Here is a 57,671-nt window from a genome sequence, read left to right as displayed (position 1 = left end):
TTTTCATCACATTCCCTCCACTTTTTTCATTTTTTCTTCCGCTTTAATCGCTTCCAAAAAGAAATGTGCGGCTTCTTTATAAAGTGACTTTGATCTGTAAACATTGGCCGTTAAGAGCGAAAGTTCTCTGGCGCTGTCGTATTGCTTTGTTTGAAACAGGATTTCAATGTTGTCTTTGCAGTCTTTAACCGCCTGTTCACCATCTCCTGCATAAGCCGCATATAAAATATCGATTTTGGCGTCAAATATTTTATTCGCCGCGGATTTCGACCTTTCCTTCCCTTCTTTGTAAAAGGCTGCAGCGCGTTTATGGTCTCCGACTTTAAACAGCTCTTTGATCATTAAAAACACAGCATTGAAATAATAATCTGATGCAGCATATGCTTGATCATCCAAAACGATTTCTAAAAACTGAATGCTTTTTTCCGAATTGTCCATCGCCGCATAAAGCAAGGCAAAATTATGAAGGAGCTGCATTTCTTTAAAACAGTCGCCGGCTTTTCTTACCGTATGGATGGCTTCTGTTAAATATTCTTCCGCCTCTGTATATTTCCCCATCTCTGTATAATTTCCGGCCATCGTAATATAAGTGGAAACAAGGTTCATATCATGGTCGCCATGCCCCTTGAAAATTTCCATCGCCTGCCGGGTATGGTTTAAAGAGACGATATTCTGGCCCAAGTAATAGTAGAGCTTTCCGACTTTATCGTGAAATTGCGCCACCTCAATTTCATCATGTACATGAGCAAGCTTCTTCTCGGCAATTTTATAGAAGCTGATCGCCTGCTCATAATTCTTTTTATACACTTCATAAGCTCCTGAAAACAGGTAGTAGTAATAGGATGTCATATGTGATGCAGCACTGCCGCCGTTCGTTAACTCCTCTTGCTGTTCTATCTTTTTTCCCCGCGTATCATACAGCATGATTTTATGCCGCAGTTCCAGCAGAGAATAGTAGATTAAAACCTCTTGGTCTTCCTCCATCTCTGCCAGCATCGGTTTGACTTCTTCAAATATTCGGATCGACTGTTCAGCATCATTTCTTCTGATGGCGCGGTACCATGTATTAAGGATGTTGGCGACTTCTTCCGCGGCGATCTTGTTCATATGGAGCTCCTTTCTTCCGATATTCAATTTTTTTGTATTTTATTCATTATTCATATCATACTATATTTTCCTCCCTGTATAAATTAATAGTAATAGTTCATTTTACACAGTTTCCTGAATCCCCCACTTTTCCCACTCTTTTATTAGGTCAAATGACTCTTCAATAGCTGTGAAACCGTGACTGATAAGACAGCAAAAAGCACCCTTGCTGAAAGGGTGCTTTTATACACTACTTCTTCAAATATGAATACGAACTTGTATAGGAATAAGTGAGAGCTCCTGTTAATGGATTGATAATGTTTCTACATCGCATATGAAGAACGCGGATCGAAATCAACCATCGGTGTATAACAGGATGTCTGCCCCGGGAGCACTTTTCCTTTTCCTCCAGCCGGGCTGCAGCTCAGTTCTTTTCCGTCTGTGTTTCTTTTCCCAGACTGAGGGCACTGCTTTGTCCAGCGTCATTTTAGTCCATGCTGTTTTGAAAGAAGCCGCTAAATTTTAACATCTCAATTCCGAATGGTTTACTATATGCATCTTATCAGTCTGGCTGTCGCCTTTGTTGTGCCGCTTGAAGCGCAATTGCAGTGAATGAGTCTCTTCATACTTAATCTGACTGAGCATTTACTAGAAGTCATAAGCTTTTGCTAACTAATGATGTTTAGCTGCTTTATCAACAGATGGCAAATTACTTTCGTCTATTAAATATGTTGCAATCAACGCGATTACTAACAGAGCTGCTGCAAAATAAAATCCTATATTCATACTTCCTGTAGTGTCTGTCAGCCAGCCAGTAATATATGGAGCTAAAATGGAACCTAACATTCCAACAAAGTTGTAGAATCCAAATGCTGTACTTAATGATTGCTTTGGTGCATTATTTGCTACAACAGCAATTAAAACGGGGTTAACGCTAATTTTCCCTACAATTCCATACACAATTAGTGTCATATACAGAATTGGTAAGCTATCAAAGTAAACAATTGCAGCTGTTGATAAAATACCAAATGGCAACATCATGAGCAATACTGGTTTGCGCCGGCCTAACTTATCTGACAGCCAACTAAAAAATAATGAACCTGGAATTGCTGCCCATGGAACAAGTGATGCAACAAAGGCAATATTTCCTCCGGTTAAACCGCGTGCTGTTTCTAAATAGTATGGCAACCAAGTAATAATCATAAAGAATCCGTAAATAGAGCAGAAAATAATAATATATGCCAAAATTAAGTTTCTATTAAATAAAGATGAAAACTTAAACGGTTCAGCGCTCCTTTTAACCTCTTTATCAGTTTTTGGTTTGTCTTTAATTACAATTGCCATTGCGATGCCGATAAGTACAACCGGCACTGCGATGGCAAAAAATGGGGTTCCCCATCCGAATCCCCATTCTCCAACAACATAACTGGAGATATAATAGCCAATTGAAGTACCAAAAGCCATCCCTGCATTAATCACAGCACTGCCTAATGTTAGACGGTTCTTCGGGATAATTTCGGATGATATTCCATATTGCGGCCCATAATATACCCCCTGAGCCATACCAACCATAAGCCATGCAGAGATAAACAGAAAGAATGTGGGCATCATCCCTGTAACTGCTGCAAGCGAGCCAAATAGAATAACACCTGGAACCAACACTCGTTTTTTCCCAATTTTATCTCCTAATATTCCTGCAGGAACATTCATACCAGCATAACCGATGAAAAATATACTCATAATTAAGCCAAGTTGTGCCTTGCTTAATGAAAACGCTGATTCAATATCCCCCATAATGGGGTTTAATATTGTTCGCGTTGCATAAAGAGCCACCCAACCGAAGAAAAATACGATAACAACTTTTACCCAATAGGGAACCAGTGGTTGTTTTCCTTTACCTTCAACTGATCCCGCCTCTTTTGTCATCAAACTTCCTCCTTCAACTTTTTCCACTAATCCTTTGACTTTCGATCCTAGACTTCATAGATTGTTTCTTTTCGAAATCTGTCTGCGCAGCATAAAGAATCCCATTATAAAGATTGTTCAGAAATTTTTGATCAGAATGACAGATCAAATGTCGTCATATCTGAAAAGGTGGGAATTTTAGTTTTTATCCACCTTATGAACATACACGGATCGTCTTATTTTGTTATGCGCGTCCCCGCTTTTCCGTCTAGTGCAGCTGCCGCTTGGTTCAATGAACAAATAATTGCCTCTTTACCTAACTTTGCAAATTCTATAGCCGCTTGCATCTTTGGCAGCATACTGCCAGCAGGAAATTGACCTTCTGCCACATATTGTTCTGCTTCTTCTACTGTAATTCGGCTTAGTTTTTGCTCATTTTCTTTGCCAAAATTGATAAACACATTTGGTACGTCTGTCAACATCATGAAAACATCAGCATTTAATTGTTGTGCCAGCTTTAATCCTGAACGATCTTTGTCTATTACTGCTTCAAGACCATGTAATAGACCGCTGTCGTCACGATATACAGGTATACCGCCGCCGCCCGAGGAGATAACAATCGTTTCATCAATTAAACGTCGAATCTCTTCTATCCCATGGATCACTTTCGGTTCTGGGGAAGGCACAACTCGTCTATAGCCACGCCCTGCATCTTCTGACATAGCAAACCCTTTTTTCTCCAATTTCTTCGCTTCTTCCTCTGAATAAAATACTCCTATTGGTTTCGTTGGTTTTTCAAATGCTTTATCATACTTGTCCACTTCAACCATTGTTAGAAATGTAGCTACATTCGCGGTAATGCCCCGTTTTTTAATATGGTTTTTTAAAGCTTTTTCGAGCATATAACCAATGAATCCCTGTGATTCTGCGTTACAAGCATAGATCGGCAGCGGTTCAACGACATTTTTGGCAGCTTCATTTTGAGCAATAATATTCCCAACTTGCGGACCATTGCCGTGTGTAATCACAATTTTATGTCCTGCTTCTTTAATTTCAATCATATGACGTGTTGCAGAGATTACATTTTTGAATTGATTAGCATAAGTTGCTTCTTGTTTTGGCTGTAAAATTGCATTACCTCCTAGTGCGATTACTACACTTTTCCCCATTTCTTTCACTCCTTTGTTAAAGCCATATAAATTCCATATAAAGTATCCATCCCAGAAGAAGAACCTACTTTTATAAGACTTTTTATACTTTTCAAAGATGAATCATGTTGTAATTTTGTAATTTTTGAACTAAACAAGCCTTCTATAGCACAAGTTAAAAAGCGCGTGCTGACAAGGGTTGTTAAGGGTTCTCTGATTAGACTTCCCAATGTTTCAAGGTGTTTTTCGGCGATAAAAGAGTTGATGAAGTGTCCATACAATATACCGACCAGTATATCGTCACCCGTCGGCGTTAAACCTTGGCCCCGACCGATAAAGTAACGAAGCTCTTCCTCCAAATTTTCAGTTGGATCGTGTAATTTATTTATCAAGTCCGACACGCGAGCTGATTCAAAATCAGTAGATTCATACGATTTAAATGAAATTTGTTTCACGTTTTCTTTTAATTTATTTATATTTGCATGTTTAAAATCTGTATATAACGGAAGTATTTCCGCATTAAAATTGAGTTCAAAACAATTGTGGGAAAGATGGCTATTGCGAACGTGAAATGTATCTCCCACTTCAAGATCTGCTTTTAATGTTTGCTTCGTTTGTGAGTCAAGCAAGATTCCTAATGGGAAGGTCCCATTTTCATTTGTGCCGATAAATATCAATTCATCATTCCGATCAACAATATTTAAACCTTTTTCAAAAATGCTGTGTACAGTAAACGTTTTTCCCTCAATTAATAGCTGAAGTGCGATTGAACCAACCGCACTTGCCTGTAAAATCATCCTTGAAAACCTAGTTTTTCAGCATATGCTGTGATTGCTTTCTCAAAACATTCGATTGGAGGATGAACTGTACCAGCACCAATTTGCCCATATCCAGCAATTTTATGTGCAATACCTGTGTTGATTACCGGTGTTATGCCTGTTTCAACAACTTTACGTGCATCAATACCTAAACACGCACCTTTGAAGTCCCACGTCGGAATAACAAAGTTCGGATTTTCTCCAACACAGATTTCAGCCATTTGATTGCTTGTTTCAAGCGCATCATTAAATCCGCCTGTTCCAACAAAACGCGTTACTGCAGGGGCAGCAATCATTGCTACGCCGCCAACACCGATTGTTTCTGTAATCGCTGAATCACCGATATCTGTGTTTGCATCTTCCGCTGAGTAGCCGGTAAAATATAACCCTTGTGGTGTATTAACAGGTGCTGTAAACCACTCATCTCCCATACCAGCAATACGAATGCCAAAGTTTTCACCGTTTCGGCACATTGCAGTAACGACTGTACCATGTTTGATTGTACGCGCTGCATCCATTATTGCTTTTCCAGTCGCCATGGCAATGTTTAAGAAAAATTGGTCTGTATCAGCTAAAAATTGGATAACTTCTGCACTTTGTTCGTTTTCAACATCATCTAATGCCACAATTACTGGAGCAACTTCTTTTAAAAACACCAATGATGCTGCAATATTGCGCTGGTGAAATTCATCCCCCATTGCAATAGCTTTAGCCATCAAAACATTAACGTTTATGCCTCCATCAATTTTTCTTAAGGCCTTACTTAACACTGGACCCAACACATCTTTCATCCAGTGCAGGCGATTGATTACCTGCTCATGATAAGCACCGAAGCGTAATATTGCACCGATGCCTTCGTTCATTTGACAGTACGCCTCATTGCCGCTCTCTTTGTTCATAACAACAAGAACCGGCATATTAGGTGATGTAATGCCTCCCATTGGTCCAACTGCATTCACATGATGACATGGAATAAATGTAATCTTATTGTTTTCAAGCAGACCACGCGCTCCCTCTTCATCTTCTGCCCATCCTTCAAAAAGAATCGCTCCAACACAAGAGCCTTGCATAGGATCTGTCATATTTTCATATTTAATTGGAGGCCCAGCATGTAATAACACATAATCTTCTAATTCAGGAATCACAGACTTGGCAGGTACAACATCGGTCAAGAATGGTTCAGCTGCTATGATCTTCCGGATAACAGCTTCGTTCGCTTCATTTATTGTTTTGTACCCCATTAGATTGTCTCTCCTTCATAGTAGTTTAGATATTGAAGCACTTTCATTAGCTTTTCATCACCGCCAGCAATTGGCCGCCAGTTAAATTGAACACACTCTGATCCGCTCTTCTGAACAGCTGCTGTAAAACTTTTCAGCCCAATATTGATGACACTTGGTTTCGTATTGATTAAGGACATAATTTTTTCGTCTACTGTCAAGTCTTCTTGGGTATATTCAAATTTTTGTATGTCAAGGACTGGCTGTTCCACTTTTCCTCCTGCCAGTTTAATCGCTGTACGAACCATTTGATCGTTTGTCTCACAAATCATTGCACCACTTTCTTTTAAGGTTTCAATTTGCTTTTCGTAACCTTGAGGATCTTTATCTGTACCTACAACTGTTACAAGCACTGCAAGTTCACGGCCATCCTGATGTGCATTGGCTAAAATACGTTTAATGGCTGGTGCTAATTCATTTGTCATATCATCATGACTGCCATAGCCAATGACGTTATCAATCATGATGACTGCTGTTTCAGGATCGTTTCCAGATGTTTCAAGCATTTCGATGCGTTTTTCAGGATCAATCATCGGGTGTGGCTTCCCCTGGGTATAAATATCATCGCCTAAGTCAATAATTTCATGATGTTTTGTTTTTAGAATATAGGCACCTTTCTTCTCTTCAGGTACTTCTTCTTTGAATGCCTCTTTCACTAACACAGCTGCTTCAGATGCCAAGGTGCCGCCCGAGTAATAACCTTTAATACCAACTTGTGAATCTTTTAACGACACGTTTACATTTTCAGCCACTGTCGGTTTAAAATTCGGTTTGTCGCCATTGGATAATTGAACAGATACAACCGCTGCTTCTTCAAGTGTATACGCATGATAAATATTTTCTTCCTGATAAGTTGGTTTATCTCCTAAAAATAACGTAACAACCAGTTTTTCAATATTTCTTAACACATTTAATACTTTTTGCTGCACTTCCTTTGCAGGCGGTTTAGAAATTACTGTAATCACTTTTACTTGTGGATCTTGATTTAATGCTTTGATACTATCTAAAACCGTGGTAGCACCAACCTCTGTTGATAAATCCCGACCACCTGTACCAATTGCGTTTGTTACACCTTTACCAAGACGGTCAATGATGCATGTCACTTCCTGAATCCCTGTACCTGATGCACCCACAACGCCAATATCTCCTTCATTCACGATATTTGTAAATGCCAGTGGCACGCCGTGAATAATTCCAGTACCGCAGTCTGGTCCCATGACTAATAATCCTTTTTCATGCGCCTTTTGTTTCAACTTAACCTCATCTTCTTTAGATACATTGTCGCTGAATAGAAATACATGTAACCCTTCATTCAATGCATTTTCCGCTTCCATTGCTGCATACTGACCAGGAATGGAGATCAATGCCAGATTAGGGTTGTTCGCAAGCTCCATTGCACGCTTCCAGTTATGTGCTTCTTGGTCTTTAGCTCTGTCTTGTGAAGCAGAGTCTCCTTTTAAAGCTGCTTCTACTTCTTCTTTCACTTCCGATACCTTTTCTTCTTGGTTTGTATCTATAACGATGACGATATCATTTGGGTTTGCTTTTTCCAATTCATCTGTGCCCAACCCCGAAGATTTAAAAATGTCTTTGTTAGCTGGTGTTCCCATCATGATAGAAACTTTGTTTATACCATCTATTGCAGATAACTTGTTTGATAAAAGCATTAACACGATAGAATCTTGATAGGTGTTTTCTTTTATAATTGTGTATAACATAATGATCCTCCATTTTGTTATTCTGCAAATCTATTCTTTCCATGATAACGATTGTAATGAACATCGCCTGAAACGAGGTAGTTATAAATATCGTCTACAATTTCAATTCCTTCTTTATCATATTTTGCACTTCTTAATTTACCGCGCTCACCCGGATAATAAATTTCCCCATAGCCTTCTGCTGCCGGTTGTGCTTTTAATTCATCAAGCATCGTCGAAATCTGTTGTTTAAAAGCAGTTAAATCTGTGAAGTATGCAGGGTTGATCACAATATGAATTTGCCCTAAATCTCGGCCTTTTGTCAGGTCTTGATACATGGAAGATACATGTACGCCATGAGGTACTCCAAGAAGGCTGCCTGATAAGACATCCACCATCATCATCAATCCATAACCTTTTGGACCGGCAATTGGCACAAGTGCATGGACATCTCTTGCATTCGTTGTTGGTGCACCGGCTGCATCTACTGCCCATGTTTCCGGGATCGATTCATTTTTACTTCTTGCATCCAATACTTTTCCCCATGCCTGAACAGTTGTCGCCATATCAAATGTGATCATGCGTTCATCAGCCGATGGTGCGCTAAAAGCAATTGGATTGGTGCCAAAGTATGGTTCTGTTCCTCCAAACGGTACGACCATTGGATCTGATTGGCACATGCTTAAAGCAACCATGTCCTGTTCTGCTGCCATTTCAACAAAGTAACCCAATGCACCACTATGCGAAATATTCTTCATGCCTACAACAGCAACACCTGAATTTTTTGCCATTTCGATTGCTTTTTCCATCGCTTGTTTTGCTGCTTGGTGACCTGGGCCATTATCTCCGCTAAAGACGGCGGATGCAGGTCCTGTTTGTTCAAATGTGTAGTTTGGGTTTGCTGTAATACCGCCTTTTGCGATTCGTTCGGCATAGTATTCCACACGTACTGCACCATGGGAATGGATCCCTCTATGATCGGCGAATGTCAATACATCTGAAACATCGTGTGCGGCTCCTTCGTTTAATCCAGCTTTGATCAGCTTCTGTTTGATTAAATGAAACAGCTCCTGCTTAGATACGCGCATCTGCTTCCCCCTTCATTACATGATTAGTAAATTTTGTCTGACTCTAAATAATCTAAAATTTCCTTTGTAACTGGGATACCTGTTTTTTTATACTGTTTCATCACATCTATTTGAATTTCACCGGGATAATACACTTTGTTAAATCCTTCAGCAGGTGGGTTGTCATGTAATTCTTCAACCATTTGAGATATTTTTTCCAGGAATTGCTCCTTCCCACCAAAGTATTCAGGATTGATTACGAGATGAAGCTGCCCTAATCGACGGTACTCCGATAAATCTTTATACATAGAAGTGACATGCTTGCCAAATGGCAAGCCGAGCAAACTCCCCGATAAAATATCAACCATCATCGCTAACCCGTATCCTTTAGGCCCAGCCATTGGTAATAATGCATTTACCTTAAACGGGTCTGTTGTTGGCGCTCCATTTTTATCCACTGCCCATGAGTCTGGGATAGATTTGTTTTTACTTCTTGCATCTAAGATTTTCCCCCAGGCTTGTACCGTTGTTGCCATATCAAAAAGGATTGGACTACCGTCTTTTCTAGGCGCACTAAAAGCAATTGGGTTGGTGCCAAAGTATGGTTCGGTGCCGCCAAATGGCACGACCATGGGATCAGATTGACATACTGTTAATGCCGCCATACCTTCTAATGCTGCTTGATGTGCATAATAACCAATAGCACCGCTGTGTCCCATTTCTTTAACACCGACAACACCGATCCCTGATGTTTTTGCTAATTCGATTGCCTTTTTCATTGCTTGATAACTCACATAATGCCCTAATGCATTATCTCCGTGATAAATCCCCGATGCAGGGCCCGTTTTTTCGAAGCTTAAGTTTGGTTTCAGGTTATATCCACCTTTTAATGCACGTTCGGAATAGTATTGCATTCTTACTGCACCATGTGAGTGAACACCTCGTTCATCTGCAAAAATGAGTAAATCAGCTGTTTTATCCGCTTGTTCTTCAGGTAAACCTGCTTTCACTAATTTATCTTTCATTAGCTGCCGGAGACGATTACGTTCTACATACACTAATGGTTCACTCATTAAAATTGCCCCTCTTTATAGATTAATATCTCTATTCGCATCCTTAGAATAAATATACGAGAATGGTTCATCCAAACCAATTGCATAGGTTGCTTGCGGCGTATAAGCTCCCATAAAAATATAGTCACCTTTGTCAACTGGCATCCACTCGTTGTCCAAGTTGTAAACACCTCGTCCACTTAATATATAGGCACCGTGTTCTTGAACGTGCGTTTCAATGTAACCATGCGAAGCACCTGGCTCGAATGAAAGAATATGAATGTTCATGTCATATGCGATTTCTTTTGGCAGTAAATCTTGAATTAATACTTCTTTCATACCTTCATAGGCTTCTTGTTTAATGTTATTCACATTACCTGCAACGATTTCTGGTGTATGTCCTTCAAGCGGCTGATAGCGCTTTTTGTATAAAAACAAACGGCTGTCCTCACCATTATTATTATTTTCAAATGTCAATTGTAAGTGTGGAGGCACATATAAGAATCCGCCTTTTGCTAATTCGTATTTTTCACCATCCGCAAAAGCGTTGATTTTACCATATTCAACGTACACAAATGATTGGATACCATCACCGGCAAAACCTGTTTTGTTTCCGCCCTTGTTTTTAACTGTTACCAAATAATCTACAAACCTTGCACCTAAACGCGGGGATCCTAAAATCGTTACATCACAATCTTCAAAGCCAGGTACAACATTATTAACCAAGCCATCAGGTGTGATTACCGCATAATTATCCTTTTTTATTACTGAACGTGTTTCTAATAAACCTTCTCTGTATCCTTGATTATGATTTAAGTAACTCATGAGTATCTGGCTCCTTTTCATTATTATTCCTTATAAGCTAGTTCAAACAATACATCTTTCAATACTTCAATCCCCTTCACAAGGTCTTCTATCTTCGTTTCTTCATTGGTATTGTGGCTAATTCCGCCAATAGAAGGTACAAACAGCATTGCTGTTGGGACAAAATCCGCAAAAATTTGCGCATCATGACCTGCACCAGATGGCATCAATTTATAGCTGTCCCCCACATTGGCCTTAGCTGCTTGTTCAATTATTTTAATGATTTCTTTATCCATCAATGACGGTGCTTCATCCATCCATAAATTAATGTCATAAGTCATGTTGTTTGTTTCTGCAACCGCTTTAACTTTATCTTCAATTTCTTTCGCAAAATTATTTAATAGTTGTTGATCAATATGACGACAGTCTATCGAAAAAGTAATTTCTCCAGGGACGACATTTACCGTGTTTGGAACAGGAGTGACATGTCCAAACGTTAATACAAGAGGCTCCCCAATTTCTCTAGCTCGTTTCGTTAAGTCTGTTACAATTTCACTATATGCAACAACTGTATCCCTTCGTAATGACATCGGTGTCGTGCCAGCGTGATTTGCTTCACCTTTCAAGTTAATTATTGTGTAACGTTTTTGGCCAACAATCCCAGTTACAACACCTATCGCTTTATTTTCCGCCTCTAATACTTTCCCTTGTTCGATATGTACTTCAACAAATGCTTTAATATCGTCACGAACATGATCTGTTTTACGGTAATCAAAACCCGATTCGTGCATTGCATCTTCAAATTTAATTCCATCAGCATCTTCTATTGTTTCAACATCCGATTTTTTGGCTAAGTTAAAGAAGTTTTTACTTCCCCAAAATGTATATGGGAATCGGCTTCCTTCTTCTTCTGCGAGAGATAGTACTTCTATTGTTCGTAATGGTTGACCATGTTTTTCTTTTAAATATTTCACAGCAACCAATGCAGATAAGATACCGAATTGTCCATCCAGATGACCGCCTTCTACAACTGTATCGATATGTGATCCTGTTAAAATAGTTTCTTCAGGATACTTACTTCCAACAAGGCGACCAGATAAGTTTCCAACATCATCAAAGCTTACTTCTAAACCTTCTTCCTTGAATGTCGCTTCCAGTTCGCGAACTGCAGCAATCCATTCAGGAGAGTATAACAGACCGCGTAATACCCCCTTGTTCTAAACCGCCAAAACTTGTGAATTTCTTATCCAACGTTTCAAAGGTTGATCGAATATCTATTTTTTTCTCCTCCTTTCTCTATTTACTTTCATCATAGAACCCTGTTTACGACCATTCATTGACATAACCAACAATAATAGAAAAGCATTTTATGCACTTTTAACAAAGACACCTTTTAATCAATTTAGGTATCTAAATAATGGGCTAATGCCAGAGATAAAAAGAAACTGTTGGCTTTCGATTACATAAAAACTCAAAAAATAACAAATTAAATTTGCATCGAATTTCTCCTAAAGAAAATCACAGATCGCTCGCTTAAAAATTTATAGATGGGAGCGACACATCTCTCCTACCCATTAATAAATAAGGTGCAAATAAAAAAACTACCCTATAAATCAATAAAAAACATTGATTTATAGGGTAGTTTAAAATGATATGCCAAGAGTCAGAATACATACGAGCAGCAGCAATTCTAAGCTGTTAGTGTATATTGGAAATTTTTTACTCGTTTTAATTTGATTAACAGCTGCTGCTGTAATAGCGAGAGATTGCGGTGAAGTCACTTTACCATGCTCACTTCAGCTGTATAGCCGCCATAAGAAATGCTGATGACACACTGATTTGCGAGTGTAACACAATCTCAGGTCGCCTTCACATCTTCCTATGCCTCAAATTCCTGACGGGATGGCTATTCCGTCACTTAAGGAATAAATCTTCCTACTTTTTCATTTGAAATTCCTTTTTCTTTATCATAGATTTCGACACCGCGAAGGATTGTTTTCACTACCTGAGCACCAATTTTGCGGCCAATATACGGACTAATTTTGTGTCGATATGCTAAGTCCTCAGCTTTTAATTCATAAGGTGCATCTTTCTTAATAAATACGAAATCCGCATCTTTCCCTACTGCAATACTGCCTTTTGATGCGAGATTAAAACGTTTCGCAGGGTTTGTAGCAATAATGGCTGCAAATTTGGATAATGGCATATTACGTTTTTGCACACCTTCATCAAATAATACATCGACATTATTTTGTAAACCTGCGATACCTCCCCAAGCTTCAAATGCATTATCCGTAGCTTTTAAGTCCGGGGTACATGGTGAATGGTCTGATGTTACGAATGAAATATCTCCGTTTAATACCCGATTCCACATGCCTTCTAAGCGTGATTGCTCACGGATTGGCGGAGAGCATTTTACAACCGGTCCGATATTATCTAGTTCTTCTTTATAGAAATATAAATAGTGTGTACATGTTTCGCATGTAATATCGACCCCTTCCTGTTGTGCTTTGACAATTTCGTCTACGCCCTCTTCACAAGCTATATGAACGATGTGTACACGACATCCCGTTTCTTTCGCAAATAGAATAATTTTTCTAATCGGTTCTACTTCAGTAAATACGGGTCGAGAATCTACATAAGCACGCAATGAAGTTTCCCCATTTTTAGATGCTATTTCCCCTAACTTATCGGTAATTGCGGCATTTTCAGCGTGTATAGATAATATTTTGCCTGTCTTCGCAATTTGTTTCATGCCTTCGTAGAGGGAATAGTCATCTACGTTCATGAAATCTCCTTCTATAGAACGGTCGCCACATGTTGCTAAAAAACATTTATATGCAACAACACCATTGTTATCTAACTCTTGAATACCCCCATCCAAGTTAAATGGTACTAAACCGCCGTAACTCGCAACGTCTACAGATAATTTTCCTTTTCCAGCTTTAAATTTTTCTTGAATAGATTCCTCATCTACCGTTGCTGGCACTTGATTTAATGGCATTTCGATGATCGTTGTGACACCGCCTTTTGCAGAGGCACGTGTTCCTGTGTCATAGCCTTCCCATTCATCACGATAGCCGCCGCCCGGCTCTGTGATATGAACATGTGCATCAACCATACCCGGAGATACAATCGATCCTTTTGCATCGATAATTTTTGCACTTGTACCCAAATCCTGACCGATTGCTGCGATTTTGCCATCTTTAATCCCTACTTCGACTTCTTGTTCACCATTTTCCAGAATGACTAATCCATTTTTGATAATTGAATCAAAATTCATTAAAATCATCCTCCTCTTTTAATGGTTGGATATAAAATACTGCCTTTCGCAACCGCCAGCATTAATCCCCCGGGTAGCCAAACCACCAAAAATGCAAATCATTAAATTTAAGATAGCACTTATTTAATGTTTCACCGATAGCAAAGTTAATGATCAAGAATAATAAATGGCAACCCCGCCCCACTATCAATGAAAACGGGACGCCATATTTTGAACCTGTGTATCCGTTTGCAACAAGTCATAAGGCTATCCGACAAGTGATATCGTTGCTTGAAATGGTGATGTAAAACATCACCAACAGCTATATAATCCGGAATATTATGCACTAGTCCTACCCCCAACGTTAAAAAAAGTAAATAAGGATGAAATTCTTTGTTCAAGTGATCTTCGGCATGATATCTTTGTTATAATCACACTTTTCAAAAAACGAAGAATCATGTTCAAGCATTAATGATTCTCCTTTAATATTTTTAACTAAAGGATTATACGTATAATTACCTTCAAAAACAGTGTACGATCAGATTGAAAAGTTATCCTTGTAACATCTGACATATTTCATTTTTATTTTATCTTTTTCTAACAAAGATAAGGAGGCAGCCTTTATGACAACATTAAAAGAAATATTATCTGTACTGCAATTTTCAGATTTAACATTGCTGAATGAGCAGGGCGATTTGGAACGAGTGGTAGAAATGGTTGATATTACAGAAACGCCTGATATTAAAAATTTTACAACGCCGCACTCACTTATCGTCACAACAGGAATGAGCTATCAGGATGATCAATCCGGACTAATCAATCTTATTAGAGAGTTAAATGATATACAAGTTGCTGGTCTAGGTATCAAGCTATCCCGATTTTTAAAAAAATTAGATGATGAGGTTATTGCATTTGCAAATAAATTAAAATTCCCAATTATTGAAATTCCGGAAAGTTGGAATTTGGGATCCATTACTCATCATATATCTTCATTTATCTTGGATGAAGAAACAGAAAAATTACACTTCGCATTAGATATCCAACAAGAGTTAAATGCTATGCTAATGCAAGGGTTTAGCCTGAACATGATGATTGAACGTTTAAGTAGACTTATAAAGGTTCCTGTCATGCTGCTAAATTCTTTTCATCAAGTTGAATCATCGAGTCATCACTTTCATCAAAACTCAGAACATGTTCAAAAAAACCTTAATTATTTCAGAAGATATTTAAATTCAGAGCAAACCGAACCAAATCATAATGGTGTTTTCCAGGAAGAATATGCTGTATTTAAGGTTCCTGCATTTAAATATTTTCCGTATTATCTTATGATTTCAAATGTTAATTTGCTCAACTATCCGATTAGTTTATTAACAATAGAACAGGCAGTGAACACACTTAGTCTCGCTATTTATAAAAATAGTAAAATCAAGGAAGCAGAGCAGCAGGACGTGAACCATTTTTTCACAACACTTATGTCCGAACATCCTGACAACCTTGTTTCACTAGCACAACACACTGATCTTTTAAAAAAATATCACATTCAACCTTCTACATTCTATCAAGTGATTATTTGCGGGATTGACAAAGAAAAGAATGTAGAAAATAGCGCCTACTTAAATGAGCGATATCAGATGACTTTTGAGTGGCTGACGCATAAGTTTACTGGAATTGACCCTTCCATTAGCATATATATGTCTCAGGGAGAACGCAGATTTACGATACTTCTGCAAAGAAGACATCATTATTATTTGGAATACTGCAGATATATCCAAAAAGAGTATCAGCTATTTTTTAATAGCTCCCTTTCATTTGGCATTGGTAATGAGGTTTCCGAGCTTTCACAATTGCCACTGTCTTTTTTCGAAGCGAATGAGGCTTATGATAATAAATATGAACAAGGCGAAATGGAATTTATAGAGCCCTACAAATCCAAAAGCGTAGAAGAATTATTACAACTCATTCCAACGAATAAATTAAAGCCATTTATCATTTATACACTCGGTCCTTTAGCCTATCCTCAGACAACGAAGGAAAAAGAACTAAGATTCACATTAAGTGTCTATATGGCAAACCAATGTGATCTTACAAAAACCTCAGAAGATATTTTTATTCACCGTAATACTGTGAAATATCGTATTAAAAAATGCGAAGAAATATTAGGTCAATCTGTAGAGTCTCCTGATACATCACTGAGCATTCGTTTGGCGTTATTTGCTTCAGAGAAAATATCGTTGTGAATACAAAGGAGCACCACTGGAAGTTCTCTTAGTTAGCTGCTGTTTTATTCTGTCTTAACATAACCACAAGGAAAAATAGCAACGCTGCTGCTGCAAGAAGAATGGTTGCAATATAGAATGCTAATACTCGCGAGCCGGTTACATCACCAATATAACCAGTAAGTGTTGGTGCAATAACAGATGAACTCATTCCAAAGAAGTTAAAGAGAGTTAATGCTCTGGCAACTCTGTCTCCTGATACGGAATCAGATACATAGGTTATTAAAACTGGATCAATCGCAAGTTTACCTAATAAGCCATATAAAATTAACGCAATATACAGTACTGCAGGATTTGGTGCAAACACTGTCAAACTAATTGTTACTGCTGCTGCAATTAATAAAAATAAAATTAAACGCAGACGCAAATGTGCATTTTTGTCTATATATTTAGTAAATATCAAAGCACCAGGCACTGCAGTGACCGCAACTAGTGCAGCTACATATCCTACTGAACCTTGAGCAAATCCTTTTTCTGCTACAAGAAAGGACGGCAACCAAGTTACAATCATATAATAGCCATAGCATGTTGCAAAATATACAAAATATACAACTAATTGTCTTGGAGAAAATAAGCTTTCATTTTGAATATCTGTGCTTTGTACAGTGTCTTTCTTCTCTTCAGCCACTTCCTTATCTGATGTTTTATCTTGTTTAATAAACAGCACAAACACAAATGTTACAGCTACGATAACGATAGCTGTTATAAAAAGCATATAATTCCATTGAATTTCAAAACCGCCTACTAAAACCGATGATCCGATTAGTCCAATTACCATCCCTAATGCTGAACCGCTATTTATAATCGCATTGGAAAAGCTTTTTTTATCTTTTGGCGTATGTTTAGCTGATAAGGAAAAGGCTGCACCGTAATATGAACCAGTCGAAATACCAGCCAATAACGAACCAATGTATACTTGCATGATAGTTGAACTTGTGCCAATCACAAATGTAGCCAGCGCAAAAACGATAAATGCAGGAATTAACACCTTTTTTTGTCCAAATTTATCGACAAGTGCTCCTGATGGAATTTGCATACCCGTATATGCAAAGAAATAAATAGAAGCAACCAACCCTATTTGCGTGTCACTAATATTCCCTAATGATTCTTGAATCTGCGGATATATTGGCGTAAGTATTGTACGATAAATCCAAATAGCGACCCACCCTAAACACAATGCAATAATTATCTTTTTGTAATAATTGGGGTCATGTTTAATTGTTTTTTCCACGGTATGAGAACGCTCCCTTCTTTTAATCTATTTTTTATTTAATTAAATTGTAGGTTGTAAGCCAGTCAATAACATTGTTCACTTTCAACAAAAACAAAAGTAACATTATACATTTTAGACAAAAGGCGTCGCTTAAAAATGATTCATCGATAGAAGCTGGCCTTATGACTCTTTTTTAAAACTAACTTGGAGTACTCAATTTAACTTCCCGAATAAACAGGAAGCTTCACAAATGTTGATATAACAGTGTTTTTAACGTTTTAAAAACTAAAGGTGCATGACAAGCGACCTTAAGATAAGCTTTCTTTCTCTTTGAAAATTCAAAAATCCTCCGATATATATAGCGAACGCCGCTAAAAAAGGAGGAGAGCCGGATGAAAAAGTTATGGAAAATCGCGGTTTCGGCTGCAATGTTCGTCGGTTTTTTCGCAAATTCACCCCGCATTCAAGCGGAAAGCAATAAGCAGGAAAACGAGGTCATTGTTGTATATAAAAATACCAGCGGAAAAGAAACCGTCATCGAACAGGCAGACACGGTAGAACACGTTTACCGGCACATTCCCGCAGCCGCTGTCACTGCGGACGACAAAACAGTGCGCGAACTTGAACACGATCCCGACGTCCTGTATGTCGAAGACAACCTCCCGGTAGCTGCTGCCGACAGCACCGCTCTAAAAGCTTTCTCCAGCAGCACAGCGCAAAACGCCTCCGCGTTTTCACAGTGGAACATCAAGCTGATTCAAGCCGCACTGGCTTGGAATAAAGGTTTGACCGGAAAACAGGTGAAGATCGCGGTTATTGACAGCGGGATTTCCCCCCATGAGGAGCTGTCGATCGCCGGCGGTGCATCGATGGTCGGCTATACCGCTTCATACCGTGACGATAATGGCCACGGAACCCATGTTGCCGGAATCATCGGAGCGAAGCATAACGGACGGGGGATCGACGGCATCGCGCCCGGCGCGCAGCTGTATGCCGTAAAAGCGCTGGACCGGAATGGTGCGGGGGATCTGAAAGGTATCTTACAAGGCATCGATTGGTCGATCCAGCACGGAATCGATATCATCAATATGAGCCTCGTCGTTTCAGGCGACAGTCAAGTTCTCCACGATGCAGTAGATAAAGCATACAAACGGGGAATCATTTTAGTCGGAGCGAGCGGAAATGCCGGAAACGGAAAATCCGTTTATTACCCGGCCGCCTACAGCAGCGTCATTGCCGTCTCGGCAACCAATGAAAAAAATCAGATCGCCTCATTTTCCAACACCGGCAGCGCCGTCGAGTTTTCCGCTCCCGGCACATCGATTATCAGTACATCTTCCGATCGCGGCTATGCAATCGGAAGCGGCACTTCACAGGCAACGCCGCACGTCACCGGCATGTTTGCACTTTTGAAACAGCTGTACCCAACCGCTTCAAATGCTGAGCTGCGCAAGAAAATGCAGTTTTATACAAGCGATTTGGGCGCTCCCGGCCGTGATCATTTGTTCGGCTACGGATTAATCCGCTTCAAAGAGGTCACACAGCCATTGGAAAAAGCGCAAAAAGCCGTCGGACAAGCGGAAAAGACAAAGAAAAAAGCGGACATTCAAACCGCACAAAAAGCGATCGAACCGCTCCCTGCAGACGCAGATAAAACCGCTTTGAAAAAGAGACTCAATACTGTTAAAGAGCAGCTTAAAAAAACAGCCGAAAGCAAAGTGAAACTCGCTGAGAAGCAAAAAAAGAAAACCAATGCCGACTCCGCCCAAAAAGCGGTCAACGAACTCGACAGCGGCACTTTCAAAACGAATTTGCAAAAACGGATCAACGCGGTCCGTTCAAGCCTCTTGAAGACCGCAAAGCAGGCCGTTGCCAAAGCTGAAAAAGCGGCAACAGACTCAAACCTCGGCAAAGCGCAAAAAGCGATCAATGAGCTTCCCGCCGGAAAAGACAAATCAAATCTGCAAAAAAGGCTGAACACCGCGAAAAAGCAAGCAGCTGCAGCCTATAATAAAAAAGTTTCTGCAGCAAAGGCCAAAGTCAAAACGGCCGAACAAAAGAGAACGAAAAAAACAAAATCAGCAGCGCAATCAGCAGTAGGCAAGCTGAAAGCATCCGCCGAAAAAACGAAGCTGCAAAAACGGATCAATGCCATTAAGCTGAAGTAGTACGGAAAAAAGCCCGGAATCATCCGGGCCTTTTAATTTTCATATTTAGCAAATGCGTCATTATTGATGCTGTTGTACTAATTGACATTTCGGGCTCGTCATTTGCGTAATCGTATTCCTTGGTCGGCCGCTTACTCTCCCCCGTACTCTCCAATCACTTCTTATCAATTCTTTCCGTCACAATCCCGACGATGTCCCGTTCTGAAACAAAGCCGAAATGGCGGCTGTCAAAGCTGTGGATCCGGTTGTCCCCGAGGACGAAGTACTCGTTTTCAGGCACCTTCTCCTCTCCGGTCACTTCCTGCAGTGTAAAATCCCCTGTCAAGTCCCCTCCGGCGGTGACGGCCTTTAAGTCGTCCAGATAAGGCTCTTTGATCTTTTCTTCGTTGATATACAGCTGATCATCTTCATACCTGAGGGTTTCGCCCGGAAGCCCGATCACCCTTTTAATGAATATATCTTTGTCAGGTCCTTTAAACAGCACGATGTCAAATCGGCTGATCGTTTTAAAGCGGTGGGCGAACCTGTTGATCAAAAGCTCGTTGCCCTCCTGAAAGGTCGGATTCATGCTGACGCCTTCTACTTTATATTCAATGAAAACGGCATTTTTGACCTGAATCCCGACGACGATGACAAGCAGTACCCCGGCTATGACCAAAAAACGCTTTTTCAATTCTGTGTCCCCCTAGTCTTTCTCTCTCTGGCTGAATCTCACGTTCAGACGATGTTCAACCCGTTTTCCGGCGTACCATAAGATCAGCATGACGATGATCACGGCGGCTGTCCGCAAAGGCTGGGTAAAAAGCGCCTTCAGATCATGGCCGACAAAGCTCACCATAAAAATCATCACGAACTTGCCGCAAAGCACCGCCAATGAAAAAGGCAGCAGGCTGACTCGCGAAAGTCCTGCCACAACATTTACCGCCGCCGAAGGCGTGAATGGAAAGCAAAGCAGGAGAAACAGCGGACCGAAGCCCCGTTTTTCCACCCAGATCATCAGTTTTTTTACGGATGGATGCCTGCGGATAAAACCGAGTGCTTTTTGCTGGCCGAAATGGCGGATAAAAAGAAAAACCGCTATAGAACCTAAAGATGCCCCGACCCACGTCAACAAAAACCCCTGCCATAAACCGAACGAATTTACATTGGCAACAACAAACACGAGCAGGGGCAAAAACGGGAGCAGCGCTTCAATAAACGGCAGCAGTACGGCTACAAAAGGACCAAAAGCCCTGTAGCTCTGAAAAAACTCTGTTAAATTCTCTTCTGTAAAATAGCTGAATAATTGCTCCAACATTGATTCTCCTCAGGGCGGTTGTCTACTTCTATTCTACACTTTAAATCAAAAACTTTAAATCATCCGTCTCGGTTGTTTTCTGTATTAGTCTGAAACAACCTGATCATTTTAGTCATTTTTTCCCGTTCTTGATTAAAAGGCCGTATTTCGTGTAAAATAAAAACAGAACAAATGTTCCTGAACAAAAAAAGAAATGAGGAGAAAAGCCATGACAAGAATTCCCGCCGAAGCCAGGGATATGATTGAAAAGGCGATTTACCTCCCGATGACCGTCAGCATATTAAACCGGGACATGAAAATCATCCAGCAGGGGCCGTTTAAGCTGAAAGACCCCTATCTGCATCTGATCGAACAGGCGTTAAAGCTTGCCCAGCGCGACCTGTACGACGTAAAAAATGAACTGCGCCGCCGGAAAATCAAGGTGCATGAAGTGTCGCGGGACGAAGCCTTTACGATGTATTCCTTTATATATGAGGGTTACGAAGAAGAGCATAACTACTTTAATCCCCGCATCCGCAACCAGGTATCCGCGCTTCTTGAGCACTATTTATTCAAAGCCGCTCCAGATCAATAGCGCTTTTTCAGCTCCCTGAGGATGAATTCGTATATCAGCTGATTCCGGTCTTCTTTCGGATAGAGCATAAATTCCTGTTTCTTCTGCATGGGGTTTCCTTCAATCCTGTCGATAAATTTTGTTCTCAGCCATGCCGTTCGGTAAACCTGGTTTTCGAAAGATGAGATGGATACGGGCAGCTCCAGCGTTTCCCCGTTGACAAACGTGACAAACGTGTTGTCATACTTTGCCGCGCAAAACTCGTGAACATGCGCATGGGAAAGCCACCCGCACTGAGGACGAGTTGAGGAAAATGTGGGGAAAAGAAAAATGTTGTTTGAGTGATCCACCATGATCGGCGGTTTATGGGAAACTTTAATGACTTCATATGTGCCCGCTTTTCTTCCCGCATAGCTCGATCCGAAATAGCGGCAGCTTCTTTCGATAATTTGAAACGGCTTCATATTGACGCGGAAAGTCCTGTCGGTCTCAAGTATTTTTGAGGCGGGTTTCTCCCCCTCTCCCAGAGGCAGGACAGCCATTGTCGAACTGTTTACTTCATACGTATCCTTTGTCATATCCTCTGTGCTCATTTTGATCCTCCTAATCGTTAGTAAATTTATACTATTAATCTAACATTATCCTTTACAAAACGACAGGATTTTTTCCAATTAATTTGAAAATATGTTTTTAAAATGCCATTTTTATGTTTTGTTCGATTAAATCCGTGTTTCTTTGTCCAAATATACAAACTTTTATTCTCATAAACACGCATCTCCGAATAATTTTCTAAAAATTATAAATACTTATTGATTTTTTATTGTGTAATCCATATACTATAAAAAAGGCATCAGGGGGAATCTTTATGAAAGAGAAAAAGTCGTACGCTGAGCTCATGAAGTCCCGCAATACCCAAAAGGTGAAAGAACTTGATGTAACCATCACGGATATCTACATTCAAATGGTCCTTGATGAATCGCTTTTTAAACGGCGTTTGCACACGCTGAGCAAGAAGATTAATGAAGCATTAGACAAAGGAGATAAGCAATCTTTCCTTGAGCTTTCAAGAGAATATACAGCGCTGAAAAAGCACGCATAACGGCCAATCCCAAGGGATTGGCTTTCTTATGCGAAAAAAGCCGGCTTTTTAAATAGTCCGGCCTTTTATCCGTTAATAATCGTTCCGCCGTTGACATGGAGCACCTGGCCCGTCATGTAGGAAGAATCGTCGCTGGCTAGAAACAGATAGCTCGGCGCCACTTCAGCAGGCTGTCCCGGCCGTTCCATCGGCGTTGTTGAACCGAATATTTCGACCTCTCTCTCAGTAAACGTCGACGGTATAAGCGGCGTCCAAATCGGCCCCGGTGCCACACCGTTCACACGAATGCCCTGATCGACAAGCGACAAAGCGAGCGAACGCGTAAATGATGTAATCGCTCCTTTCGTCGAAGAATAATCGATCAGCCTTTCATTGCCGGCATAAGCCGTAATCGAGGTCGTATTGATGATTGAGCTGCCTTTTTTCAAATGCGGCAGCACAGCTTTTGTCAAATAAAACATGGAAAAAATATTCGTCTGAAACGTTCGGATCAGCTGATGGCTCGTGATTTTTTCGATTCCCTTTTGCGGATGCTGTTCAGCCGCATTATTGACGAGAATATCGATCGTTGGGAATGCTTCCTTTGCCCGGCGCACCACATCGTTGCAAAAAGCCTCGTCCCCGATGTCCCCTGCAATCAGCTTGCATCCGACGCCTTCTTTTTCCACATACCCCTTTGTTTCTTCTGCATCGCGGTGTTCATTTAAGTAAACGATGACAACGTTCGCGCCTTCCTTCGCAAACAAAACGGACACGGCACGGCCGATTCCGCTGTCTCCTCCCGTAATAATCGCGGTTTTCCCAGCCAGTTTTCGCTCTCGTTTCGGCCGGTCGAAAACGGGCCGGGGATCCATCAAATACTCCAATCCGGGACGCTGTGTTTGGTGCTGGGGAGGCAGTACTTTCTTCGGCTGCTTGCTCAAAACCATTCCTCCTTCACATCGATTCAACCTTACTATTTTATGAAAACGCCCCTTTTTTATGACAAGCCGATTCAGATGCATGAATATTTCTCAATTGGGAAAATTTAAGAACAAAACGGATGCATGATGGAGGGAACTTTGTGAGCAATCAAGAACAAAAACTGCCGGACTCGCCTGAATCGTATTGGAGAAACAGTACAGACCTTCCTTCGTTCGAGGAACTGTCTGAAGATGTCAAAACAGATGTCGCCATCATCGGCGGCGGCATGACCGGACTGACGACGGCTTATTTGCTGACGAAAAAAGGCTACAGCGTCGTCTTGATCGAATCCGGACGGATACTCGACGGAACAACCGGCTATACGACAGCCAAAATCACCGCGCAGCACGATCTGATCTATGACGAACTGATCGGGCATATCGGAATGCCGAATGCGAGGCTGTATTATGAAGCAAATCTCAAGGCGCTGTCCTTTATCAAAAACCTCGTGCTTGAGCAAAAGATACCGTGCGATTTTGAAGAACAGGACGCGTGCATTTACACAACTGAAGAACAATCGGTCCAAAAACTCAGAAAGGAATATGAAGCATACCAAAAGCTCGGGATTGACAGGGAATTCATCAAAGATCTCCCCGTCCCAATTGATGTAAAAGCAGGACTCGTCATGAAAAACCAGGCCCAGTTTCATCCGCTGCACTATTTGAAATACCTTGCAGAGGCCGTCCGGGAAGCCGGCGGAAAAATATACGAAAACACGGCGTCTAAGGAAATCAAAGAAGGCGACCGGCCAAAAGTGCTGACAAGAAGCGGACATCAAATCTTCAGCGATTATGTCACGTGCTGCACGCACTTTCCATTTCATGATAAAAAAGGATTCTATTTTGCAAGGCTTGAGCCGAGCCGGTCATACGTGCTCGCCGTCAAGCCGAAAACGCCGTATCCAGGCGGCATGTACTTAAGTATAGACCAGCCTTCACGCTCGCTTCGCTCGGTGACGATCGACGGAGAAAAAATGGTTCTTGTCGGCGGTGAAAGCCACAAAACCGGCCAGGGAGAAGATACAATCAAGCATTATCAGGCGCTTGAATCATTTGCGGAAGGCGTGCTCGGCATCGAATCGATCCCTTACCGCTGGTCAGCGCAAGATTTAATCACGCTTGACAAAATTCCGTATATCGGGCCGATCTATCCGAAAGAAAAGCGCATTCTCGTCGCCACCGGATATCGGAAATGGGGCATGACAACGAGCACCCTCGCCGCGCAGCTGATGACAGATCATATCGCGGGTGAAGACAATCCTTATCAAGCCGTCTTTCAGCCGGCCCGTTTCCACCCGGATCCAAGCATCAAAAAAGCGATTTCCTACAACGCGGATGTTGCAAAACACTTTGCCGAAGGAAAACTCGAGCAGCCGATCAGGAAGCCGGAAGACCTTGTCAACGGAGAAGGCGCGGTCGTGTCGCATGCCGGGAAACGGGCGGGCGCTTATCGCGATGAAAAAGGCGAGCTTCATCTGGTTGACACAACATGCACCCATATGGGCTGTGAAGTCGAGTGGAATGATGGAGAAAAGACATGGGACTGTCCGTGCCACGGCTCAAGGTTTTCGATCGACGGCGATGTCATTGAGGGCCCTGCCGTAGAACCTCTTAAAGATCCAGAAAGCTAAGATGTACAAGTTAAAAAGTAATGAAAAATTGCCGATAAAAAGATAAATGCTGGAAATTTCAAAAAAACGGCAGTTTTATCATTAATGATTACAGGGGGATACGATCGTGTTATTCAAAAAGGATAGAAAGACAGAACGATCATTTTTTGCTGGGGAAAGCCCTGACCAAACAAAAAGAATCAGGCTCAATCAGCACGCAGAATTTAAAAAACAGCTGGCAATGGTCGATTTGACGGATGAGGATCTTTGGGTGCTGAGCAGGCTGAAGCCCTTAGTCACTGAACATATTGAAACCATCGTCACCCGATTTTATCAAAATCTTGAGCATGAAAGCTCTCTCATGGAGATCATCCATGACAACAGCTCGGTCGACCGTCTCAAAAAGACATTGACGATCCACATCCAGGAAATGTTTTCAGGCGTCATCGACGAAGCCTTTTTAGAAAAAAGAATCCGGATCGCCCACGTTCATCTTCGCATCGGACTGTTGCCAAAGTGGTATCTGGGGGCATTTCAAGATCTCCTTCTTTCAATGCTGAAGATCTTTGAAAACGCCTTATCCGATGAGGAATACAGGCGGTCTGTCAAAGCCGTCACCAAAATTCTCAACATCGAACAGCAGATCGTCCTGGAGGCCTTTGAAGACGAACACGCGAGGCTCCGCAGACTTGATGAAGAAAGCAAAAATGAACTTCACAGGCAAATTAAAGATACTTCCGGTTCTTTGGCCGCTATATTTGCCGAAACGACGGGCGCCGTACAGGAATTGGTCGACAAATCTTCCGAGATCGCCGAAACGTCAAGAGCCGGAACGAAGACAGCCGTTTCTGTCGAACAAAAATCGATCGGCGGAAAAAAGGAGCTTGAGGAACAGGAACAGCAGCTGAATCAAATGGGAAGCAGCATGACGCAAATCGAGCAGGAAATTAAAAAGCTGGAAGAAATCGCGCTGCAGATCGAAAAGATATTCGGCATCGTAACAGGCATTGCCGAACAGACGAATTTGCTTTCGCTCAACGCCTCGATCGAATCGGCAAGGGCAGGAGAGCACGGCAAAGGTTTCGCAGTTGTCGCAAACGAAGTCAGAAAGCTGTCCGATGATACGAAAAAAACCGTCTCCACCGTATCAGAGCTCGTCAATAACACAAACGCTCAAATCTCGATCGTCACGAAGCATATTACAGATGTAAATCAGCTTGTGAACGAAAGCAAAGACAAGATGTCGGAGATCAATCGCCTATTCGATGATATCGTCTCCAATATGAAAACGAGCAAAGAGCAAAGCGGCCGAATCGAAGGCGACCTGCAGTCGTTTTTAAGCGGCCTTCAAGATGTCAATGCCGCCGTATCACAAGTCGCAGTTTCAGTCGATTCTCTCGTAGAGCTGACAAAAAAATGAGGCGTTACCGTACACAGGTCAATCATGACCTGTGTATTTTTTCACATCCATACTTTGAGAAGTCTGCCGTGCAAGCAAAGATATATATTCACAGCCATCACGGCAACGCTCGACAACGATTGCAGACGTGATCGAAAAAACAGCAGAATCGGCACAGCCTGTTTGAAAAAATCATGTAAATGTTGTTCGGTGCCAGTCATATTTCGTGGTTCCGTTTTTTAAATTTAGTATAATGGCCATATCACCGAAAATGCGCACCCCAAGTTCGAAAGGAGACTTTTAGCATGACTGCGATTTGTTTGATCCGGCACGGCGAGACGGACTGGAATGCTTTAGGAAAACTGCAGGGAAGAACAGATATCCCTTTAAATGAAACCGGTAAAAAACAAGCAAAAGAAACCGGGGCGTTTTTGAAAGGGTCCGACTGGGACGTCATCATTACAAGCCCTTTAAGAAGAGCGAAAGAAACCGCTGAAATCATCAATCAATACCTCGGACTTGAAATCATCGAAATGGAGGATTTCATCGAGAGGAATTACGGAGATGCAGAAGGAATGCCATTCGAAGAAAGAATGAGGCTCTATCCTGATAAAGAATATCCGAATCAGGAATCAAAAGAAGCGCTTGCCGAACGGCTGATGGCCGGCGTTCAAAAGGTCAGTGAGCGGTATCCGGACAAAAAAGTGCTGATCGTCGCACACGGAGCCGCGATACACGCGCTTCTGTCAAAAATCTCAAACGGCGACATCAACCTGGAAAACACGAAGCTCGTCAATGCCTGCCTAAGCAACATCAAATTTCATGAAAATAAATGGCATGTGAAGGATTACAACCTTTCACACCATTTGTCAGATTAAAAAAAGACGGCATCAAGCATGCCGTCTTTTTTTATGTTCTTCGCGGCGCAGCAAATAGATAAAATACGGCCCGCCGATAACGGCTGCGATCAATCCGGCCGGTATTTCAAGCGGCGGAACAAGACCTCTTCCGGCGGCATCGGCTATCAAAAGGACGATGCCGCCGACGAGAGCTGCAACGGGAATCAAGATCTTCGTTTCAGCCCCTGCGAGCTTTCTTGCGATATGAGGCGCCATCAGCCCGATAAAACCGATCGTTCCCACAGCGGTCACAGCAGCAGCTGTCAGCAAAACCGCACCGGCAAGCAGCAGAAACCTTGTTCTTTCAAGCCGGATGCCGAGGCCGACGGCAATCCCGTCCCCTGATTTGATGATATCGAGCGGTTTTGCCGCAAGCCATATCGGAGGAATCACCAGACAGCACCATATGAAAAGAGGCAATACATCCTGCCAGCCTCTTCCCCACAGACTTCCGTTCAGCCAAATTAATGCGCTGTTGACATTCGGGCTCCCCCTTGAGATTAACAGCTGAATGCCCGAATGGCAGAAAGCATTGACCGCTATCCCGACAAGAGCCAGCCGCACAGGAGAGATCCCATTTCGATAAGCCAATAAATAGACGAGGATCGCAGCTAAAACGCTTCCTGAAAAGGCGGCGCCTGTCAGCAGAAGCGGACTTTGCTGTGAAAACAAGACCGTAACGATCACAGCGCCCAATCCCGCTCCTCCTGTAATCCCAAGCGTGTCAGGGGCGGCCAGCGGATTTTTCATCAGAAATTGAGCGACTACACCCGCGATCGAAAGCGCCCCTCCGGCAAGCACAGCGAGGAGGATTCGCGGCATTCGAAATTCCATCACCAAAAAGCGGACTCCCGCATCGCCTTGTCCTGCCAGCGATTTCAATACGTCCCACAGTCCGATGTTTTCATCGCCGATCGCCAAATTGAGTACAATGAGCACAAACAAACAGGCGAATAGCGCACAGAGAACAACCGCCGATTGTCCGCGCCGCCTTTTCGTCTTTCTTGCCGGATTGTTCATTATGCCGCCCCCTTTTTCCGTCTTCTCGCCAAATAGATAAAAAACGGCGTCCCAATCATTGCCGTGACAACTCCGACAGGCGTTTGGTACGGAAAATAGACAAAGCGGGACAAAATATCGGCAAACAGCAAAAGAACGGCTCCAAGCAATGCCGAATACGGAATCACCGCCCGGTAGTCAGCACCGATGAGATACCGGATCATATGAGGAACCATCAAACCGATGAAACCAATCGGACCGGCGGCGGAAACGGACACTCCCGCCAATGCGACAACAGTGAAGGCGATTAGCAATCTGCTGAGCCATACTTTTTGTCCCAGCCCATGAGAAACTTCATCTCCGAGACTCATGACGGAAGCCGCCCTCCCTAAGGCCAAAGCCGTCAACAAACCCGCAATGCTCACCGGAACCAATAAATGAAGCTTATCCCATGAGCTCCCCGCTAAAGAACCGGAAAGCCAAAACAATAGCGTTTCCGTCGACTCTTCATGAAAGATAAGCAGCATTTGCGTCATCGAAGCAAGAATCGCCTGAATGACAACGCCAATCAAGGCAAAGCTGATATCCCTGTCATGTTCGCTGAATACTGAGGCAACCGCGTACACGATCAGCGCGGCCGCTGCACCGCCGGCAAATGCGGCTCCCATCGCTGTCTGGGGAGCTGCAAGCGCAGGAAACATCACCGTCAAACATACGACAGCAAGCGAGGCCCCTGCATTGATTCCGAAGATGCTCGGAGATGCGAGCGCATTTCTTGTCACCGCCTGCATCAGCGCGCCCGCAGCCCCTAGATTCGCGCCGATTAATGCGGCGGTCAATGCGCGCGGAATTCGGATGGACTGAATAATCGCGTGCAATTTTGAACCGTCGTACGCAAAAACAGCCGCCCAAATATCGGACAGTGCAATCATTGACGAACCGATTGAAACAGAAAGCGCAAAACTCGCAAGCAAAAGAAAAACAAAAATGAGCGGTGCAAAACGTTTCATATATATCAAAACAGGTCACTCCTTTAGAAAAAACAAGCGCATGCTTTTTTACAAAAGCATGCGTCATCCCGTCCAACAAGCCGGCAGGCTCCTAAGATTTCTTTTGATCCTCAGACAGAAGATGCTGATCGATTTCATCCATCAGCTCATCTGCTCCGTCAATGCTGCGTCGGAGCGACCAGGCGAATCTGTCGGCTTCATAAACCTTGCCGTTTTTGACTGCGCTGAGCTTTTTCCAAAGAGGATCTTTTTCGATCGGTCTTTTCCCGTCTTCATCGACTTTATCTTTTTCTCCCGTCATCAGGACAATAACGTCGGGATCTTTCTCAAGCAGCTGTTCGAGCGTCATTTTAATATTGACGGATTCACCGTTTTCGGCATCGCCTTTGCCGCTGTCTCCGACACCGTATGTATAGCCGATTTTCGTCAGAAGCTGAGACGTGAAAAAGTTTTCATCGCGCACGGTGATTTCTTCATTTGTGTTCCCGAGCAGAAGAATGCTCTGTTTCCGGCTGCCGAATTTCTGTTTCAATTCATCCAGCTTTTGTTTATGTTCAGCCAATTTTTTCTCCATTGCGCTTTCTTTGCCGACGGCTTTCGCAATCGTAAGAGATGCATCAAGCGTGTCCTGATAATCGGCATTCAAGTTTTTGAGCGCGATTGTCGGCGCAATTTTCGACAGCTTATCATAGACGCCGCTGTGCCTGCTCGAATCGGCAATAATTAAATCGGGCTTTAAAGAAGCAATTTTTTCAAAGCTTGGCTGGGCGCGCGAACCGACTGAAGTATACCCTTTGATTTTTCCCCTGACCTTCTCGTTAATAAACTTAGGTTTGCCGTCGTCCGCAATTCCGACAGGCTTAATACCCGCATCAAGGAGCGCATCAATAAATCCCAATTCAAGAACCACAACTTTTTTCGGTTTATTCCGCACTTTCGTTTCTCCAAGATCATGCTTAACTGTCACGGAATCCTGACCGGAAGTTTTCGTGCTCTCGCTTCCTCCAGAGCAGGCCGTCATCACTGATATCATCAATAAAAATAAAATAGCAAAATATTTGTGCTTCATATATATCTCCTTTTTTGTAGTAGACGAGCTTATTATAGCAACTCCCTCCATCAATGACAATGATAATCATTATCATTTTAAAAAAGAAAGGAGCCTCCCTCTCCTTTCTACACCCTTTCATTGACAGAATCTGCTGCTTTTCTTTCTCTGCTGAGGGAAAGGATGATGACCGTAATGATCACCATCACCGTACCGGCTCCTTGAAAGGCATTGAAGGGCACACCCAGCCAGAGCGCTGACGACAGAACGGCCGCAAGCGGTTCGGCGCAGCTCAGGCAGCTCGTTTCTTTTGCGGAAAGATAAGAAAGGCTGCCGATGTATAGGGCAAACGCCAAAGCTGTGCCGCACAATACAACAAACAGAATGGCTGCCGCCTCCCCTGCCCCAATGTGCGAAAGGTCAAACCGAAACGGCGGAAACAAAAAAGAAATTCCGGCCCCTCCGACGAGCATACCCCATCCCGTAACCGTCAAAGCACCGAACGATTGAATTAATCCTCCTGCAAAAACCGTATAGAAAGCAAGCGCTCCACCGGACAAAATGCCCCAAACGGCGGCCTCGGCCGGAATATACAAACTGTCCGGCCTTCCGCCTGTCAAAAGAAGAAACACGCCGAAAAGCGCCAATAAAGTAAGTACGGCATCTTTCCACTTAGGCGGAAGTTCTTTTTTAACATATAGGTAAAACAATACGAAAAAAGGCGCCAAGTATTGAAGAATTGCAGCAGCCGCGGCATTTCCCTTTTCGATTGAAGCAAAAAACGTATATTGAACAGCAAGCATTCCAAAAATGGAAAATACTAAAATCGAACAAATATCTGTTTTTTTCTTCCATATCTGACACACATGTTGAAAACCGTTTTTCATTGAAACATATAACAAGAGAATGACTCCCGATGCCAGAAGCCTGACAGAGACAAGCGAGCCGGCTTCAACCGCTCCCCTTTCAAATATGTACTGTGCAGCGCTTCCCGATAATCCCCACAATGAAGCCCCTGCAAGCACCATCAATACGCCTTTCACATGAGCTGATTTCATATCTTTCACCCGTTTCTGTATGCGATATATTGCATATTTTAATAGATGATCGACAAGGCCGCAACCTCCTTCGGCAAAAAATGATCTCATAAAATAAATGAATAGTATTTTCATAAAATGAATCAGATGGAGCAATCTCCTGTCATTCGCGGCCCTCGGGACCTCTTTCCCTGCCAGGCTGAAGCGGTCTATTCATACTTTCGAACTGAACATTTTTCTAAAACAGTTATTAATAACCAAAAAATTTTAAATTGGTCCTCCAAAAAAATAGGCCTACCATATAATTCATTTTTTTTCTATAATAAATTAACAGAATAATTGGAATAGATTATATTATCCTTCTATTTAAATTATTCTGAATAAAGAGGAGGAGAGTGAGTAATGATGAGGAAAAAGAGTTTTTGGCTTGGGATGCTGACGGCCTTCATGCTCGTGTTCACGATGGCATTCAGCGATTCCGCTTCTGCTGCTCAACCGGCGAAAAATGTTGAAAAGGATTATATTGTCGGATTTAAGTCAGGAGTGAAAACCGCATCTGTCAAAAAGGACATCATCAAAGAGAGCGGCGGAAAAGTGGACAAGCAGTTTAGAATCATCAACGCGGCAAAAGCGAAGCTAGACAAAGAAGCGCTTAAGGAAGTCAAAAATGATCCGGATGTCGCTTATGTGGAAGAGGATCATGTGGCCCATGCCTTGGCGCAAACCGTTCCTTACGGCATTCCTCTCATTAAAGCGGACAAAGTGCAGGCTCAAGGCTTTAAGGGAGCGAATGTAAAAGTAGCCGTCCTGGATACAGGAATCCAAGCTTCTCATCCGGACTTGAACGTAGTCGGCGGAGCAAGCTTTGTGGCTGGCGAAGCTTATAACACCGACGGCAACGGACACGGCACACATGTTGCCGGTACAGTAGCTGCGCTTGACAATACAACGGGTGTATTAGGCGTTGCGCCAAGCGTATCCTTGTACGCGGTTAAAGTACTGAATTCAAGCGGAAGCGGATCATACAGCGGCATTGTAAGCGGAATCGAGTGGGCGACAACAAACGGCATGGATGTTATCAATATGAGCCTTGGGGGAGCATCAGGCTCGACAGCGATGAAACAGGCAGTCGACAATGCATATGCAAGAGGGGTTGTCGTTGTAGCTGCAGCAGGGAACAGCGGATCTTCAGGAAACACGAATACAATTGGCTATCCTGCGAAATACGATTCTGTCATCGCTGTTGGCGCGGTAGACTCTAACAGCAACAGAGCTTCATTTTCCAGTGTGGGAGCAGAGCTTGAAGTCATGGCTCCTGGCGCAGGCGTATACAGCACTTACCCAACGAACACTTATGCAACATTGAACGGAACGTCAATGGCTTCTCCTCATGTAGCGGGAGCAGCAGCTTTGATCTTGTCAAAACATCCGAACCTTTCAGCTTCACAAGTCCGCAACCGTCTCTCCAGCACGGCGACTTATTTGGGAAGCTCCTTCTACTATGGGAAAGGTCTGATCAATGTCGAAGCTGCCGCTCAATAACATATTCTAACAAATAGCATATAGAAAAAGCTAGTGTTTTTAGCACTAGCTTTTTCTTCATTCTGATGAAGACTGTTCAATATTTTGAATCCGTTCCATGATCGTCGGATGGCCGTATTTAAAAATCTTGACGAGAAACGGCGGGTTTGCCTCGCTCAGCCCGGCTTTTGAGAGCTCTTGAAACGTCGAAACCGCTGCATCGCTGTTTTGCGTCAGTTCAATCGCATACTGGTCAGCGGCTTTTTCCTGATGCCTCGAAACTGCGTTTGTAAATGGAGAAGACGCGAAAGAGATGACCCCCATCAGCATCAGGAGAAGCGGGAGTGCGGCAAGATCGGATTTTCCCGCAATGCGGAGGCTTTTTCCATAGCGGCCGATGATCCGCTTGTACAGCTTGTCGATCACATAAAAGACGGCAAGGGATAAAAGCAGGTACCCGCCGAGTCCTATGTAAACATGCTTCATCACATAGTGCCCCATTTCGTGCGCCATAATGAATAAAATTTCCGGCTCATCCAGCTTGTTCAGCGTGGTATCCCAGAGCACAATCCTTTTATTGGCGCCGATCCCTGTCACATAAGCATTTAACGCATTCGTTTTTTCAGACATGTTCACTTCATAGACGTGATTCGCAGGAATATCTGCCTGATCGGCCAGCTTCAGAATGCTTTGTTCGAGATCTTTATTTTTCAGCGGATAAAAGTCATTGTATAAAGGATCGATGACAACCGGCTGAAGGAAAAATAAAAACAGCGTAACCGGAACCGTCAGGCACCAGGCATAAAACCACCAGCGTTTTTCATGCTTTTTGATCAAAAAGTAAAAGACGATCACCGCCGCAGCCGTTATCGGAAAGCTGATCCAGAAGTCGATCACCTGGTCTTTGATCCAGCTCGCGGTTGTCTGTGTTGATATGCCGTAGTCAAGCGAATATTGATAGCTGATCCAGTCAAGCGGCAAAGAAACGATCGTGACGATCAGAAACAAAGCAAAAACATATGCCGTTATTTGAATCGTTCTCCGCTTTGACGTCTGCTCCGCCCAATTCTTCATTTTCTTCGATAAACCGGCAATCAACAATATTAAAAATAAGAACCACTCAAACGGAATCCGGATAAAAAACAGAAAGTCCTTTATTTTCGAGTACTCTTCCGTCAGCATGAGTTCCCTTTCGTTCATAAATGTCGCCGGGTCTGCGCTTGTCCCTTTCAGCGCCTCGGGAACGGAGGGTTCACCGGCCATAAAGAGATACCAATAGAAAAAAAGGCCGTACAGCACATACAGGAGAACGGCTCCCGCGATCCATTTCCGCATGGCGAATCACTTCCTCTCACATAGCAGTTACTTCTATTGTAAGCTTTTCCTGTGAAAGTTAGAACCAAGCCTTACAATGAGAGCAAGAGGCCGGCCCCTGCGAGCGTCAAAATCGTCCCCATCACGACGACTATGACGCTTGCTCCAAAATAGGAAAATAAAAATGCGATAAGAGCGCCGGCAAGTCCATAGAGCATACCGCTTTGCACCGAAAAAATTCCAGGAAAAATGAGAGCTCCTAAAACGGCGTACGGCACATTTTTCAGCACGCGCTCCAAAAATCCGGGAAGCTTCAGGCTTTCAAAAGCAATGAGGGGCAACATCCGCGGCACATATGTAACGGCAGCCATGCCGATAATCATCCAGATGATCGGGCTAAACATAGTTTCTCTTCCCCTCTGTTCTAAATTGGTACAGCCATTCAATCAGGACGGCGGATAAAAGCGTAGCGCAGACGATCGACCATCCTGCCGACAATATTCCGTTCATTTGGAAAACGGTATTGAATAGCGCAGCCGCCCCCGCCAGCAGCAGGACTTTTCGCTGTTTTTTCAAAGGCGGCACCAACAATCCGATAAACATGGCATAAAGGGCGATGCTCATGCTTTCCTGGAGAACGGCCGGCATGGCGGCCCCTGCAAAATGCCCGGCCGCACTCCAAAAAACCCAGCTTACATATCCGATCGAACCGAGGCCGATCATATACCCGGTCGTTAGCTTTTCCTTTCTTAGAGCAGCGACGGCAAACGATTCATCTGTCACCGCGAAAAATGAGTAAAACGCTTTTTTCCAAGGCGAATCTTTTTCTACCAATTGATTCAAAGTCGCCGAAAATAAAAAATGTCTGATATTCACAATGAACGTCGTCATAACGATTTCGATGATTCCCGTCTGAACGGCGAGCATGCTTAAAGACATATACTGGGACGCTCCTCCGAAAACAAGGGCGCTCATCAAAAACGTTTCAAAAAGCGACAGCCCCGTTGTTTTCGCCAAAAGCCCGAATGTCAAAGCGACCGGAATGTAGCCGACGGCAAGGGAAACCCCTGAACGAAGCCCGTCTAGAAAGTTGAGTGAATCGTGCTTTTCCATCTTGACACCTCTTTACGGATAATAAATGAGTGTATAACATGATGCCGTTTGTTCCGTGTTGTTTTCGTACGTATGCACGGTGTTTGCGGTGAAATGCATCGCATCGCCTTCGTTCAGGCTGCAGGTGTAATCACACGCCGTCACCGCGATCGCTCCTCTAGAGACGAGCACATACTCTTCAATCCCTCCGTGGTGAGGCTCTGATTCGTGTACACAGCCGGGCGCAAGTTCAATATAAAAGATTTCAAACTTCTTTTTCTGGTCGAAGGGAAAATGCGGAAATGCCGCGTATTTTTCTTCTCCGGCCAAAACGGGCGTTTTCTCATGCTTTCTGACGACCGTCGGCTCCCCCGCGGGCTTTTCTGCCAAGGAAGTAAATGATACTTGCAGCCCGTTTGCGATCTTCCACAAAGTTGTGATCGTCGGACTTGAAGAGCCTTTTTCAATTTGCGCGAGCATGCCTTTGCTGACGCCAGTCATCGATGACAATTGATCAAGACTGTAATTGCGGACTTTTCGCAGCCTCTTTATGTTTTCTGCGACTTGTTTTTCAATCGAATTCATCTTCTGCCTCCTCTCAATAAATTGAACATTTGTATAATTTATTGAACATTATAGCATAATTTTTTAGGATGAAAAGCCATTAAACGGAGAAAATAAATAGCCTGAGGTGATCATTCTGAAAAAAATAATGGGGCTCATACTTTTTTTCGGTATTTTATCTATCACTGTCTTTTATGTATTCCACTTGATGGCGGAGCCTTTCGACTCAAGAAATGCCGAAGAAATCATCTTGAAGCAGGCGGGAGACAGTGAAAAAACGGTCAGCATCAAAGACAGGCACAACATAGCCGTCCTGCTTGATACATTTAATAAAGGGAAAAGAATGAAGAAAAAGACAGCGCATCACCTGCCTTCTCCGGCGTATCACGGATACATCAGCATGACCGACACACATCGCGTTCACTTCACCGTCTGGCTGAAGAAAGATGAAGCCGTCATCCTGAAAGAAGAGGAGGGCACATATTTTGTTCTCCGACAAAAGGAAAAAGACGCTCTTCTCAGAGAACTGCAGAAAAGGGACGCGGCAGGCGTCCCTTTTAACGTGTCAAGATTGATTTGTCAAAATGTCTTTTAAAGCGCGCCTTAAAATTTTGCCGGTCGAATTTTTCGGTATTTCATCCATGAAGACGATCGCCGCCGGGCGCTTGTATTTGGCAAGATGCTTTTTGCAATGCGACAAGACATCATCCTCTGTCAGCGTTTTATTCTTCGGAACGACATAGCACTGGACGGCTTCTCCCGTATTCGGGTCGGGCACTCCGATCACCACCGCTTCTGCGATTTCCGGATGAAGGTAGAGCACTTCTTCGATCTCCCTCGGATAGACATTATAGCCGCCGACGATAATCATGTCTTTTTTTCTGTCGACGATATAAAAATAACCGTCTTCATCCCGTTTTGCCAAATCACCTGTATACAGCCATCCGTCTTTTATCGTATGGGCCGTCTCATCCGGCATTTTGTAGTACCCTTTCATGACATTAGGCCCTTTAACGATCAGCTCGCCGACTTGGCCGGCAGGCAGCTCTTCCCCGAGTTCATTGACGACTTTGTTTTTCACATTGAGAATGTTCGTGCCGATCGATCCTGGCTTGCGGCCGGTGCTGAACGGGTTAAAGCATGTAACAGGAGAAGCCTCCGACAAGCCGTAGCCTTCTAAAACGAGGACGCCGAACCTTTCTTCAAAGCTTTTCAGGAGAGCGACAGGCATGGCCGCTCCGCCTGAGATGCAAAGCCTGATGGACCGAAAGCCTGTTTCATCCGCTCCTTCATACTGGTACAGGTAATTGTACATTGTCGGAACGCCTGAGAAGATCGTCGCCTGATGCTTTTTAATCAGCTTGAAAACCTCGGCGGGACTGAATTTCGGCACGATCAAAATCGCTGCGCCGTTCATGAGCGGTGCATTCATGCAGACCGTTAAACAAAAAACGTGGAACATCGGCAGGGCGGCGACGACAAGGTCAGATTCATTCATTGTCAGATAGCGGGCTGTATCATTTGCATTCGAAAATAGATTTTGATGTGTGAGCATCGCCCCTTTTGGTCTTCCCGTGGTGCCTGACGTATAGAGGATGGCGGCCGTATCTTCGTCATCGATTTCAGGAAACGGCCGGACAGGAGGTTTCATAATGCTTGTAAACGATTTCAATTTCATCTTAACCTCTGTGTTTTCCGGTTCCTGAAGCGGCTCTCCAGTTTCGCAAAGCACGACGCAGCCGACTTTCGGAAGGGATTCATGCACCTTTTCGTAAAGCGGAAGCAGCTGTCCCAGAGCCACGATCACTTTTGCATCGCCATTTGTCAGCATATAGCCGATCTCAGTCGGCGTATAGGCCGGATTGATCGGTATGACGACAGCCCCGGCCTTCAGCGCGCCGTAAAACGCAATCACAAAATGCGGTGTATTGCCGAGTAGCAAAGCGACATGATCTCCCTTTTCCACCCCGATTTCGCGCAGCCCTTCGGCAAAGCAATCAATTTTCTGCTGCAATCCCCCGTATGTTTCCGTTTGCTCTCCAAAAATATAAGCGGTTCTGTCAGGCTTTGATTGAGCTGTTTCCCCTAATTTTGAAACTAAATTCATTCTCCCACCCCTTTAAAAAATGAATGAATGACCATTCATTTTGTGATAATCAAAATCTATTCCCATTATAGTAAATGAACAGAAAACACTCAAGGGCTGCCGGGAAATATCTTCCATTCCTCTCATGTTAAAAAAGGGGCCGCGGAAACCGCAGCCTCTCTATTAGTAGACAAGATCCAAAAATTCTTCTTTTTGAATATTGCCGAAGTAATGCTTAATGTCCACGCCTTGAAGAGCTTCTTCAATCGCTTTTCTTTCATACTGCACGCCTGTCAGCTTCTCTTCGATGTCGCTGACATCTCCGACTCCGAAAAAGTCACCGAATATTTTGCACTCGCGGATCACGCCTTTTTGCACTTCGAGGCGGATGTCGACCGATCCAGCTTGAAATCGTTTAGAATGCTGCAGATTGAATTTCGGAGACTTCCCATAGTTCCAATCCCAGTTTTGATAGCGTTCCTTTGAAATTTGATTAATGATTTTCCAGTCTTTTTCAGTCAGCTTATACTCCGGTATTTCCCCTTCTGTATCAAAAATATAGCGGAGAAGCATGCTTCGGAATTCCACTGTCGTCATCTTCTGATCGAGAAACTCGCTAATATTGGCCACACGGCTCCTGATCGATTTAATGCCTTTTGATTCGATTTTATCTTTTTTCACTTTTAAAGCCGATACGACATGTTCAATCTCAGAATCGAACAACAGCGTGCCGTGGCTGAACATTCTTCCTTTCGTTGAAAACTGGGCGTTTCCCGAGATTTTCCGGCCGTTTGCCATCAAATCGTTTCGGCCGCTCAGCTCCGCATCGACGCCAAGCCGTTTTAAAGCGGCCACAACGGGCTCAGTAAACTTCTTGAAGTTGTGGAAGCTGTTGCCGTCGTCCTTCGTAATAAAACTGAAGTTCAAGTTCCCGAGATCATGGTAGACAGCTCCGCCGCCTGACAGCCTGCGGACGACAATGATCCCGTTTTCATCTACATATTTTGTGTTGATTTCCTCGATCGTATTTTGATTTTTGCCGATGATGATCGACGGCTGGTTGATATAAAACAGCAGATACGTCTCTTCAGGATCGAGATGCTTTAAGCAGTACTCCTCAATCGCCAAGTTGATCCTCGGATCTGTAATATTTTGATTATCGATAAACAGCATGTTTGTCAGTTCCTCCTTCTATTCTCCCCACACATAACCGGTGTGCGCCAGAACAACCGCACCTTTATAAACGGTTTGGGCCTCTTCTATCAGTTTTTGGTGTTCCCCGAAATGCGGGAGGTGTGTCAAGAGAAGCTGCCCGGCACCCGCTTCCGCAGCGATCCGCCCCGCTTCAAGACTGTTCATATGACCGGCGCTCCTCCCATCCTGATCCGCATAAAAGTTGCACTCTGAGATCAAGAGATCGGCTCCTTCGCTGAACGGAATAAAGGCTTCCTGAAAGCTCGAGTCGGCCGTATAAACGACAGAATGAACACCGTCCGTCACCCTCATGGCAAAGCAGTCAACAGGGTGAACCGTTTTTAAAAACGTGAACGTAAACGGTCCGATAGCCAAAGGCTGTGTCGGATCATACGCCAATCCAGCGGTATGCGTTTTATATGTAAGCTTTGAAAACTGCTCTTCATCAAAAGGATGTCCATATATCGGAAGGGCATCCGCTCCCTTGCCGAGGAATGAGCCGACCAGTTTGGCAAATTGCAAAGGGCCGACATCCGCAATATGGTCATGATGATAATGGGATAATATAACGGCATCTAGCTCCTCAACGGGCAGAAACAGCTGAAGTTTGGATAAAACGGCACTGCCGCAGTCGATTAAAACGGAATAGTCCCCGGATTGAAAGAGATAGCCTGAAGTCGCTTCATTTGCAGCCGGAAATCCTCCGCAGCAGCCGATGACTGTCACCTTCATGTATACACACCTCTTTTTCGTGTCTATCGTCCCCCTATTCAATATACCCATTTTTCTTAAAAATTGCATGTTTTATATTTTGTCATAAAACAGACATTGATTTTCCGGTCTCTGTTATAATACAATGATTGCAACAAACGAATTGGGGGAATCAACATGCTCGCTAAAATCACCGAGTTCTTCAGAAATTTGCCTTCCAAAAAATGTTCAAAATGCGGCCACGATATTGATGAGCAGCACGAATGCTACGGAAACACTTGCTCTAAATGCTTAAATGTAAAAGATATATAGACGTCATTAAAAAATGCCCCGGCGGATCTCCCCGGGGCGTTTTTTTGTCATAAAGTTAGTTATAAAGAGAGAGATTCTTGTCAAAATTCATTATTTTAATAACATTTTACTATTTCACTTAGGGAAATATACACCGATGAACGTCCCGATTTGAATTTAAGCTGGGATGATCATCTCATATTTGAATTTTCAATATATTCAGACGTTATTTTTTTAATGGACGAGCTGTATTTTCTTTCGCTATACTTAATTTACGATCTCAAGTTTAATATTCTAGTATAAATTAAGCATGCGTTGGGAGGGCATCTATGAAAAGACTTAAATTCGGATTAGCCACACAAATTTTCCTCGGGCTGATTTTAGGTGTTGCAGCAGGAGCGATTTGGTTCGGAAACCCTGCGGTCGCAACGTATCTGCAGCCCGTCGGTGATTTGTTCTTAAGATTAATCAAAATGATTGTGATTCCTATTGTCGTTTCAAGCTTGATTGTCGGGGTTGCAGGGGCCGGCAGCGGAAAAAAGGTCGGCAGGCTCGGTTTTCGGACGATTCTGTACTTTGAAATCATTACGACTTTTGCGATCGTGCTCGGACTGCTCCTTGGAAATATCATTCAGCCTGGACACGGCGTAAACTTTTCTGGTGCTGAAAAACAGGATATCAGCCAATATGTAGAAACAGAAAAAGAGGCAAGCACCAAATCTGTCGCAGACACGTTCCTGCACATTGTGCCGACAAACTTTTTCCAATCGCTCGCTGAAGGCGATCTGCTTGCGATCATTTGCTTCACTGTTCTGTTCGCACTCGGAGTGTCAGCCATAGGCGAAAAAGGCAAGCCTGTGCTTTCCTTTTTTGAGGCAACGTCTCAAGCCATGTTCCACGTCGTGAACATCGTCATGAAATTCGCGCCGTTCGGCGTTTTTGCTTTAATTGGTGTAACGGTTTCAAAATTTGGTTTTTCTTCGCTTTTATCATTGGGAAAGCTCGTTTTGCTTGTCTATCTTGCTCTTGCTTTCTTTCTGATTGTCATTTTTGGGATCGTCGGCAAGCTGTGCGGTATCAATATATTTAAATTTTTGGCCTATATGAAAGATGAGCTTCTTCTTGCATACAGTACATCAAGCTCTGAAACTGTGCTTCCGCGCGTCATGGAAAAAATGGAGAAAATCGGCTGTCCGAAAGGCATTGTGTCGTTTGTCATTCCGATCGGCTACACATTTAACCTTGACGGCTCTGTCCTGTATCAGGCAATCGCGGCGCTGTTTCTGGCGCAGGTCTACGGCATCGATCTGTCCATTGGGCAGCAGCTCACGCTCATCCTTGTCCTGATGGTCACTTCTAAAGGAATGGCTGCCGTTCCCGGCACATCATTCGTCGTTCTTCTCGCGACTCTGGGCACGATCGGCGTTCCTGCTGAAGGGCTGGCCTTCATTGCCGGAGTCGACCGGATTATGGATATGGCGAGAACGGTCGTCAACCTGACCGGAAACGCTCTTGCCGCTGTGGTCATGTCAAAATGGGAAGGTGAATATGACGCCGTTAAAGGACAGACCGTCTTAAATCAAAGGGAGCCGGCAGATATGAAAATGTCCGGCTGACAGCCCGCAAAAAAACGTATGTTTCCCGCTTTTGGAGAAACATACGTTTTTTTAAAAATATGCAATTTGCTCAAGAAACCTGTCCAAACAACTTCCTTTCGTTTACATACGATGTACTGTAGTTAAATTAGAAAAGAAAACTGGAGGGAAGTTTAATGTATTTTTACCATGACCATTGCAAGAAAGATTATGACTTTGACTACCACAAGAAAGACCACGACTGCAAGAAATACTACTACTACTATTATTACTACTATTATCCATGCTATAAGAAGTATGATTATGACTATGACTACAAGAAGTTTGACCACTTTGATCACTGCAAAAAGAAAAAACACTATGATTACTGGTAAGTAAACGCCATCCTCTACGGATGGATGACTTCCACTCTTTTTTTACTCCCAAGGGACCGGGGTCCTTTGGGAGCTTTTTTATGCCATGTCAGACAGGACATAATGATACAGCAGCTTTGCCGTCTGCTCCAGGGACGACTGATGCGTCCTTTCAAACGCGTGGGATGCGTCAATTCCCGGGCCGATCAGCCCGTGGACGATATCATGGCCCGCTCTGATGGCTGCTGAAGCATCTGAGCCGTAGTACGGGTAAATATCAAGCTTATACTCGATTCCGTATGTTTCACAAAGAGCGGTCAGACGCTTGCGAAGCCCGTAGTGATATGGCCCGCTGGCATCCTTCACACAAATGGATACCGTATATTCGTCGGTTGACTGCCCATCGCCGATCGCTCCCATATCAACAGCCAAATATTCCACCGTTTCAGGCGGGATATTGGAGTTGCCGCCATAACCGATTTCTTCATTATTGGAAATTAAAAAATGTGTTGTGTAAGGCAGTGTCATCCCTTCTGTGTTGATCGTTCTGATCAGCTCAATAAGGAGGGCGACGCTTGCTTTATCATCAAGATGACGCGATTTGATAAACCCGCTCGGTGTGATCTCAACGCGCGGGTCGAAGGAGATAAAATCACCGACATTGATGCCGAGCGCCCGGGTTTCTTCTTCACTGCGGACCGGTTCGTCAATGCGGACCTCCATATTCTTCTGGTTCCGCTCGGCTTTTCCGGCGTCTTTGTAAACATGCACTGATGTCTGATGCATTAAGATCGTGCCGGTGTAAGTTTTCCCTGATGCTGTTTCAATTTTGCAATACTCGCCTTCAATCGAGTTGTAATTGAACCCCCCGATTAAGTCAATTTTCAGCCTTCCGTTCGGCTTAATCTCTTTCACCATCGCTCCGAGGGTATCGACATGAGCGGTGAGCATCCGGTGCCGGGCTTTGTCGCGGCCCGGTATCGTCGCGATCAGGCCGCCCTTACGGTTAAACTTTGTTTCGACTCCTTCTTCCTGTAATAGGCGATTGATATAGTCTATGATGTCATACGTATTTCCGGTAGGGCTCGGGATGGAGACGAGCTCCTTGATGAGCTCCAGCGTTTTCTGTCCTGACATTGTTCATTCCTCCCAACTTGTGATGTTTATAGTATACATCAGATCAATATTTTAGTACCAGATACTAATACTAGGTGTTATAATAAAAAAAAGGAGAGTGAACTTCATGAAAACTTTATCAAAAGCGCGAATTTCCGCCATCGGCACCTATGTTCCCGAAAAGCGCATGACAAACAAAGACTTTGAAAAAATCGTCGATACTTCTGATGAATGGATCGTTCAGCGGACAGGAATGAAAGAAAGGCGAATCGCAGGAAGTCACGAATTCACATCAGATCTTTGCATAAAGGCCGTTGAAAATCTACAAAGCAGATACAACGGCACGCTGGACGATATTGACATGATCATCGTCTCTACCACAACGGCGGACTATGCTTTTCCAAGCACGGCATGCCAGGTTCAGGAGCACTTCGGATGGAAAGAAGTCGGCGCGGTGGATGTAAATGCGACTTGCGCGGGATTAACATACGGATTGCATATCGCCAACGGCCTGATCACTTCCGGACTGCATAAAAAAATTCTTGTGATCAGCGGTGAAACCTTATCCAAAACAACCGACTACACAGACCGCGCGTCTTGCATTTTGTTCGGCGACGGCGCGGGCGCCCTGCTTGTCGAACGGGACGACAATTCCCCAAGCTTTATTACTTTTACCCAGGATACGAAAGGTGACGGAGCCCGCCATTTATACAGAACCGGCTTGCGCAGCGACCTTAAAGGGGAGCCGCTCTCAGGTGAAGGAAAAATGGTTCAAAACGGCCGCGAAGTGTATAAATGGGCGGTCAGATCCATTCCCGAAGGCGTCAAAAAGCTGCTTATCCAAGCTGAAATGGAGCTGAAAGATATCGATTGGTTCGTCCCGCACAGCGCGAATTTGCGAATGGTCGAATCAATTTGCGAAAAAACCGGAATTTCACTCGAAAAAGCGCTGACGAGCGTCGAATGGTTTGGCAACACCTCATCCGTATCAATCGTTCTCGCCCTTGATGAAGCCGTCAAAAACGGAAAGTTGAAAGAGGGCGATACCTTGATTCTGTTCGGTTTCGGCGGGGGTCTTACATATACGGGACTGATTGTAAAATGGGGCGCGCCAGCTTCCTGATTTCAAAAAAAAAACATCTTTTCTTGCCCTTGCCGGGCTTGAAAAGATGTTTTTCTTTTATGCGTGCTGCTCTTCAACTTTTCCTTTTCTCAGCAGCACTTTAAAATAAATCAGCGTCAAGGCCATCATGACGATCGCAACACCGCCGAGCACGGCAGCCTGCTCCCACATATACGCGTAGTCTCCGCTTGAAATCACCGCTCTGTATCCCGCAATGCTGTAGGTCATCGGCAGTGCGGAATGGATGACTTGGAAGAACTTAGGAACAAGTGCAAGAGGGAATGTTCCTCCGCTTCCTCCAAGCTGAAGCACGAGCAGAATGACGGCAATGAAACGTCCCGGATTTCCCATGGTCGCAGCCAAAAATTGAATGATCGCAAGACATGTAATGCTCATGATCATACTGAACACATAAAATCTCCAGACGCTTTGCACTTCAAGCCCGATGCCAGAGAGAATGATCGTGCAGGCGATCGCCGCTTGAAGAATCCCCACTGCAAAAAGTACGCTGAATTTGCTCATAAACCAGCCGAAAGCTGATTCAGGCCGGACGGCCGGCTCTTTCACATCAAAGACGACGGTGATCATTAATGCACCGACAAATAAGCCGAGCGACAAAATATACGGGGTTAATCCTGTTCCGTAGTTGGAAACCGGATCGATTTTATCGCCTTTCACATCGACGGGATCTGAGAACATATTGTAGTTTTCGTCTCCCGCTTGAATATCGCCGGTCTGATCGGCAGCGTCAGACAGCTTGTCAAACAGCTCCCCGCTTCCGTCAGACAGCTTGCCAAGACCTTCATCAAGAGATTTAGCCCCTTCTGCAAGCTTGGAAGAACCGTCTTTCAGTTTATCAGCCGCGCTTTGCAGATCGCCGAACTTCCCGACTAACGTCTGGCTGCCTTCGGCGATTTTGGATGATCCGCTTTTCGCCTCCGCGAATTTTTCGTTGTAAGCACCCAAACCGTTTGTCAGCGCATCGAGCCCTTGCTGAATCTTTTGCGATCCTTTATAGAGCTTATTCACATTTGAAGGAACTTGCTTCAATTCCTCAAGCTTCTGTTTCAGCCCGGATAAATCGGGAAGTTCGCTTACATCGGGAATTTGCGCTTTCAACTTGTCAAACTCAGGCAGCTTCACCGTTCCCATTTTTTCATCGACTTGTTTCATAAGCGCGGCTTTCTGTTCTTGTGTCAGCATGTTGCTGGATTCAATAATTTGTTTGACTTCACTATGCTGGTTTTTCAATGCCGCTTCAAGCTCATCAATATTTTTTGAAATCTGACTGATTTCTTTTTTCGCCTTTTCGGCGTTTGAAAGTGCCGTTTCAAGCTGCTGAATCTTTTCATTTGAAATGGCTTCTTCGAGTTTGCTTATCATCTGCGCTTTTTCATTCATCTGCTCCAATCCCGCCACAATCTGAGGCATGCCTTGTTGGAGCTGTTGAGCACCGCTGTGCAGCTGGCCGCTTTTTTCTAAAAATTGCGCAAGCCCTGAATCAAGTTCATGAATTTTGTCGTTCAGCGTATTGAATGCCGCGCCGAACTTCTCCATTCCGTCTTTGTTGAACTGAATTTGGCTTTTCGCAAGCTTTTCAAGGTTCTTTTTCAGCTTTTCGCTTCCTTCTTTCGCATCTTTCAGTCCTTTATCCAGTTTTCCGGCACCTTCGCTGGCTTCACCGAGACCTTTTGCGATTTTGCCGAAATTGTCAAAGATGACTTCGGCATATTGCTGCGTGATTTCAGAACCTACTGAATGCTGAAGCTGTTCAATCGCTTTATCGCTGATCTGGGCGCCGACATAGTTTCGTCCTGCGTTTGTATGATAAATCAGATTCAGCTTTTTCGGATGTTTATCCATCACCGTGCTGGCATCCTTCGAAAAGTTTTCAGGAATTTCTACAACCATGTAGTATTCCTCATTTTGCAAGCCTCTCAGCGCTTTTTCCTTCGTCGTAAAATGCCAGTCGAATTTATCGTTTTTTTTCAGTTCTTTGACAAGGTCGTCGCCGATGTGAAGGTCTTTTCCTTCATATGTCGTTCCCTTGTCGGAATTCACAACCGCTACGGGGAGCTGATCGACGTTTCCGTATGGGTCCCAGTACGCCGCCAAAAATATGCTGCTGTAAATCAGCGGTATAAAGAGAACACCGATCACGGATATCAGTAGTTTTTTATTGGTTATCAGTTCTCTCCACTGGTTTTTGAAAACATTCATGTTGATACGCCTCCTAGTTAGTAGCCGCTCTCTATGCGGATAAGCACCCCTTTAAACAAAGAAAGGACAATCTAACGAGATAATCCTTTTAAAATATACATTTTCAGCATCTCTGCCAACTCTTCATCTTTCAGCGGTTCATGGTTTTTTTCCCAGTCAAAGATGAGCGCGATGTAAAGCTTGAAGATGACAAACGCGTTCAGCTCGGGGTCACACGGTCTAATATCGTCATTTTTAATCGCTTCTTTAATCTTTCTCTTAATATAGCTGATGACCATGCGTTCCAGCTTTTCAATCACTTCGCGGGCCGCCGGTGTGCCGAGCTCCGCACCTTCCTGAAAGATCTTAATGGTCAGCTGGTGCTTCTTTCTGTACTCCAATATCGCCATCATCGCGCGATGGGCATTTTCGTGAAAAGGCAGATCAGGATCAATCGCTTGATCAGCCGTTTGCTTCATCTCAATCAGAAGCGAAGAAAAAATGTCGTCGAACAGTTCCTCTTTATTCTTGAAAAAAGTATAAATCGTACCTTTGCCGACATTGGCAAGCTTCGCCACCAGATCCATCGTCGTCGCTTTGTAGCCGAATTGTGTAAACGATTTTGTCGCCGCTTCTAAAATCAGTGCTTTTCGATCTTTGCTCACGGTTTCTCACCCCGAAATTGACTATTTGAACATTTTGGTCAGTAAGTACAAAAAGTAATGTAACACATATAAATGTAAAATGCAAAGATTAAATGTTATCTTTTCCATAAACAAACTTTAAAATGATGAAAGCTGTAAAAAGAGTGAAATAAAAAAAAGCCGCCGAATGGATTCGGACAGCTTTATTTGCTCTTCTTTATTCGAAAAGGTGTGAGAGTACATCGGCTACGGCCTGCTTGCCTTGGTCGATGCAATCCGGAATGCCGACCCCTTCAAAAGAGGCCCCCGTCATGAAAACGCCCGGATATGACGCCTGTAACCCTTCCCTGATCTCTTTCATTCTTTTCTTATGGCCGACATGGTATTGCGGCATCGCTTCATGCCATCTTGTGATGCAGGTCATTTCCGGCTCGCCGTCGATCTTCATAATCCGCCTTATATCGTCGAGGACGATTTTCACCATTTCGTTATCTGACTGTTCGACAACGGACTCATCGCCGGCTTTCCCCACATAAGCTCTTAACAGAACTTTTCCTTCAGGCGTTGTGCTCGGCCATTTTTTGTTTGTCCAAGTACACGCCGTAATCGAAAAGTCGCTGTTCCTTGAAATGACAAAGCCTGTTCCTTGATGCTCCATTTGGACGGCTTCTTCCGGAAATCCGAGCGCCACATTGGCGACAGATGTTGACACCATATCTTCTAAACCCTTCAGCCAATCCGCTTTTGGAAACATCGCGGCAGCTGCTTTATGGGGAGCGGTGACCACGGCCGAATCAGCGTGAAGCACCTTGCCGTTGTCAAGCTTCATGCTGTAGCCCGAGCCCGCGCGCTCAATGCTGACGACCTTTGTGCCTTTATAAACCTTTGTGATATCGAGCTGCTTTTCCAGTTCTTCAACAATCGTCTGCAGGCCGGTTTTCACCGTCTGGAACTGGCCTTTCTTTTTGTTCGCAGGCTTTTTGGCGCTCTGGGCGCCGCGCGATTTTTTCATCCCGATGATCAAGCTTCTGTACTTCTGTTCTGTCTGGTAGAATTGCGGGAAAGTTGACATCAGACTGAGGCGGTCAATGTCCCCGGCATAAATGCCTGACAAAAGCGGTTCGATCAGGTTCTCCACCACTTCACCGCCGACGCGCCTTCTGAAAAATTCTCCGAGCGACTGGTCTTCCTGCGGCTTGCTCGCTGGAAGCAGCAAATCCATTCCGGCTCTCAACTTCCCCGGCAAGGAAAACAAGCCGGTTGTCAGAAAAGGTCCGATTTTTGTCGGCACCCCCATCACAGCTCCTTCCGGAATCGGATAGAGCGTTTCGCTGACAAGAACATAAGACTGGCCTGTCGCGTTGTTCACGAGCAAGTGCTCCAGCCCGAGATCCTTCACGAGCTGAGGTGCGCTTTGCTTCCGTTCCAAAAATGAATCCGGCCCTCGTTCAATCACATAGCCGTCTTTGTGTACCGTCTGTATCTTTCCGCCCAGTCTCGGACTTGCTTCAACAAGCGTGACTTCGGCCGGGAGATCGTTCTTTTTGATTTCCTTCTCCAAGTAGAAGGCGGCGGCCAATCCGGTAATACCGCCGCCGATGATGACAATCTGCCTGCGTTCTCCACTCATTTACAATCGCCTTCTTTACTGTTCTTTCTCCAATTGTTTTAATACAACATCTGCTAAAGCATCGATAAACTCATGTTTTGCGTTAGGCATTTCAGGTCTGTAATAGCTTGCTCCGATATCGTCTGTGACGACTTTGCATTCATAATCGTTGTCATAAAGAACTTCCAAATGGTCAGCTACGAAGCCGACGGGAGCATAAACAAAAGCGCTGTACCCTTTTTGCTCTGACAAGTCACGGGTCAAATCCTGAACATCCGGCCCAAGCCACGGATCAGGGGTGTTTCCTTCGCTTTGCCAGCCGACGGCGTAATCTTTTACACCCGCCGCTTCGGCAATCAGCTTCGCTGATTCTTTAAGCTGTTCAGGATATGGATCACCCATTTCGACGATCTTTTCGGGAAGGCTGTGCGCCGATACAATCAAGACGGCGTTTTCCCTTTCTTCCGAAGGCATTTCGTCATAGATTTTTCTCACTTGATCCGCCCAATATGCGATGAATTTCGGCTCATCATACCAGCTGTTGATCGATGTGATCGACAATCCGCCGAGCTTTTCAGCCTCGTCTTTCGCCCGCTTGTTGTACGACTGTACGCTGAAGGTGGAGAAATGGGGCGCAAGCACGATGCTGACGGCTTCTGTAATCCCGTCTTTATGCATCTCCTGAACGGCATCCTCGATGAAAGGTTCGATATGTTTGAGACCGATATATGACTTGAATACCACATCATCCTGAAGCTCGTTTAAGCGTTTTTCCAGCTGCTTCGTCTGCTCTTGCGTGATCTTTGCAAGCGGAGAAATTCCGCCGATCGCCTTATAGCGGTCTTTTAAGTCCTGAAGCATGTCAGGCTCAGGCTTCCTGCCTCTTCTGATGTGTGTATAATAACGTTCAATGTCTTCCTCTTTGTACGGCGTCCCATATGCCATGACAAGAAGCCCCATTTTCTTTTTACCCAACGTGAACACCTCTTTAAAGATCATGATCTATACGTATTTTGACAGTTTATATTGAAAAGACCAACTGAAATGCTCATGTGATCAGGCTCGATTTTTTTGAGGCGGAATACTCATGAACAAATGCCGTCAATTTTTTCAGTGTGTCGGGACTCACTTCTGGAAAGATCCCGTGTCCGAGGTTGAAAATAAACCGGTCCGTCTGCATGCCCTGATCGAGAATGGCTTTCGTCCTTTCTTCGATGACTTCCCACGGGGCAAGCAGGATCGAAGGATCCAAATTTCCCTGGAGCGTTTTTGTCAGCCCTTTATCCCTGGCTTCCTGTACGCTCATCCGCCAATCCAGCCCGACGACGTCGAGGTCAAGATCGTGCCATTCAGTCGCGAGGTGGCTTGCGCCGACCCCGAACATAATCAGCGGCACGTCTTCTTTTTTCAACTCTTTGAAAAGAACGTCCATCGTCGGTTTGATGTAGCGGCAGTAATCACCGGCGTTCAGCGCGCCGACCCAGGAATCGAACACCTGGATGGCTTTGGCGCCGGCGCGGATTTGAGCTTTAACGTATACAGCCGCCATCTTCCCGAGCTTTTTCATCAAAAGATCCCATGCAGCAGGCTGGCTGTACATAAACGCTTTTGTTTTATTGTAGTTTTTGGACGGGCCGCCTTCGATCATATAGCTGGCCAATGTAAAGGGCGCCCCTGTAAAACCGATCAGCGGAACGTTCAGCTGTTCTTCCGTCAACAGCCTGATCGTCTCCAGCACATATGGAATATGCTCTTGCGGATCGAGTTCGCCGAGTTTTTCAACATCTGCGAGAGATGTAATCGGCTGATCGATGACAGGGCCGATCCCGTTTTTAATTTCGACGTCAACGCCAATACCTGGAAGCGGTGTCATTATGTCTTTATAAAGTATCGCCGCATCGACATCGTACTGTTCGACGGGCAGCCTTGTCACATAAGCGCACAATTCGGGCTGATGCGTAATTTCAAACAGACCGTACTTTTCCTTGAGCGCTCTGTACTCAGGCTGTGATCTTCCGGCCTGCCTCATGTACCATACCGGTACATGGGCGGCCTTTTCTCCTCGGCATGCTTTTAAGAATGTGTCATTAAAAGCCTTGTCGTTTTTCATCATGATATCCACCTTTCAAGCTGCAACCATACGTTCGCAAAATTACTCCTTCCAATATACCGTTTTTTTATTGAACGGTATACTCATGAGACTTATTGTTCAAGAAATTGATGAATTTCGGGTATCTAATGACCCGAAGGAAACACTTTCGGTTCAACATAATCAGTCCCTTTTCCCTCTGTTTTCGTCTGCGGATTGTATGGAACAATTTTGTAGGAAGCATCGGAAAAGATGTTTGCATAAGGGATTGAAAAGCTTCCTTTTCCCTTAACCGTATCAATCAGCGTTTCTTTTCCGTTTTTCCTTTCATATATTCGGTATTCAACCCTTTTATCCTCTTGTTCATGCCATTTTAATGACACCGTAATCAGCCCCATCGGCGTAAAGGAATAGTCTGCTTTAACGCTTTCCAGGTCTTCGAGGCGTATCGGCCTGTCCAGATCTTTTACCCCTTCAGGCGCCTTAAACCGTTCAGGCTTATGGTTGGTGCGTTTTAAAATGTCTTTAAACAGCCTTGTCGGATAAGCGCTGCCACCTTTTAAATAATGGGACTCATCCGTTTTATCGTATCCCATCCAGACAGCTCCCGTCACTTCGGGCGTATACCCCGCAAACCAGGCGTCTTTAGTTCCGCCCTCTTTTCCGGTATACGTGGTCGAACCCGTTTTTCCTGCAATCTCCCCGGAAAAATCACCGGCCTTTCCCGTTCCGCTTTTCACGACCTCCTCCAGCATCCGCGTCATGTTCCACGCTGTTTGTTTGCTGAAAACCTTTTCCGATTTTTCCTCGTGGCGGAACATGACATCCCCGTTTTCATCGGTGATTTTTTTAATAAAAAACGGCTCGGTGTATTGTCCTGAATTTGCGAATGTCCGGTATGCCCCGGCAAGCTCGAGCGGCGACACCCCTTTTTCCAGACCGCCTAGCCCCAATGCCAGCCCTTCATCCGGCACGTTCATGCCCATACGGCTGAGATAAGGCTTCACCGTTTCGATTCCGATCTCATTTAACGTCCATACAGCAGGCGCGTTTTTGCTGTATGTCAGCGCATCCACCATCGAGACCTTGCCCGCGTATTGGCCGTCATAGTTTTTAGGCGAGTAGCCGCCGTATGACAGCTGTTTATCCTCGAGCATCGAATACGGCTTGAACAGCTTTTCTTCAAGAGCGGGGCCGTAAACGGCAAGCGGTTTAAAAGTCGAACCCGGCTGACGCGGGGCTGTTGCCCTGTTGTAGCCTTTCGGAGCGTATTCCCGACCTCCGAGAGCGGCCACTACGCCGCCTGTCCTGTTATCGATAAAAACGGCGCTCCCTTCAGCTTTGTTGTCTGTGCCGGGAAAATAGCCGTCCTGCTTCATCAGCGTGTAGGCCGCTTTTTGAATCGAAACATCGAGCGGAACACTGATCGTGTATCCGCCTTGGAGAAGCTGTTCGCTCGATATCGAATATTTGTCTTCCGCTTCTTTCATGACAAGATCAATATAGCTGTCAAGCCACGGATTTTTTGATTTTTCTTTCACATGGAGCCCCAATGTGCTGCCTTGGGCCCTGACGGTTTCCTTTGAGCTGATATATCCCTGCTCGTTCATCATGCCGAGAATGACATTGCGCCGCTCCCGGCTTTTTTCCGGATTGAGAATGGGCGAATACGTTGAAGGCGCTTTAGGAATGGAAGCCAGCACCGCTCCCTCACTGACCGTCAAGTCTTTCACATCTTTGTTAAAAAAGTAGTTTGCCGCCGCCTGGATTCCATAGACGCCGTGCCCGAAATATAGCTGGTTCAAATACATTTCCAAAAGCTTGTCTTTGCTGTAATCCCGCTCCAAATTGATAGCGATAATGACTTCTTTCGTTTTTCTTAAAAACGTTTTGTCATTTGTCAAAAAAGTGTTTTTTGCGAGCTGCTGGGTGATCGTGCTTCCCCCTTCCACTTTTCCTCCTGCTAATATATCTTTATAGACCGCACGGCTAACCGATTTAAAATCGATGCCGTGGTGCTCATAAAAGCGCTTGTCTTCAACCGCGATAAAGGCATTTTTTACATTGTCCGGCACCTCGGCAATTGAAACAGGCCTTCTGTTTTCGGTATAGAGGCTTGCGACTTCTTCTCCATTATGGTCGACGATTTTAGAAGAAGCATGGAAAATCAGTTTCTTTTCATCAATCACATAATCCCCCAGGAACAAAATCGTAATATATCCGATTAACGATAAAAGGAATATCGCCGCTGTAATGATGATTGGAATGAAAAATCTCTTTCTCATATGGTCACCTCATTCCTTTCTATAGCTAGTATGGGAATTTTTTCTTCAAATTATGTTGCAGCATTTATAGCGGGTAATGGATAGAATTTTAAATCGTCCTTTTGTTATACTATCAAAAAAGGGGTGATAAAATTGAATTTTTACATTACATACGGAACTGTCGATTTTTTAAAAAAGCTCGCCAAACAGCACGGTCTTGAAAACATGTTATTTATGAAAAGCCACGATTCCGCCATTCTCTTTCACGAAACCGACGGAGAAAGCGTCTTTCATTCTCCTCACCGCTACGAAATCATCGATCAGTCGGGATCTTTGGAACATTCCGGATTCACCGTCCTCAACAACATCCCTGTCACACCGGAAGGAAGGCCGCTTTTCGAAGCCCGTTTTAAAAACAGAGCCGGAAAAATCGAAAATCAGCCCGGCTTTAAGGCCCTCAGGGTGCTGAGGCCGAAAGACAGCGATACGTATATCGTACTGACGCTGTGGGACACAGAACAGTCGTTTCAGGACTGGAAAAGCTCCAAATCGTTTGGCGAAGCCCATCAAAAGAAGGAATCTTCAGCTGGAATCAACCAAGGCGGAACGATTTTTTCCCGCCCATCCTATATTTCTTCGTATCATTCTGTCGAATAACTGCCTTTTAGGCAGTTTTTTTATTTCCGAGGAAATGAGCCCTTCCTTCACACTCTGACAGCCCAGGAATACGCTGTATGAGGTTATGTTTAAAGGGGGGATCGGAAAATGGAAATTGAATTAACGTCCGTTCACTTTATATATTTGGGCTTTATCGCTGCAATTCTCGCATTTATGCTTCTTCGTCTTGATACCACCTTTATATCGCTTGCCGGGGTTTTTTTCATTTCATTAGCGGCTACCCATTCTGCCATTGCCTCTGTGATGGGCCTGTTCAACAGCTTAATCTACGCCGCCGGAGAACTTCTCCCGACCATTTTCATCATCTGCTTTACCGTTTCGATGAGCGAACTGCTGGCAAAGACCGGCGTTAATGAAGCAATGGTCACTCCGATCGCCAAATGGATGAAAGGTCCTGCCTTGGCCTATTGGATCACCGGAGCTTTAATGTTTATCATTTCTTCATTTTTTTGGCCCTCCCCGGCTGTCGCATTGATCGGCGCCGTCCTCCTGCCTGCCGCGCTAAAAGCCGGCCTCTCCCCGATAGCGGTAGCGTGCGCCATGAATTTATTCGGCCACGGTTTCGCTCTATCAGGCGATTACATCATCCAGGCGGCGCCTAAATTGACCGGAGATGCAGCCGGACTGTCCGTTGCAGAAGTGATGTCTGCAAGCGTTCCGCTCGTCCTGATCATGGGCTTTTCGACAACGGCGGCAGCCTTTTTTATGCTCAGGAAAGAGAAAGACAATCAAGCAGCCGCAAACAGTGAGCGGCGGCAAAGCGAGCCTGAATGGCTTCTTCCCCCAGCCCCAAGAAAATGGCTCGCACTGATGATTCCGGTCATTTTTTTAGGGGATATCGCCGCGATGCTGATCCTGGAATTGCAAGGAGACGAAGCGACGGCGCTTGTCGGAGGAACAGCTGTCTTCGTCATGATTCTCATTCATTTTATCGTCCACAAACACCGTCGTCTTGAGAAAATCACCGGTTATTTCATTCGCGGATTTCAGTTCGGCTTTAAAGTGTTTGCCCCCGTCATTCCGATCGCCGCCTTTTTTTACTTGGGCGACGCGGGTTTCGATAAAGTACTGACAGCCGAGATACCCGGTTTTTCTAATAGGATCGTGCAGGACCTCGGCTCGGCCTTTGCCCACAGCGTTCCGCTCTCTCCGGAAATCGCCGCTGTTGCGCTCACTGTCACAGGAGCGGTGACCGGTCTTGACGGCTCCGGTTTTTCAGGAATATCTCTAGCCGGATCAGCTGCTTCGATGTTTGCTGCGGCTGTTGACGGCAATCCGGCCGTTCTGACCGCACTCGGCCAAATCTCAGCCATTTGGGTCGGCGGCGGTACGCTTGTGCCATGGGCGCTCATTCCGGTAGCAGCGATTTGTAAAGTGGACCCGTTCGATCTTGCCAGAAAAAACTTTATTCCTGTAGCAGCCGGATTAACTGTCACAACGATTGCCGCCATTTTTCTTCTATAAAACGTGACAGCAAGGTTGAACAGCGGCTTCAGTTGTCATAAAATTATAAAAACTTGTCATTCCTAAAAGGAGGAATTTTTTTGAGCGCATCCGCATTCATCCGACAAATTAATGAGCAGCTTGATGCACACTACGATGAAATGGTCAAATTGAGGCGTCATTTTCATCAGCACCCGGAGCTTTCTTTTCAAGAAAAGAAAACAGCCGCATTTATCGCTTCTTACTATGAAGCGCTCGGTATTCCTATCCGCACCAATGTCGGCGGGGGCGGAGTTCTCGCGCACATCGAAGGCGGATCGCCCGGCCCCGTCATTGCGCTTCGAGCCGATTTTGACGCGCTGCCCATTCATGATGAAAAAGATGTGCCTTACCGGTCGACGGTGCCGGGAGTGATGCATGCCTGCGGACACGATGGGCACACGGCCACCCTGCTCGTCCTCGCGAAAATTTTGAACGAACATGCCGACCGTTTAAAAGGAAAGATCGTCCTCATCCATCAGCACGCCGAGGAATATTCCCCGGGCGGAGCCAGGCCGATGATTGAAGACGGCTGTCTTGACGGTGTTGACGTGATTTTCGGAACCCATTTGTGGGCTACTGAGCCGACGGGAACCGTTCAATATCGAACAGGACCGATCATGGCCGCTGCGGACCGTTTTACGATTACGATTAAAGGCAAAGGCGGGCATGGCGCACAGCCTCATAAAACAAAAGACGCCGTGTTGATCGGATCGCAGATCGTCGCTTCACTCCAGCAGATTGTCAGCCGCAGGCTCGATCCGACTCAGCCGGCAGTCGTTTCGATAGGTTCATTTGTTGCCGAAAACTCCTTTAATGTAATCGCTGATAAAGCCGTTTTAATCGGGACGGCGCGTTCCTTCAATGAAGAAATCCGCACCTTGATTGAAAACGAAATTGAACAGATTGCAAAAGGTATATGCGGCATGCATGGCGCTGACTGTGACTATTCCTTTGAAAGGGGCTATCCGCCTGTCTGCAATCATCCGGAAGAAACGACTTTTCTCGCAAAAATCGCTAAACAGACAGAAGGCGTCGAAAACGTTGAGGAAAGCGGCATGCAAATGGGCGGGGAAGATTTCGCTTACTACCTAGAGCGCGTCAAAGGGACATTTTTCTTTACAGGCGCCCGTCCTGAAAATCCGGACGCGGTGTTTCCCCATCACCATCCGAAATTCGACCTTGATGAAAAAGCGCTGCTGATCGCAGCCAAGGTGCTGGCAAATGCCGCTGTCTCCTATCAGGAGAAAGAGCAGGCGCTCCGCGAAACGCCTGCAATGTAACAACCGAAAAAGCAAAAAACAGCCGGATCATTAATATCCGGCTGTCTCATGTATCAACCTCATATGGAAAACGTGTCTCGCTGTTTCCCCAAGATGCCCAAGCAGCTTATAGTTAGCCGTTCCGCCTATGACCGCGCCGAAGCCCGGCACAAGCTGAAACAGCTTTACAAGATCGAGATAGTCCCGGTATTCCTGCTGAAATGCCAGCCAATCGATTTCGCGCTTTTCGGTTTCCCAATGTTCAATCATACGGAAAATTTCTTTTCGGTGAGCTTCCCCGGAGAAGGCGAGCTGAAAAATATACAGAAGAAACATCCGCTCTTCTTTTTCCTTGATATCGTATCCGTAAATCGACGCCAATTCAAACAGGCATTTCATTTTGATGCCGAGCAAAAGCGGAAAGTCCGCCAGTCCGAGAAAAATCCCGCCTGCGCCTGTTCCGATCCCTTCAACGGCAGCCGCCTTTTGATACTGGGCAATCGTCTTCTGAGCCAGCTCATCTTTTTCCCTTAGCGAAAGCGCGCCTGTTTTCTTGTCAAAAGTCGTCAAATTCGAGCCGAGCAAAGTGGCCTCGACCATCTTTTTAATGCTTTCTGTTATCGCTTTATGAACTTTGGCGGGAATGCGGGCGTTGATTTTCGACTGCACGCCTTTCGACATCCGCTCAGCCATCGACGGCTTTCTGAGAAACTTCATTTTCCAGCGGATCGCTTCCTCCAAATAAAGCTGGTTTTCATTCATGCGCCTCTCACCTCTTCTTTCATCATACTTGCT

The 57,671-nt window shown here is 44.4% G+C and carries 51 protein-coding genes and 1 pseudogene (1 of these 52 only partly in view); 16 read left to right on the top strand and 36 right to left on the bottom strand.

Going from position 1 to position 57,671, the window contains the following annotated elements; translation table 11 throughout:
* From MKY62_RS05675 to allB, 12 genes and pseudogenes are all read right to left on the bottom strand, one after another.
* Positions 1–7, bottom strand: the beginning of a protein-coding gene (locus tag MKY62_RS05675) for a hypothetical protein (RefSeq protein ID WP_003180390.1). Its footprint begins 110 nt before the window's first position; the window shows 7 of its 117 coding nt (coding positions 1–7); its start codon is at positions 5–7; its stop codon lies beyond the left edge, outside the window.
* Entirely contained in the window at positions 7–1,107 is a 1,101-nt protein-coding gene (locus tag MKY62_RS05670) for a Rap family tetratricopeptide repeat protein (protein WP_009328914.1), read from the bottom strand. Before MKY62_RS05670 ends, MKY62_RS05675 begins: the two co-directional genes overlap by 1 nt.
* 651 nt (positions 1,108–1,758) lie before the next feature.
* On the bottom strand, positions 1,759–3,012 hold the full coding sequence (locus tag MKY62_RS05665) for an MFS transporter (RefSeq protein ID WP_003180385.1): 1,254 nt from the start codon (positions 3,010–3,012) through the stop codon (positions 1,759–1,761).
* A 215-nt stretch (positions 3,013–3,227) separates the two neighbouring features.
* Positions 3,228–4,160 (bottom strand): carbamate kinase, encoded by a 933-nt coding sequence (gene arcC, locus MKY62_RS05660; protein WP_009328916.1) that lies wholly within the window; start codon positions 4,158–4,160, stop codon positions 3,228–3,230.
* A gap of 5 nt (positions 4,161–4,165) precedes the next feature.
* On the bottom strand, positions 4,166–4,936 hold the full coding sequence (locus MKY62_RS05655; RefSeq protein WP_016886144.1) for a DUF2877 domain-containing protein: 771 nt from the start codon (positions 4,934–4,936) through the stop codon (positions 4,166–4,168).
* Entirely contained in the window at positions 4,933–6,198 is a 1,266-nt protein-coding gene (locus MKY62_RS05650) for a DUF1116 domain-containing protein (protein ID WP_003180383.1), read from the bottom strand. Before MKY62_RS05650 ends, MKY62_RS05655 begins: the two co-directional genes overlap by 4 nt.
* Positions 6,198–7,955, bottom strand: coding sequence for an acyl-CoA synthetase FdrA (locus MKY62_RS05645; protein WP_016886427.1), 1,758 nt, complete (start codon positions 7,953–7,955; stop codon positions 6,198–6,200). The genes MKY62_RS05650 and MKY62_RS05645 overlap by 1 nt, the downstream gene beginning before the upstream one ends.
* Before the next feature lie 17 nt (positions 7,956–7,972).
* Complete coding sequence (gene allD / locus MKY62_RS05640) at positions 7,973–9,022, bottom strand: ureidoglycolate dehydrogenase (protein WP_003180376.1); 1,050 nt, start codon at positions 9,020–9,022, stop codon at positions 7,973–7,975.
* A 23-nt stretch (positions 9,023–9,045) separates the two neighbouring features.
* Positions 9,046–10,074 (bottom strand): ureidoglycolate dehydrogenase, encoded by a 1,029-nt coding sequence (gene allD, locus MKY62_RS05635; protein WP_003180374.1) that lies wholly within the window; start codon positions 10,072–10,074, stop codon positions 9,046–9,048.
* A 15-nt stretch (positions 10,075–10,089) separates the two neighbouring features.
* Entirely contained in the window at positions 10,090–10,878 is a 789-nt protein-coding gene (allE, locus tag MKY62_RS05630) for a (S)-ureidoglycine aminohydrolase (RefSeq protein WP_003180370.1), read from the bottom strand.
* Positions 10,879–10,901: 23 nt separating this feature from the next.
* Positions 10,902–12,135: pseudogene (gene allC / locus MKY62_RS05625) on the bottom strand (allantoate deiminase).
* A 640-nt stretch (positions 12,136–12,775) separates the two neighbouring features.
* The gene (allB, locus tag MKY62_RS05620) at positions 12,776–14,140 is read right to left on the bottom strand and encodes an allantoinase AllB (RefSeq protein WP_003180367.1); all 1,365 of its coding nucleotides are present in this window, start codon (positions 14,138–14,140) and stop codon (positions 12,776–12,778) included.
* A 602-nt stretch (positions 14,141–14,742) separates the two neighbouring features.
* Between allB and MKY62_RS05615 the strand changes: the two genes are divergently transcribed.
* Positions 14,743–16,356, top strand: a complete 1,614-nt coding sequence (locus MKY62_RS05615) for a PucR family transcriptional regulator (RefSeq protein WP_003180365.1) — start codon at positions 14,743–14,745, stop codon at positions 16,354–16,356.
* Positions 16,357–16,384: 28 nt separating this feature from the next.
* On the opposite strand, the gene MKY62_RS05610 is transcribed toward MKY62_RS05615, so the two are convergent.
* Positions 16,385–17,626 carry an MFS transporter gene (locus MKY62_RS05610; RefSeq protein WP_003180363.1) on the bottom strand — a complete coding sequence of 414 codons (1,242 nt, stop codon included), beginning with the start codon at positions 17,624–17,626 and terminating at the stop codon, positions 16,385–16,387.
* A 374-nt stretch (positions 17,627–18,000) separates the two neighbouring features.
* On the opposite strand from MKY62_RS05610, the gene MKY62_RS05605 reads away from it, so the two are divergent.
* Positions 18,001–19,776, top strand: coding sequence for a S8 family peptidase (locus MKY62_RS05605; RefSeq protein ID WP_003180361.1), 1,776 nt, complete (start codon positions 18,001–18,003; stop codon positions 19,774–19,776).
* 154 nt (positions 19,777–19,930) lie between these two features.
* On the opposite strand, the gene lepB is transcribed toward MKY62_RS05605, so the two are convergent.
* Both lepB and MKY62_RS05595 read right to left on the bottom strand, forming a co-directional pair.
* The gene (gene lepB, locus MKY62_RS05600; protein WP_003180360.1) at positions 19,931–20,449 is read right to left on the bottom strand and encodes a signal peptidase I; all 519 of its coding nucleotides are present in this window, start codon (positions 20,447–20,449) and stop codon (positions 19,931–19,933) included.
* 12 nt (positions 20,450–20,461) lie between these two features.
* A complete protein-coding gene (locus MKY62_RS05595) occupies positions 20,462–21,073 on the bottom strand; it encodes a TVP38/TMEM64 family protein (RefSeq protein WP_003180359.1) in 612 nt (203 codons plus the stop codon).
* A 208-nt stretch (positions 21,074–21,281) separates the two neighbouring features.
* Here MKY62_RS05595 and MKY62_RS05590 point away from each other — a divergent pair, with 208 nt between their 5' ends.
* Positions 21,282–21,647 (top strand): hypothetical protein, encoded by a 366-nt coding sequence (locus MKY62_RS05590; RefSeq protein ID WP_003180357.1) that lies wholly within the window; start codon positions 21,282–21,284, stop codon positions 21,645–21,647.
* On the opposite strand, the gene MKY62_RS05585 is transcribed toward MKY62_RS05590, so the two are convergent.
* Positions 21,641–22,219: a competence protein ComK gene (locus MKY62_RS05585; protein WP_003180354.1), complete on the bottom strand. Its 579-nt coding sequence runs from the start codon at positions 22,217–22,219 to the stop codon at positions 21,641–21,643. The genes MKY62_RS05590 and MKY62_RS05585 overlap by 7 nt on opposite strands.
* Positions 22,220–22,491: 272 nt before the next feature.
* Between MKY62_RS05585 and MKY62_RS05580 the strand changes: the two genes are divergently transcribed.
* The gene (locus tag MKY62_RS05580) at positions 22,492–22,725 is read left to right on the top strand and encodes an IDEAL domain-containing protein (RefSeq protein ID WP_003180353.1); all 234 of its coding nucleotides are present in this window, start codon (positions 22,492–22,494) and stop codon (positions 22,723–22,725) included.
* Positions 22,726–22,790: 65 nt separating this feature from the next.
* Here MKY62_RS05580 and MKY62_RS05575 read toward each other — a convergent pair whose 3' ends face one another.
* On the bottom strand, positions 22,791–23,648 hold the full coding sequence (locus MKY62_RS05575) for an SDR family oxidoreductase (RefSeq protein WP_003180352.1): 858 nt from the start codon (positions 23,646–23,648) through the stop codon (positions 22,791–22,793).
* 140 nt (positions 23,649–23,788) lie between these two features.
* Here MKY62_RS05575 and MKY62_RS05570 point away from each other — a divergent pair, with 140 nt between their 5' ends.
* The 3 genes from MKY62_RS05570 (at position 23,789) to MKY62_RS05560 (ending at position 27,574) form a co-directional block, all read left to right on the top strand.
* Positions 23,789–25,318 (top strand): FAD-dependent oxidoreductase, encoded by a 1,530-nt coding sequence (locus MKY62_RS05570; protein ID WP_003180351.1) that lies wholly within the window; start codon positions 23,789–23,791, stop codon positions 25,316–25,318.
* A 106-nt stretch (positions 25,319–25,424) separates the two neighbouring features.
* Positions 25,425–26,717 carry a globin-coupled sensor protein gene (locus MKY62_RS05565; RefSeq protein ID WP_003180349.1) on the top strand — a complete coding sequence of 431 codons (1,293 nt, stop codon included), beginning with the start codon at positions 25,425–25,427 and terminating at the stop codon, positions 26,715–26,717.
* Between the two features lie 284 nt (positions 26,718–27,001).
* Positions 27,002–27,574, top strand: a complete 573-nt coding sequence (locus tag MKY62_RS05560) for a histidine phosphatase family protein (RefSeq protein WP_003180347.1) — start codon at positions 27,002–27,004, stop codon at positions 27,572–27,574.
* Positions 27,575–27,586: 12 nt separating this feature from the next.
* On the opposite strand, the gene MKY62_RS05555 is transcribed toward MKY62_RS05560, so the two are convergent.
* The 4 genes from MKY62_RS05555 to MKY62_RS05540 form a co-directional block, all read right to left on the bottom strand.
* Positions 27,587–28,615, bottom strand: a complete 1,029-nt coding sequence (locus tag MKY62_RS05555) for an iron ABC transporter permease (RefSeq protein ID WP_003180345.1) — start codon at positions 28,613–28,615, stop codon at positions 27,587–27,589.
* Positions 28,615–29,613: an iron ABC transporter permease gene (locus tag MKY62_RS05550; RefSeq protein ID WP_003180342.1), complete on the bottom strand. Its 999-nt coding sequence runs from the start codon at positions 29,611–29,613 to the stop codon at positions 28,615–28,617. The genes MKY62_RS05555 and MKY62_RS05550 overlap by 1 nt, the downstream gene beginning before the upstream one ends.
* An 82-nt stretch (positions 29,614–29,695) precedes the next feature.
* Positions 29,696–30,673, bottom strand: coding sequence for an ABC transporter substrate-binding protein (locus MKY62_RS05545; protein WP_003180341.1), 978 nt, complete (start codon positions 30,671–30,673; stop codon positions 29,696–29,698).
* Positions 30,674–30,780: 107 nt separating this feature from the next.
* Positions 30,781–31,710 (bottom strand): DMT family transporter, encoded by a 930-nt coding sequence (locus tag MKY62_RS05540; protein WP_003180338.1) that lies wholly within the window; start codon positions 31,708–31,710, stop codon positions 30,781–30,783.
* Between the two features lie 384 nt (positions 31,711–32,094).
* On the opposite strand from MKY62_RS05540, the gene MKY62_RS05535 reads away from it, so the two are divergent.
* Entirely contained in the window at positions 32,095–33,231 is a 1,137-nt protein-coding gene (locus MKY62_RS05535) for a S8 family peptidase (RefSeq protein ID WP_023856571.1), read from the top strand.
* Between the two features lie 57 nt (positions 33,232–33,288).
* On the opposite strand, the gene MKY62_RS05530 is transcribed toward MKY62_RS05535, so the two are convergent.
* The 4 genes from MKY62_RS05530 to MKY62_RS05515 form a co-directional block, all read right to left on the bottom strand.
* Complete coding sequence (locus tag MKY62_RS05530; protein ID WP_003180317.1) at positions 33,289–34,545, bottom strand: M48 family metallopeptidase; 1,257 nt, start codon at positions 34,543–34,545, stop codon at positions 33,289–33,291.
* 71 nt (positions 34,546–34,616) lie between these two features.
* Positions 34,617–34,928 (bottom strand): AzlD domain-containing protein, encoded by a 312-nt coding sequence (locus MKY62_RS05525; RefSeq protein WP_003180315.1) that lies wholly within the window; start codon positions 34,926–34,928, stop codon positions 34,617–34,619.
* Positions 34,921–35,637 carry an AzlC family ABC transporter permease gene (locus tag MKY62_RS05520; RefSeq protein ID WP_003180314.1) on the bottom strand — a complete coding sequence of 239 codons (717 nt, stop codon included), beginning with the start codon at positions 35,635–35,637 and terminating at the stop codon, positions 34,921–34,923. The genes MKY62_RS05525 and MKY62_RS05520 overlap by 8 nt, the downstream gene beginning before the upstream one ends.
* A 12-nt stretch (positions 35,638–35,649) precedes the next feature.
* Complete coding sequence (locus tag MKY62_RS05515; RefSeq protein ID WP_003180313.1) at positions 35,650–36,201, bottom strand: XRE family transcriptional regulator; 552 nt, start codon at positions 36,199–36,201, stop codon at positions 35,650–35,652.
* A 187-nt stretch (positions 36,202–36,388) separates the two neighbouring features.
* On the opposite strand from MKY62_RS05515, the gene MKY62_RS05510 reads away from it, so the two are divergent.
* Positions 36,389–36,775, top strand: coding sequence for a hypothetical protein (locus MKY62_RS05510; protein ID WP_231082876.1), 387 nt, complete (start codon positions 36,389–36,391; stop codon positions 36,773–36,775).
* Here the strand turns inward: MKY62_RS05510 and MKY62_RS05505 are convergent.
* The 3 genes from MKY62_RS05505 to MKY62_RS05495 all read right to left on the bottom strand — a co-directional run bounded on the left by MKY62_RS05505 (position 36,746) and on the right by MKY62_RS05495 (position 40,192).
* Positions 36,746–38,287 carry a fatty acid--CoA ligase family protein gene (locus MKY62_RS05505; RefSeq protein WP_003180309.1) on the bottom strand — a complete coding sequence of 514 codons (1,542 nt, stop codon included), beginning with the start codon at positions 38,285–38,287 and terminating at the stop codon, positions 36,746–36,748. The two genes, MKY62_RS05510 and MKY62_RS05505, sit on opposite strands and share 30 nt — an antisense overlap.
* Positions 38,288–38,449: 162 nt before the next feature.
* Positions 38,450–39,439: a lipoate--protein ligase LplJ gene (lplJ, locus tag MKY62_RS05500; RefSeq protein WP_003180306.1), complete on the bottom strand. Its 990-nt coding sequence runs from the start codon at positions 39,437–39,439 to the stop codon at positions 38,450–38,452.
* Between the two features lie 18 nt (positions 39,440–39,457).
* Positions 39,458–40,192 (bottom strand): MBL fold metallo-hydrolase, encoded by a 735-nt coding sequence (locus MKY62_RS05495; RefSeq protein ID WP_003180305.1) that lies wholly within the window; start codon positions 40,190–40,192, stop codon positions 39,458–39,460.
* Between the two features lie 156 nt (positions 40,193–40,348).
* Between MKY62_RS05495 and yhfH the strand changes: the two genes are divergently transcribed.
* The 3 genes from yhfH (at position 40,349) to MKY62_RS05480 (ending at position 42,431) form a co-directional block, all read left to right on the top strand.
* Positions 40,349–40,483: a protein YhfH gene (gene yhfH, locus MKY62_RS05490; RefSeq protein ID WP_003180302.1), complete on the top strand. Its 135-nt coding sequence runs from the start codon at positions 40,349–40,351 to the stop codon at positions 40,481–40,483.
* Between the two features lie 308 nt (positions 40,484–40,791).
* A complete protein-coding gene (locus tag MKY62_RS05485) occupies positions 40,792–42,078 on the top strand; it encodes a cation:dicarboxylase symporter family transporter (RefSeq protein WP_003180300.1) in 1,287 nt (428 codons plus the stop codon).
* A 155-nt stretch (positions 42,079–42,233) separates the two neighbouring features.
* Entirely contained in the window at positions 42,234–42,431 is a 198-nt protein-coding gene (locus tag MKY62_RS05480) for a hypothetical protein (protein WP_003180298.1), read from the top strand.
* 78 nt (positions 42,432–42,509) lie between these two features.
* Here MKY62_RS05480 and MKY62_RS05475 read toward each other — a convergent pair whose 3' ends face one another.
* Positions 42,510–43,547, bottom strand: coding sequence for a M42 family metallopeptidase (locus tag MKY62_RS05475; RefSeq protein ID WP_016886430.1), 1,038 nt, complete (start codon positions 43,545–43,547; stop codon positions 42,510–42,512).
* A 106-nt stretch (positions 43,548–43,653) separates the two neighbouring features.
* On the opposite strand from MKY62_RS05475, the gene MKY62_RS05470 reads away from it, so the two are divergent.
* A complete protein-coding gene (locus tag MKY62_RS05470) occupies positions 43,654–44,649 on the top strand; it encodes a ketoacyl-ACP synthase III (RefSeq protein WP_003180291.1) in 996 nt (331 codons plus the stop codon).
* 57 nt (positions 44,650–44,706) lie between these two features.
* On the opposite strand, the gene MKY62_RS05465 is transcribed toward MKY62_RS05470, so the two are convergent.
* The 6 genes from MKY62_RS05465 to MKY62_RS05440 all read right to left on the bottom strand — a co-directional run bounded on the left by MKY62_RS05465 (position 44,707) and on the right by MKY62_RS05440 (position 53,475).
* A complete protein-coding gene (locus tag MKY62_RS05465; RefSeq protein ID WP_003180289.1) occupies positions 44,707–46,869 on the bottom strand; it encodes a YhgE/Pip domain-containing protein in 2,163 nt (720 codons plus the stop codon).
* A 71-nt stretch (positions 46,870–46,940) separates the two neighbouring features.
* The gene (locus MKY62_RS05460) at positions 46,941–47,513 is read right to left on the bottom strand and encodes a TetR/AcrR family transcriptional regulator (RefSeq protein ID WP_003180287.1); all 573 of its coding nucleotides are present in this window, start codon (positions 47,511–47,513) and stop codon (positions 46,941–46,943) included.
* Between the two features lie 196 nt (positions 47,514–47,709).
* Entirely contained in the window at positions 47,710–49,122 is a 1,413-nt protein-coding gene (gene hemY / locus MKY62_RS05455; RefSeq protein ID WP_003180285.1) for a protoporphyrinogen oxidase, read from the bottom strand.
* 15 nt (positions 49,123–49,137) lie between these two features.
* Entirely contained in the window at positions 49,138–50,076 is a 939-nt protein-coding gene (gene hemH / locus MKY62_RS05450) for a ferrochelatase (protein ID WP_003180282.1), read from the bottom strand.
* Between the two features lie 73 nt (positions 50,077–50,149).
* Positions 50,150–51,211 carry a uroporphyrinogen decarboxylase gene (gene hemE / locus MKY62_RS05445; protein ID WP_011197719.1) on the bottom strand — a complete coding sequence of 354 codons (1,062 nt, stop codon included), beginning with the start codon at positions 51,209–51,211 and terminating at the stop codon, positions 50,150–50,152.
* 125 nt (positions 51,212–51,336) lie between these two features.
* Entirely contained in the window at positions 51,337–53,475 is a 2,139-nt protein-coding gene (locus MKY62_RS05440; RefSeq protein ID WP_003180278.1) for a transglycosylase domain-containing protein, read from the bottom strand.
* A 132-nt stretch (positions 53,476–53,607) separates the two neighbouring features.
* On the opposite strand from MKY62_RS05440, the gene MKY62_RS05435 reads away from it, so the two are divergent.
* The 3 genes from MKY62_RS05435 (at position 53,608) to MKY62_RS05425 (ending at position 56,897) form a co-directional block, all read left to right on the top strand.
* A complete protein-coding gene (locus tag MKY62_RS05435; RefSeq protein WP_003180276.1) occupies positions 53,608–54,111 on the top strand; it encodes an antibiotic biosynthesis monooxygenase in 504 nt (167 codons plus the stop codon).
* 108 nt (positions 54,112–54,219) lie between these two features.
* Positions 54,220–55,596 carry a membrane protein gene (locus tag MKY62_RS05430; RefSeq protein ID WP_003180274.1) on the top strand — a complete coding sequence of 459 codons (1,377 nt, stop codon included), beginning with the start codon at positions 54,220–54,222 and terminating at the stop codon, positions 55,594–55,596.
* A 140-nt stretch (positions 55,597–55,736) separates the two neighbouring features.
* Positions 55,737–56,897 carry a M20 family metallopeptidase gene (locus MKY62_RS05425; protein WP_164467503.1) on the top strand — a complete coding sequence of 387 codons (1,161 nt, stop codon included), beginning with the start codon at positions 55,737–55,739 and terminating at the stop codon, positions 56,895–56,897.
* A gap of 30 nt (positions 56,898–56,927) precedes the next feature.
* Here MKY62_RS05425 and MKY62_RS05420 read toward each other — a convergent pair whose 3' ends face one another.
* Entirely contained in the window at positions 56,928–57,638 is a 711-nt protein-coding gene (locus MKY62_RS05420) for an EcsC family protein (protein ID WP_003180270.1), read from the bottom strand.
* Between the last annotated feature and the right edge of the window lie 33 nt (positions 57,639–57,671).

This window comes from Bacillus sp. FSL R7-0646 (assembly GCF_037969865.1).
In the GTDB taxonomy this organism is placed as follows: domain Bacteria; phylum Bacillota; class Bacilli; order Bacillales; family Bacillaceae; genus Bacillus; species Bacillus licheniformis.
Note: the sequence above shows the minus strand (reverse complement) of the source record. Positions and strands in the feature narration are given on the sequence as shown.

Bases quoted from the DNA above. Each gene is read 5' to 3' on its own strand.
- MKY62_RS05670 (WP_009328914.1), bottom strand. From the start codon at position 1,107: ATGAACAAGATCGCCGCGGAAGAAGTCGCCAACATCCTTAATACATGG.
- MKY62_RS05665 (WP_003180385.1), bottom strand. From the start codon at position 3,012: ATGACAAAAGAGGCGGGATCAGTTGAAGGTAAAGGAAAACAACCACTG.
- arcC (WP_009328916.1), bottom strand. From the start codon at position 4,160: ATGGGGAAAAGTGTAGTAATCGCACTAGGAGGTAATGCAATTTTACAG.
- MKY62_RS05655 (WP_016886144.1), bottom strand. From the start codon at position 4,936: ATGATTTTACAGGCAAGTGCGGTTGGTTCAATCGCACTTCAGCTATTA.
- MKY62_RS05650 (WP_003180383.1), bottom strand. From the start codon at position 6,198: ATGGGGTACAAAACAATAAATGAAGCGAACGAAGCTGTTATCCGGAAG.
- MKY62_RS05645 (WP_016886427.1), bottom strand. From the start codon at position 7,955: ATGTTATACACAATTATAAAAGAAAACACCTATCAAGATTCTATCGTG.
- allD (WP_003180376.1), bottom strand. From the start codon at position 9,022: ATGCGCGTATCTAAGCAGGAGCTGTTTCATTTAATCAAACAGAAGCTG.
- allD (WP_003180374.1), bottom strand. From the start codon at position 10,074: ATGAGTGAACCATTAGTGTATGTAGAACGTAATCGTCTCCGGCAGCTA.
- allE (WP_003180370.1), bottom strand. From the start codon at position 10,878: ATGAGTTACTTAAATCATAATCAAGGATACAGAGAAGGTTTATTAGAA.
- allB (WP_003180367.1), bottom strand. From the start codon at position 14,140: ATGAATTTTGATTCAATTATCAAAAATGGATTAGTCATTCTGGAAAAT.
- MKY62_RS05615 (WP_003180365.1), top strand. From the start codon at position 14,743: ATGACAACATTAAAAGAAATATTATCTGTACTGCAATTTTCAGATTTA.
- MKY62_RS05605 (WP_003180361.1), top strand. From the start codon at position 18,001: ATGAAAAAGTTATGGAAAATCGCGGTTTCGGCTGCAATGTTCGTCGGT.
- MKY62_RS05595 (WP_003180359.1), bottom strand. From the start codon at position 21,073: ATGTTGGAGCAATTATTCAGCTATTTTACAGAAGAGAATTTAACAGAG.
- MKY62_RS05590 (WP_003180357.1), top strand. From the start codon at position 21,282: ATGACAAGAATTCCCGCCGAAGCCAGGGATATGATTGAAAAGGCGATT.
- MKY62_RS05585 (WP_003180354.1), bottom strand. From the start codon at position 22,219: ATGAGCACAGAGGATATGACAAAGGATACGTATGAAGTAAACAGTTCG.
- MKY62_RS05580 (WP_003180353.1), top strand. From the start codon at position 22,492: ATGAAAGAGAAAAAGTCGTACGCTGAGCTCATGAAGTCCCGCAATACC.
- MKY62_RS05560 (WP_003180347.1), top strand. From the start codon at position 27,002: ATGACTGCGATTTGTTTGATCCGGCACGGCGAGACGGACTGGAATGCT.
- MKY62_RS05555 (WP_003180345.1), bottom strand. From the start codon at position 28,615: ATGAACAATCCGGCAAGAAAGACGAAAAGGCGGCGCGGACAATCGGCG.
- MKY62_RS05545 (WP_003180341.1), bottom strand. From the start codon at position 30,673: ATGAAGCACAAATATTTTGCTATTTTATTTTTATTGATGATATCAGTG.
- MKY62_RS05540 (WP_003180338.1), bottom strand. From the start codon at position 31,710: ATGAAATCAGCTCATGTGAAAGGCGTATTGATGGTGCTTGCAGGGGCT.
- MKY62_RS05535 (WP_023856571.1), top strand. From the start codon at position 32,095: ATGAGGAAAAAGAGTTTTTGGCTTGGGATGCTGACGGCCTTCATGCTC.
- MKY62_RS05530 (WP_003180317.1), bottom strand. From the start codon at position 34,545: ATGCGGAAATGGATCGCGGGAGCCGTTCTCCTGTATGTGCTGTACGGC.
- MKY62_RS05525 (WP_003180315.1), bottom strand. From the start codon at position 34,928: ATGTTTAGCCCGATCATCTGGATGATTATCGGCATGGCTGCCGTTACA.
- MKY62_RS05520 (WP_003180314.1), bottom strand. From the start codon at position 35,637: ATGGAAAAGCACGATTCACTCAACTTTCTAGACGGGCTTCGTTCAGGG.
- MKY62_RS05515 (WP_003180313.1), bottom strand. From the start codon at position 36,201: ATGAATTCGATTGAAAAACAAGTCGCAGAAAACATAAAGAGGCTGCGA.
- MKY62_RS05510 (WP_231082876.1), top strand. From the start codon at position 36,389: ATGGCGGAGCCTTTCGACTCAAGAAATGCCGAAGAAATCATCTTGAAG.
- MKY62_RS05505 (WP_003180309.1), bottom strand. From the start codon at position 38,287: ATGAATTTAGTTTCAAAATTAGGGGAAACAGCTCAATCAAAGCCTGAC.
- lplJ (WP_003180306.1), bottom strand. From the start codon at position 39,439: ATGCTGTTTATCGATAATCAAAATATTACAGATCCGAGGATCAACTTG.
- MKY62_RS05495 (WP_003180305.1), bottom strand. From the start codon at position 40,192: ATGAAGGTGACAGTCATCGGCTGCTGCGGAGGATTTCCGGCTGCAAAT.
- yhfH (WP_003180302.1), top strand. From the start codon at position 40,349: ATGCTCGCTAAAATCACCGAGTTCTTCAGAAATTTGCCTTCCAAAAAA.
- MKY62_RS05485 (WP_003180300.1), top strand. From the start codon at position 40,792: ATGAAAAGACTTAAATTCGGATTAGCCACACAAATTTTCCTCGGGCTG.
- MKY62_RS05480 (WP_003180298.1), top strand. From the start codon at position 42,234: ATGTATTTTTACCATGACCATTGCAAGAAAGATTATGACTTTGACTAC.
- MKY62_RS05475 (WP_016886430.1), bottom strand. From the start codon at position 43,547: ATGTCAGGACAGAAAACGCTGGAGCTCATCAAGGAGCTCGTCTCCATC.
- MKY62_RS05470 (WP_003180291.1), top strand. From the start codon at position 43,654: ATGAAAACTTTATCAAAAGCGCGAATTTCCGCCATCGGCACCTATGTT.
- MKY62_RS05465 (WP_003180289.1), bottom strand. From the start codon at position 46,869: ATGAATGTTTTCAAAAACCAGTGGAGAGAACTGATAACCAATAAAAAA.
- hemY (WP_003180285.1), bottom strand. From the start codon at position 49,122: ATGAGTGGAGAACGCAGGCAGATTGTCATCATCGGCGGCGGTATTACC.
- hemE (WP_011197719.1), bottom strand. From the start codon at position 51,211: ATGAAAAACGACAAGGCTTTTAATGACACATTCTTAAAAGCATGCCGA.
- MKY62_RS05440 (WP_003180278.1), bottom strand. From the start codon at position 53,475: ATGAGAAAGAGATTTTTCATTCCAATCATCATTACAGCGGCGATATTC.
- MKY62_RS05430 (WP_003180274.1), top strand. From the start codon at position 54,220: ATGGAAATTGAATTAACGTCCGTTCACTTTATATATTTGGGCTTTATC.
- MKY62_RS05425 (WP_164467503.1), top strand. From the start codon at position 55,737: ATGGTCAAATTGAGGCGTCATTTTCATCAGCACCCGGAGCTTTCTTTT.
- MKY62_RS05420 (WP_003180270.1), bottom strand. From the start codon at position 57,638: ATGAATGAAAACCAGCTTTATTTGGAGGAAGCGATCCGCTGGAAAATG.